Here is a 56,486-nt window from a genome sequence, read left to right on the forward strand (position 1 = left end):
TCTCCGGCGGCCCCGTCGGCTTCCAGATCGAGGGCGACCCGACCACCGGCTACGACCGGATGCGCGGCAAGGTCTACGAGGAGCTCAAGAAGAACTTCAAGCCGGAGTTCCTCAACCGCGTCGACGAGATCATCGTGTTCCCGCAGCTGAACAAGCAGGAGCTGCTGCAGATCGTTGATCTGTTCATCAAGCGCCTGTCGGACCGGCTGCTCGACCGCGACATGACGATCGAGCTCGAGCTGCCCGCCAAGGAGCGGCTGATCGAGGTCGGCTTCGACCCGACGCTCGGCGCGCGGCCGCTGCGCCGCGCGGTGCAGCACGAGATCGAGGACCGTCTGAGCGAGAAGATCCTCCATGGCGAGCTGAACGCGGGCGACCACGTGCACGTCGACTTCCAGAACGGCGAGTTCGTGTTCACCACGAGCGCCCGACAGGAGTCGGTCGGCGCGGGCGTGAACGCCGCCGCCGCGATCGGCACCGGCCCGGCCACGCCGGACCTGGCCGCGAACGACTGAGCTCAGCGGCCGCCGAGTACGCGCATAATCCGTTCAAAACCGCCGAGTACGCAGAGAATCTGCGTACTCGGCGGTTTCCTTTAGGGTTGGAGGGTGAGTGGCGAGGGCAGCGCGTATGTGGTTCGGAGGGCGCGTACGAGTGACGTTCCCGGCATCCAGAAGCTCGTGGAGCCGCTCGTGCAGCAGCGCATCCTGCTCGGCAAGGAGGCCGTGACGTTCTACGAGTCGGTGCAGGAGTTCCGCGTCGCCGAGACGGCGGAAGGGGAGCTGATCGGCTGCGGCGCCCTCCACGTGATGTGGAGCGACCTGGCCGAGGTGCGCACGCTCGCCGTCGCCGACCCGTGGCTCGGCCGAGGCGTCGGCCGCGCCCTCCTCGCCCGGCTGGAGGGGGATGCGCGCGAGCTCGGGCTGAGCCGGCTGTTCTGCCTCACGTTCGAGGTCGCCTTCTTCGAGCGCAACGGCTTCGAAGACATGGGCACAGAGACCGTCGACCCCGCTCTCTACGCCGAGCTGGTCCGCTCCACCGACGAAGGTGTCGCCGAGTTCCTCGATCTCGCGCGCGTGAAGCCCAACACCCTGGGAAACACGCGCATGTTGAAGCACCTCTGAGCGCGCCTGCGTCGGCGTGTCGCACCCTGGCGCTACTCTTCGGGCATGTCGACGTTCAAGCACCCTGTCGGCCCGCAGCCGAGCAGCGTCTATTGGCGCCGCAGGCTCATCGTCTTGCTCGGCCTCGTCGCCGTCGTCGTCGTGATCGTGCTCATCGTCGTGCGCCCGGGTTCGTCCAGCGGCGAGCCCGCGAAGTCCCCCGTCAGCACCTCCTCCTCCACTCCGAAACCGGCGGCGGCGACCAGCATCCCCACCACCAGCGCGACAGCGAGCGGGCAGGAGTGCAAGCCGGCCGACGTCAAGGTGGAGGCCGTCACCGACGCAGCGCAGTACGCGGCGGGCCAGCTTCCGCAGCTGTCGGTCGCCTTGACGAACACCGGCTCGTCCGCGTGCGTCATCGACGCGGGGACGTCGCAGCAGGTGTTCACGATCACCAGCGGCTCGGAGGTCTACTGGAAGTCGACGGACTGCCAGGCCTCCAAGGTCGACGCCCAGGTGCTGTTGCAGCCGGGCAAGACCATCTCGTCGCAGGCGCCGATCACGTGGGACCGCACCCGGTCGGACCCGGCCACCTGCCAGGCTCAGCGCGCGCAGGTGCCGGCGGGAGGCGCGTCGTACCACCTGCAGGTGTCGGTCGCCGGGATCACCTCGGCGACGACGAAGCAGTTCATCCTGCAGTGACGTCCATCGTGGTCGCCGGCTCCTCCACAGCTCGGCTTCGACGGGGTTGTGCACGAGTTCCGCGATCCTCCGGCGAGTGACGGTGGCCGCCCGTAGTGTGGGACGCACCAGCCCGTCCAACCGGCCGAGGCGGTGAACTCGACCGAGGAGGTGCCGTGGCGAAAGCCGCTGTGACGTACCGCTGCACGGAGTGCGGCTGGACGACGGTCAAGTGGGTCGGGCGCTGCGGCGAGTGCCAGGAGTGGGGCACGGTGGCGGAGGCCGCGGCACGCACGGGCGTGCTGCGCTCGCTGGCGCCGGTGACCGTCACGGCCGAACGGGCCGCGCGGTCGATCACCGAGATCGGTGTCGAGTCCACGCAACGGCGGCCGAGCGGCATCGGCGAGTTCGACCGGGTGCTCGGCGGCGGGATCGTGCCGGGCGCCGCCATCCTGCTGAGCGGCGAGCCGGGGGTGGGCAAGTCGACCCTGCTGCTGGAGGTCGCGTCCCGTGCCGCCCGCGAGGGCCGGCCGGTGCTCTACGTGAGCGCCGAGGAGTCGGTGAGCCAGGTGCGCATGCGGGCCGAGCGCACGGGCGCCCTGCACGATCAGCTCTTCCTCGCCTCCGAGACCGATCTGGCGACCATCGTCGGGCAGATCGATGCCGTGCGGCCGTCCCTGGTGATCGTCGACTCCGTGCAGACCGTGTCGAGCGGCTCGGCCGAGGGCATCGCGGGAGGCCCGAGCCAGGTGCGCGCGGTGGCGAGCACGCTCATCCGCGTGGCCAAGGAGCGCGACCTCCCGGTGCTGATCGTCGGGCACGTCACCAAAGACGGCTCGATCGCCGGTCCGCGGCTGCTCGAGCATCTGGTCGACGTCGTGTGCCAGTTCGAGGGCGACCGCCAGACGGCGCTGCGGTTCGTGCGGGCGCTGAAGAACCGGTTCGGCCCGACCGACGAGGTCGGCTGCTTCGAGATGGCCGGCGACGGCATCGCGGAGGTCCCGGACCCCAGCGGGCTCTTCCTCAGCCGCACCGCCACTCCCGTCTCCGGCACGTGCGTCACGGTGGCGATGGAGGGGCGCCGCCCGTTGCCCGTGGAGGTGCAGGCACTCGTCGTCGCGACCACGGCCCCCAACCCGCGCCGCGTGACCAACGGCGTCGACGCGTCGCGTGTGGCGATGCTGCTGGCCGTTCTCGAGCGCCGAGCCGGAATCCGGCTCGGCGACAAGGACGTGTACGTCTCGACCGTCGGCGGGGTACGCCTCGCCGAGCCGGGCGCCGACCTCGCCATCGCTCTCGCGGTCGCCTCCGCGGCGACCGACCGCGCCATCCCGCACACGCTCGCCGCCTTCGGCGAGATCAGCCTCGCCGGCGAGATCCGGCCGGTCACGAGCGGCAAGCAGCGCACCACCGAGGCGGCCCGGCTCGGGTTCGCCACCCGCATCGACGACCGCAGCGCCACCGTGCGCGAGGCGCTGCGCGTCGCGTTCACGTCGGCAGCGAGCGAGCGCGAGCGGGAGCTCGACGCGGCGTTCTGAGGCGGGGCGTCCGTTGTCGGTAACGGAGGAGATTCGGGGCGACGCGCCGCGCGTGGCCAGGTAACGGAGGATGCTGGCCGGGAACGACGGCGAATATCCTCCGGTGGCTGCCTGCCTGCCTGGCTGCCGGGCGGAGCGTCGGGTCGCGGCGCGCGGCGCCGGGAGCGGCCGTCGCTCAGGGAGGAGATCGGAGCGGCAACGCCGCGACGCCCCTCCGTTCGCTGCGGTGGAGCGGCGTGTCGGCGCGAAGGTCCTCCGTTGGCGGCGTGCGCGACACGGGGTTCTCCGTGTCGCAGGTGCGGAGCACAATGGCGGCATGGCCAACCTGACCTTCACTCTTCGTTCTGGCCGGCGTGTCGGCGTGACCACCCTGGGCGACGCGGCTGCGGAGCGCGTCGTCGTGTTCTGTCATCCGGCGCCCGGCTCCTCCGTGTTCGACCCCGACCCGGATGAGTCGGCCGACCGCGGCGTCCACATCGTCGCGCTCGACCGTCCGGGGTACGGCTCGAGCGACCCGTGGCCGTTCGGGACGTGGCCCAGCATCGCGCGGGCTGCGGACGACATCGCCGAGTACGTGCGCGACATGAAGCGTTTCGAGGCTCCGATCGGCGTCGTGCGGCCTCCCAAGATCGGTATCGCCGGCTGGTCCGCCGGCGGCCGGGTGGCGTTGGCCGTGGCGGCACGCCATCCCGACCTCGTCGATCGGGTCGCGGTGATCGCGACCCCGGCGCCCAACGAGCAGGTGCCGTGGATCCCGCCGGAGCTGCAGAAGCTCTCCGACGAGCTCGGCACGCAGCCGGCCGACGCCGCGCTGAGCCGGCTCTCCGGGATGCTGCAGGGCCAGGCGGATGCCGTCCTCGCCGCCGACGGGGAGGGCGCGGTGCCCCTCGACCTGCTGGGTGCGGGACCGGTGGACGAGGCGGCGCTCCGCCGTCGCGGCCTCCACGACCGCCTCGGCCGGATGCTGATCGACGCGTTCCGTCAGGGTCCTGTCGGTGTGGCGGGCGACATCCTGAGCTACACCGCTCGGCCCTGGGGCTTCGATCCGAAGGACGTCCAGGCGAAGACGCTCATCATCGCCGGCCAGGCCGATCCGATCGCCGGGCAGCCGCACGCGGCCTGGTATCAGAAGGCCATCCCCGACGCCCGGATGGAGACGGTGCCGGGCGCGGGGCACTTGGTGGTCGCCCAGACGTGGGGCACGGTGCTCGCGCATCTCGCTCCGGCCGAGAAATCCTGACGCCGAGGCGCGGTCACGCGTCGACGGGAGGCCGGCGCGGGAACTTGGCCGTCGCCTGCTCGAGCACCGCAGGAAGGAAGGCCGACGCCCAGACACGGTAGCCGTGGTCGTTGGGATGGAACCAGTCCTCGGCGAACTGCGTGATCGCCCCCCGGATCCCCTCCCGCCGCATGGCCTCGTGGAGCGCCACCACCGTCAGCCCGCGGGCGGCGGCCTCCTCGCGGAGGATCCTGTTCGCGACGGCGACCTTGCGCTCGTTGGCCGGGAAGTAGAAGTAGGGCAGGTCGGCGACGATGGCATCGGAGGGCAGGGCGTCGAGCACCCGCCGGATGCCCTCCCGGAACCGGCCTGCGTCGAAGTCGGCGATGTCGTTCGCCCCGATGGACACCGTGACCAGGTCGGGCTCGTACCCGGCGAACCGCGGAAGCTGGTCGGCGACCGCCAGCGCCACCGTGGCCCCCGACACCGACAGGTTGACGACCCGCACGCTTCGCCCGGTCGCGGACCGGATGTGGTCGGCGATGATGCCCACGTAACTGTTGCGCGGCACGGAGGCGCCGATGCCCTGCGCGGCGCTGTCGCCGATCGCGACGTAGAGGATCTCGCCCTCGGTTTGGGCATGCTCCCGCCACCACGCCGAATGGACGGGAAGCGTCTGATTGATGCGCTCGCGACCGGCTGCGAGCCGCGCCTGATGCTGGGCGAGCGCGGCACGCACCCCAGCCGTCGTCGCCACCGCCACGGCGAGCGCGCCGCCCACCCATACGGCCGGTTTCGGGATGCCCATCCCGGCAGCGTACCCCGCGGTCCGGGACCGGGCTGCGGATCACCCGCGAGCGCCACCCGCTCGATTGGCGACCGCGCCGACCTTCCAGTAAACTCGCCTGCGGTACCGTGTCCGAGCGGCCGAAGGTGCAACTCTCGAAAAGTTGTGTGGGTGAAAGCCCACCGTGGGTTCAAATCCCACCGGTACCGCCATCGCAAGGCCCCCGGATCCCACTTCTCGTAAGGGATCCGGGGGCTTTCGCGTTAAGGGGGCGCTTGTTACCCCCGGCCCTGCCGCATCCCATCCAGCCATGCCTGGTCAGCCGCGAGCTGCGCCTCGATCGTGCGGCGGATGGGCCCGTCGCACACGTGGAGGTGGCGGCCGATGACCTGGCCGATGCCGTGCCAGCGGGAGAGCTCGCCCTGGATGACGGATCCGTCGGAGAGGTCCGACGCCAGCCGCTCGCGCAGCAGAACGAGCGCGTCGGCGTACTCGTCGTAGCCGCGGAGGACGTCGGCCTCGATCACGGGGACGTCGGATCGGCCGATGAGTTCGAGGGCGATTGCCCCGAATCCGGCATCGAAATCGAGCGAGCGGGTCAGCCACGCCAGCTGGCGCATCTGCTCGTCGAACAGCTTCTCCGCGCGCCGGCGGCCGGCCTCCTGGGCGCGCCATTCGCGTCGGGCTCGGGCGCGATTGGCACGGACGGCGAACCAGCCCGGGGCGGTGAGCGGCTCCTGCCGGAGCGGGACCAGGCAGGCGTCCGAGCGCTCCACCCACGGGTCTTCGGGGCGGAACCCCGCGCGGTAGGCGTCGGCGGCGACACCCGCGTGGTGGACGCCCTTGGCGATCCAGGCGGCCACCTCGCGAGGGTCGGTGAAACCCGCATTCAGCCAAGACTGGGCGTACAGCCTTCGCAGCTCACCGTCGGTGTCTCCCTCCCGACCGGACGGCGCTCCCGACACCGGCGCGCTGATGACCTCCGCGATCACGTCGACCTGAGCCTGCTGCTCCAACTCGTCTCCCTCGCTCGCCCGCCAGGCGCTCGCCCGACGATCAAGACTTGCAAGCGGGGCGGCCTGTCGCCCGGGCCGAAAGTCCCGTGAGCGCTGGGCCACCGGGATGCCCACCCGTCGGCCGTCGCGGTTCAGTCGCCGATGAAGGAGCAGAGGAGGGACAGGAGCCGTTCCCGCTGCGGGCCGATCCAGAACAGGTGGGTCGGGGAATCGAGCTCCACGAGTCCGGCGTCGGGGATGACGCGGGCGAAATCCTCCGCGTGCGCGAACGACACCCCGCCGTCGTGCCGCGAGGCCGTGACCAGGGTGGGGCACGAAACGCGGGACATCGCGTCGAGCCTCATCCCGCCGTCGGCAGGACGGCCCTGGCGCAGGTCGTTGCTGAACCCGGAATCGGAGCGCATAGACCGGAACAGGGCACGAGCAGTGTCCCTGTCTGCCGGACTCATCGCCTCCCACCATTGGCCGGCCGGCAGGTTCGACAGCGGCGCCATCATCGCCCGCAGCCCCTCATCCGATCGCACCGCTCCACGGATCGCCCACCACACCAGGCCCTGAAGGAGTGGGGAGAACACCACGGGGCCCAGGACCGCCTCTGCCCGTCGGTCGGGGTACGGGAGCGTCGACGGAGCGCAGCTGTGCAGGACCAGCCGCCGCGTGATCGGCTGCTGAGCCGCGGCGATCTGCACTGCCTGAAGGCCCCCGAACGACACCCCGACCACGGCCGCGACGCTCGAGAGCCCCAGCCGCGCGCACACCTCGCCGACCAGCGGCGCGAACTCGGCGGCGCCGAGCCGGCCGACCCGGGTGCGGCCGTAGCCCGGGCGCGAGAACGAGAGCACCCCGTGCCCCAGCTCGGCGTACAGGCTCCAACCGCAATCCGTCTCCGCCCGGGAATGGCCGCCGGGGAAGAACAGCACAGGGGGCCGTTCCCCGGGCACCTGAAGGACCTCGACCACGCCGCCGGACGTCGCGACGAGCTGTGGCCGGACCATCGACCTAGTCCCGGACGGCGTCGACGACGATGTCCGCGACGTCCGGATCCCACGTGAGGGCCCGTTCCCACGGCAGGCCGACGGCATCGGCGAAGAAGATGCTGTGCACGTCGGGGAACACCGCGCGGTGCGGAGGATTCAGCACGGGCGGCTCCACCCCGGCGGCCGAAGCGCTCGTGCGGGCGACGAGCCCGTCGTGCGGCCACAACGTGTCCGGGGTGTCGTAGGACGCGAAGTAGTCGCCGGCGATGAGCGTGACGGGGATGTCGTCCAGCACGCCGGCCTGGGCGGCGTTCCAGCCCGTCGGGCCGGTGAGATAGGGCGCGCTGACCTGCTCGGCGGCGCCCTGCGAGTTCTCGTTCGCGAACCGCACGGATTCGGTCAGGATCCGCTCGGTGAAGGGGTCGCTGTGGGCGTCCTCCAGCGTGATGGAGCCCGCGAGGTGGTCGCCCAGAAGGGAGCCGGTCCAGGGCGTGCCGAGAGTGACCAGCCCGCGGATGGCGACCGGGGAGCCGTGCGTCCTGCTGTGGGCGATCGCGGCTCGTGAGAAGAGGCCGCCCATGGAGTGGCCGACGAGCACCGCCTCCGTCAGCTCGTACTCGGCCGCCAGATGGGCGAGGAAGGCGTGAAGGGACGCGCCGGCGTCTGCCAGAGTCCCGACGGCATTGATCGTCAGTTCTGCGGGCAGCTCGAACGGGACGTCGCCGAACCCCTCCCAGCCGGTGTCCTCGGTCACGCTTCCAGCGCCGACACGCGCGGGCGCGGTGAACGTCCGTGCTCCCGCCGCCAGGAGGCGCGAGCGGAGCGCCGTCATGGTGTTGCCCGCCGCGAGACCCTGCCGGGCCGCCCGCTCCGGCGTGGTGAACGGGGTGACTGCAGCGCCGCCGGAGACCAGGATGACATCCCTCATGCTCCGGAGCTTAGGGGATGAGACCCCCCATTACTTGCCGTCGGAGCCGCTCGCGGCGCACAGGGCGCGTGATTCCGGTCAAGCCAGAAGGGCGGCGTCCACGGTGTGCTCGTGGAGGGAGGAGGCGAGCATCTCCATCCCCGTTCCCGGGGTGAGGGGTGCGCGGTAGCGTCCGCCCTCGACGACCGCGGGGGCGACGAAGTGCTCGTGCAGGTGGGTCGTGTACTCGATCAGCCGGTCGTCCATGCTGCCCGAGACGGCGACGAAGTCGAACATCGAGAAGTGCTGCACGGCCTCGCACAGCCCGACGCCTCCCGCGTGTGGGCAGACGGGCACGCCGAACTTCGCCGCGAGCAGCAGGATGGCGACGTTCTCGTTCACGCCGGCGACGCGCGTGGAGTCGATCTGGACGACGGAGGCTGCCTCGGCCTGCAGCAGCTGCTTGAACAGCACGCGGCTCATGCCGTGCTCGCCGGTCGCGATGCGGATCGGGGCCGCAGCCCGCGCGATGGCCGCGTGCGCGAGCACGTCGTCCGGGCTGGTCGGCTCCTCGACCCACGCCAGGTCGAAGGGGGCGAGGGCCCGGATCCACTCGATCGCCTGGTCCCGGTCCCAGCGCTGGTTGGCGTCGATGGCGATGCGGATGTCCGGGCCGACGGTCTCGCGGGCGATCCCCAGGCGGCGGAGGTCGTCCTCCAGCCGGTCGCCCACCTTCAGCTTGATCTGGGTGAAGCCCTCGTCCACGGCCTCGCGGGCGAGGCGGCGCAGCTTGTCGTCCGAGTACCCCAGCCAGCCGGGCGTCGTGGTGTACCCGGGATAGCCGGCGGCCAGCAGCTCGGCCTCCCGCTGCGTGCGGCCCGGCTCGGCGGCGCGGAGGAGCTCCAGTGCCTCGTCGGGCGTGAGGGCGTCCGTGAGGTACCGGAAGTCGACGAGCGACACGAGCTCCTCGGGGCTCATGCGCGAGAGCAGCTGCCAGAGCGGGAGCCCGGCGCGCTTGGCCTTGAGGTCCCAGAACGCGTTCACGACGGCGCCGATGGCCATGTGCATGACGCCCTTCTCCGGGCCGAGCCAGCGGAGCTGCGAGTCGTGGACGAACTCGCGCCAGAAGCCGCCGAGGTCGTCGAGCACCGCCTCCACGTCGCGGCCGACCACTCGGTGCGCGACGGCGTCGATGGCGGCGACCTGGACGTCGTTCCCGCGCCCGATCGTGAAGACGAACGCGTGCCCTTCGAGGCCGTCTCCGGCATCCGTGGTGACCCGGAGGTAGGCCGCGGAGTAGTCGGGGTCGGGGTTCATGGCGTCGGAGCCGTCGAGCATCGCCGACGTCTCGAATCGCACGTCCAGGGTCTCGAAGCCGGTGACGATGCTCACTCCGTTGTCCTTCCGTCGGCTAACCAATATCCTATTGGATATAGCGCCATTTTGTGCAATACGAAAGCCCGGCGCCGCACGGGGAATCGGGCTGCGTAGCGGTCAGCCCGCCTGTTCGGCCTGCGCCAGGCTGGCCGAGATGCGCGCGTACGACTTGGTGATGTGGTCGAGCATGGCCTTCTCGGCGGTCGCCGGCTTGCCGCTGCGCAGGGCCTCCAGCACCGCCTCGTGCTCGCCGGAGGTCTCCTCCACCACGCCGTGCTGGAAGTAGATGCGGTACTGGTGCATGTGCGAGCGCAGGCGCCCGATCGCGTCCGCCAGCAGGGCGTTGCCCGAGTGCTCGGCGATCAGCCGGTGGAACTCGGCGTCCTGGTTGGCGAAGTCCTTGTAGTCCTTGAAGCGGTCGTCGCCGGTGTGCGCCGCCTGGCCGCTGCGGTGCATCGCCTCGACCAGCCCCTCCAGCTGCTTCAGCGCCTCGGCGTCGAGTTCGCCCGCGGCGTTGCGGGCGGCGTACGGCTCCAGCAGCCGCCGCATCTCGAAGAGCTGGCGGAGGCCGTCGCTGTCGAGCAGCGGAGCGGCGGTGTACCCCTTGAGCGCCTTCTTGACGACGAGCCCCTCCGACTCCAGGCGCGCGAGGGCCTCCCGCACCGGAGTGGGTGAGACGTTGAGCTGCCGCGCGATGCCGTCGATGCTCGCCCGGCTGCCCGGCTCGATCACCTGGTCCATCAGCAGGCCGAGCACCGCGTCGTACACGTCGTCGGCCAGCGCCCGGCGGGCCGGCAGGAAGTGTTCCCCCGATTGGATCGTCATGTGCACATCCTAGGTCTGCCGTAGCGGTTCCGAGAGGATAGAGGATGCAGGATCCTCACGCCAGCAGCCCCTCCGCCCGCAGCTCCTCCCAGACCGCCTCGGGCACCGGGGCGTCGGCCAGGGCGGCGTTGCGCTCGATCTGCTCCGGCGCGTCCGCACCGAGCACCACGGTGGACACGGCGGGGTGGCGGAGCGGGAACTGCACCGCGAGCTCCGGGACGGTCGTGCCGTGGCGCTCCGCGACGTCGGCGATCCGCTCGACGCGCGCGACCAGCTCCGCCGGCGCCGCGCTGTACTCGAACGTGGCCCCGGCGCGCGGCCGCTCCGTGGCGAGGATGCCGGAGGCGAAGACGGCGGCGACGGCGACCGAGACCCCGCGCTCCTGCGCCGCGGGGAGCAGCTCGAGCTCGGCGGACGGGTCGAGCAGCGTGTACCGGTTGGCGCACATCACGATGTCGAGGTCGGTCTCGCGGATGAAGCGGGTCAGCATCCCGGTCTGGTTCATGCCGGCGCCGTAGGAGCGGATGACGCCCTGCGAGCGCAGCTCCTCCAGGGCGGGGAACGCGCCCTCGAGCGCCTCCCGCTCGAACTCGTCGGGGTCGTGCACGAACAGCACGTCGATCCGGTCGACACGGATCCGCGCCAGGGAGTCCTCGACCGAGCGCAGCACGCCGTCGCGGGAGTAGTCCCTCCGTCGGCGGCGCGTGGCCGGCACGTCGAACAGGTTCGCGATGTCGGTCTCGCCGGGTCGGTACTCCGGGTTCGGCTCGATCACGCGGCCGACCTTCGTGGACAGCACGTACTCGTCGCGGGGCAGGTCGCGCAGGCCCGCGCCGAGCCGCTCCTCCGAGAGGCCGACACCGTAATGCGGGGCGGTGTCGAAGTACCGGATGCCCGCCTGCCACGCCGCCGGGACGATCCGCGGCCAGACGTCCTCCGGCCGTGCGGCGTAGAGGTTGCCGAGCGCGGCAGCGCCGTAGCCGATCGGTCCGACGGTGAGCCCGCCGCGTCCGAACGGCCGGGAGGTGCGCAGCATCAGGCCACTCGCAGAGCGTCGACGGCGTCCAGGTCCCACTCGATGCCGAGCCCGGGAGTCGAGGGCGCGAGCGCGCGCCCGTCGCGGATCGCCAGCTCCGAGCGCGTCACCGCGCGCAGCTGGGGGATGTGCTCCAGGTAGAGCGCGTTCGGAACCGCACAGCACAGCGACACGTGCAGCTCCATCAGGAAGTGCGGCGCGACCGCGACGTTGAAGGCCTCGGCGAGGTGCGCGACCTTCAGCCACGGGGTGATCCCGCCGACCCGGGCGACGTCCACCTGGACGATGGAGGCGGCGCCCGACTGCAGGTACTCGCGGAAGTGCCCGACGGAGTAGATCGACTCGCCGACCGCGACCGGCACGCTGGTGGACTCCGCGACCCGCCGATGGCCGGCGACGTCTTCGGCGGGGAGCGGCTCCTCGAACCAGAAGATGTCCAGCTTCTCGAACAGCGCGGCGCGGCGGATCGCCTCGGCGGCGGTCATGGACTGGTTGGCATCGACCATGATGTCCATCCTGTCGCCGACGGCCTCCCGCACGGCCAGCAGCCGGTCGTAGTCCTCGTGGGCGCGCGGCTTGCCGACCTTGATCTTCACGCCGCCGAGGCCCTTGGCCTGCGACTCGAGCGCCTGCGCGACGAGCTCATCCGTGCCGAAGTGCAGCCAGCCGCCCTCTGTGTCGTAGAGGGGGATGCTCGGCTGCGCGCCGCCGGCGACCGCCCAGAGCGGGAGTCCGGCGGCCTTGCACCGTGCGTCCCACACGGCCGTGTCGACCGCCGCGAGGGCGAGCGAGGTGATCAGCCCGACCGTCGTCGCCCGGGTGGACGAGAACAGGGCGCGCCAGACGTCCTCGGGACGGTTCGCATCCAGTCCGACGAGCACGTCGAGCAGCGTCTCGCGCAGCAGGCTCAGCACAGCGCCGCCACCGGTGCCGATCGTATAGCTGTAGCCGATGCCGTCGACGCCGCCCGCGGTCCGGATGCGGACGAAGATCGTCTCCTGCTTGAGGAACGACTGCACCGCATCCGTGCGGACGGTCTCCACCTCCAGGTCGCTGAGCCAGGCCTCCGCGCTGACGATCGTGCCGTCGACGGAGGTGCGGAAGACGGGAGGGGCGAGGGTCATGGTTCTTCCTTCTGGTGTCGGCACGGGTCAGCGTCCGCCGAAGCCGCCGAGGGCGACTCCCTTGATGAGCTGGCGCTGCAGCACGGCGACGATGATCAGCGACGGGACGATCGCGATGGTCGAGGCGGCCATCATCAGGCTCCACTGGGTGCCGTGCTCGCCGGTGAACATGGAGAGGCCGAGCGGCACGGTCGCCAGCTCCTGGCTGTTGATGATGATGAGCGGCCACAGGTAGGAGTTGTAGTAGCCGACGAACGAGAAGACGCCGAGCACCGAGATCGGGGCGGTGAGCTGCGGGAGCAGCACCGACCACAGCGTCCGGAAGCGGGAGGCTCCGTCGATGAGCGCGGCCTCCTCGAACTCGATCGGGATGGTGAGGAAGAACTGCCGCAGCAGGAACGTGCCGAACGCGGTGAAGGCGAACGGGATGATCAGCGCCGCGTAGGTGTCGACCAGACCGAGCTGGTTCATCATGATGAACAGCGGGACGACCAGCACCTCCTGCGGGAGCACCAGCGTCAGCACGTAGAGCAGGAACAGCCGGTCGCGGTACCTGAACCGCAGCCGCGAGAACGCATAGGCGGAGAGCACCGCCACGATCACCGACAGCAGCGCCCCGCAGATCGAGACGAAGAACCCGTTGAAGATGAAGCGGCCGAACGGCACCAGCGTCCAGGCGTCGACGAAGTTCGACCACTTCACCTCGGAGCCGATGAAGGACGGCTTCGGCGAGAACACCTCGGACTCGGGTTTGAGGGCCGAAAAGAACATCCAGATGAACGGGAAGGTGAACACGAGCGCCACCGCCGCCATGACCAGCGTGTTCAGCCAGGTCTTGGCGACGACCGCGCGCTGGGCGGGGCGCAGCCGGCGGCGGCCGCGGGTGAGCGTGTCACTTGTCATAGTTGACCCACCTCTTCTGGCCGGCGAACTGCAGCGCGGTGATGAGCATGACGACGATGAACAGCATCCACCCCAGCGCCGACGCGTAGCCGAGACGGTCGAAGACGAAGCCGTTGCGGTACAGGTACAGCACGAAGGTGTTCGTCGCCTCGCCAGGACCCCCCTGGGTCAGGATCTGCGGCTGCACGAAGACCTGGAAGGCGCCGATCATCGTCATCGTCATGGTGAAGAACAGCGAGGGGGAGATCATCGGCAGGATGATCGAACGCATCCGCTGCCAGGCGTTCGTGCCGTCCATCCGCGACGCCTCGAGGATCTCCTTGGGGATGCCGCCGAGGCCTGCCGAGAGCACGATCACGTTGTAGCCGAACGACTGCCACACCGACATCGCGATCACCGACGCCAGCGCGAACCGGGAGTCGGAGAGCCAGCTCGGGCCGTTGATGCCGATGCCGGCGAGAGCCGAGTTGACGAGTCCGTCGTCGCTCAGCAGCAGGCGCCAGACGAGGGCGTTCGCCACCATCGGCGTGATCGCCGGCAGGAAGAAGACGACCCGCCAGAAGCCCGCGAACTTGATCCGGGTGTTCAGCCAGAGCGAGACGGCCAGGGCGAGGACCAGGTTGAGCGCCGTGTAGACGAAGGCGAAGATCACCGTGTTGAGGAGCACGGTGTAGAAGGTGGGGTCGCTGAACAGCTTCTGGTAGTTGGCGAGGCCGAGGAAGGTGGGTGCGCCGAACAGCGGCCACTCGAACAGGCTGATGACCAGCGAGCCGATCAGCGGCACCACGATGAAGAAGACGAACCCGGCGAGACCGGGCCAGAGGTAGGCGAGGGCGGTCCAGCCGTCGCCGCGGCGCTTGCGGCCGCGACGCGGCGGGGTCGGGTGCGGCACGCCGAACGGGCGGGTCGCAGGCGCGGCGGGCGCCGCCGTCTCCTCCGAGACGACGGCGCCCGTGAACAGTGGGGAGGTCATGCCCTACCGCTCCACCGAGCTCTGGATCGTGCTCAGCACGTCCTTCGCGGTCTTGTCACCCCGGTATCCTTCGACGCCGTACTGGGTGAAGAGGGTCTCCACTTGGTTCCAGGTGGGGGTAGTGAGCTGCGCTGTGGCGTTCTTCAGCAGGGCCTGCACCGCTGCGTACGCCTCGGGGGACTTGCCCTCCGCCCAGGCCGACTGCGCGTCGGCCCGTGAGGGCACGATCCCGCGCTTCTCGGCCTGCGCCTTGAGGACGCTGGTGTCGGTCATGGCGACGATCGCCTTGAACGCGCCGTCCGGGTCCTTGCAGTTCTTCGCGATGCCGAAGCCGGAGCCGGCGGTCATGCCGTGCGCCTCGCCCGAGGTGCTCGGGACGATCGTGACGCCCATCTTGAATTTGGCCGCCTGGGCGAAGGTGCCGTACATCCACGGGCCCTCGATCAGCATGTCGACGGCGCCGCTGGTGAACGCCGACTGCGAAGCGTCGGAGCCGTCGGCCGCTTCCGGAGCCTTCGCGATGCCCTCCTTGCTCACCAGATCGAAGTACGACTGCACCTGGTCGACCAGCTTGGAGTTGGTCAGGTCGAGCTTCGAGCCCTTCACCGCCTCCGCGCCGTCGGCGATCGCCCAGGCGTTCGGGATGAAGAAGCCGGGAGAGATGGCGAGCGCCTTGTGGTCGCCGGTGGTCAGCTTCTTCGCGTCGGCGAGGAACTGCTCCCGGCTGTAGCTGGTGCTCGGCGCCTGAAGCCCCGCCTTCGCGAAGTTGTCCGCGTTGTAGTAGAGGACGATCGGCTCGGCGTCGTAGGGGATGGCCCGGATCGTGCCGTCGACCGTCATGCCCTTGAGCATCGAGGCGTCGAAGGCGGAGGTGTCGAGCTTGTACTTCTTGATCAGGTCGTCGAGCGGCATGAGCAGCCCGGACAGCTCCTGGGCCCGTGCGGCCTGCGTGGTCAGCAGGCACGGCGGGTTGGAGCCGCTGAGCCGGGTCTTGACCTTGGTCCAGTAGTCGTTGAAGCTCGGTCCCTCGATGGTGACGTCGAGGCTCGGATCGACCTTCTTGCCGAGGTCGATGAACGACTGCCACTGGTCGCGGTCGCTCTGACTGCTGACCCAGGTGTACATGCTGATCGGGCCGCCCTTGGCGTCGCCCCCGCTCCCGCCGGCACAACCGGCCAGGGCGGTGAGGGCTCCCGCGATCACGACGGCGGTTCCGATCCGGATCGCCCTGCTCTTGCTTCGTGCTGTCACGTGCTGTGCCTCCTCCATTGGATTCACGCTGTTCGGGTGATGCAGATCCTATAGGGTCTACGATATAGGCTCTGCGGTGAGCTTAGGGCGGAGAGTCCGCCGGGGTCAAGCGAAATCGATCGCGATCACGTCGATCGGCGCTCCGGACGGGCGTGGAGCCGGGATGCGCAGCTCGCCGAGCGGGTCGACGCCGGGCGCCGGCTGCTCGTGCACCTCCAGGTTCACCTCGTACGGCAGCTGGCCGCCGGTCGCCAGCAGCCGCACGCCGGACACCCGGCCGACCGGGATGCCGCGGACCACGACCTGCTCGATCGGGCGCGCGACCAGGTGCAGGTACAGCGTGCCCGGCCGGGCCGTCGACGGACCGTAGTAGTCGACGCCGACGGTGGGGGACACGCCGACGACACTCTCGGCGTGCACGTCCATCCACGCTCCGATCTCCCCCAGCGTGCGCACCTGCGACTCGTTCAGGCTGCCGTCGCCCTTCGGGCCGATGTTGAGCAGGAGGTTGCCGCCGCGGCTTGCGACCTCGATCAGCGTGGTGATGAGCGAGGTCGTGCTCTTGCTCTTCGTGTCGCCGGGCCGCCAGGCCCACATCTGGCCGATCGTCATGCAGAGCTCCCACGGCCCCTCGGGCGCGGTGACGGGGAAGCCCTGCTCCGGTGTCTTGTAGTCGCCCTGGCCAAGCAGGCGGTCGTTGATCACGACGTCGGGCTGGAGCGACTTGATCAGGCTCCGGAGGCCCGCGCTGTCCCACTCCTCCTCGGACCGCTCCCACTCACCGTCGAACCAGAGCAGGTCGATGGTGCCGTAGTCCGTCAGAAGCTCGGTGAGCTGGCCCCGCAGGTACTGCTGGTAGCGCTGCCACTGCTCCGGGGTCGGGCGGCGGTGCCGGTCGTCCGCCATTGGAGTCCCCGCATTCGCCGGGTCGCCGGCTGCCGGCCAGTGTTCCAGTGCGTACGGGCGGTCCTCCATCCGGAAGGCCGGGTAGTCGGGGTGGTTCCAGTCCGGGAGGCTGTAGTAGATGCCGACGCGGATGCCCTCCGCGCGGATCGCCTCGACGAACTCCCGCGTGATGTCGCGGCCGAAGGGCGAGTGCTCGATCCCGAAGTCGGAGTGCTCGGTGTGGAACATGGCGTAGCCGGCGTGGTGGCGGGCCGTGAAGACGACGTAGCGGGCGCCGGCGCGCTTGGCCAGGCGGGCTAGCGAGACGGCGTCCCACTCCACGGGGTCGAAAGTCGCTGCGGTCGACTGGTACTCCTCGACCGTGACGGTGTCCTCGACACCGTCGGAACCGGGGATGATGGAACGGCCCACCAGCGGCCAGGAGATCTCGATGCCCTGCTGGCTGGCGTGGTCCCAGTGCACGAACAGTCCGAAGCCGGCTCCGATGAACCACTCGCCGCCCGGCAGGCGGAAGTCGGTGGGTCGGACGAACGAGGCGGGTGGTGCGTCGAGCGTGGTGGTCACGAGGCTCTCCTTCGAGTCATTGAGCACGAATGCTATTGCCTATAGGATATGGACGCGGTCGGCATTCCACAATCGCGGCCGGCATCCATTCGACGACGAAGGAGACCCAGCGTGGCCATGTTCACAGACGACCCCGTCCGCCCGGCGAACTACCGCCGCTTCGAGCGTGAGGTGCCGGAATGGTTCACCGACGCCAAGCTGGGCATCTTCGTGCATTGGGGCCCGTACTCGGTCCCGGCGTGGGCCGAGCCGATCGGCGAGCTGGGCACGATCGACCCGAGGTACTGGTTCGCGCACAACCCCTACGCCGAGTGGTACTACAACACCATCCGCATCCCGGGCAGCCCGGCGGCCGAGCACCAGCGCGAGGTGTACGGGGGTGCGCCCTACGACGACTTCCTCGACCAGTGGGACCCGGCCGAGTTCGACCCCGACGCGTTCATGGCCCTGGTGAAGAGCACTGGCGCCCGCTACTTCGTGCCGACGACCAAGCACCATGACGGGGTTACCCTGTGGGATGCGCCCGGCACCGGCGGCCGCAACACGGTCGCCCGCGGGCCTCGCCGCGACCTGGTCGGCGACTTCGAGCGCGCGGCGCGAGCGGCGGGCATCCGCTTCGGCGTCTACTACTCGGGAGGCCTCGACTGGCACTTCGCCGACCTCGAGCCGATCACCGACAACGGGCAGGCATTCCGCCGGCCGGTCGATGCCGCCTACGCCGAGTACGCGTACGAGCACGTCTCCGACCTGATCGACCGGTACCGGCCCGACGTGCTGTGGGGCGACATCGAGTGGCCCGACGCGGGCAAGCCGAGCGGACCCTTCAGCATGGAGCGGCTGTTCGACAAGTTCTACGAGACCGTGCCGGACGGCGTCTCGAACGACCGCTGGGGCACGACGCACTGGGACTTCCGCACCAGCGAATACCAGAACGGCACGAACGTCGAGGGCAGCGGTGTCTGGGAGAACTGCCGCGGGATCGGCTACTCGTTCGGTCACAACATGCAGGAGGACGAGCGGCACCTGCTCAGCGGACCGGACGCGGTGGCGTCGTTCGTCGACATCGTCTCCCGCGGCGGCAACCTGCTGCTCAACGTCGGCCTGACCGCGGGCGGCACGGTGCCCGAGCTGCAGCGCAGGACGCTGGAACATTTGGCGGCCTGGAACGCGGTCAACGGGGACGCCGTGTTCGGCTCGCGCCCGCTCGACCCGTCGGTCGCCGCCGCCTCCGACGAGCCGTGGGTGCGCTGGACGCGGACCGGCGACGTGGCGAACGCCTTCGTCGACGCGGCGGGCGCGGTGCGTCTCGACGGCGTCTCCTCTGCCGTCGACGCCGGCACCGCGCGTCTCGCCGACGGCTCGGCGATCGCGGTCTCGCGTGACGGCGACTCGCTTTCGGTCGAGCTGCCGGAACCGTCCGTCGCCGGGCCGACGCTCCTCCGCTTCGACCTGGCCGGCGCATGACGGTCGACGCCCACCTGCACCTCTGGGACCTCGAGCACGGGACGTACTCGTGGCTGAGCGACGCCGTCGCGCCGATCAACCGCACGGTCACGTTCGATGAGGTCGAGCCGCAGCTGCGCGACGCCGGCGTGGACCGGGTGGTGCTCGTGCAGGCGGCGGGCACGCCGGAGGACTCCTGGGCGATGTTCGATGTCGCTGCGCGGCAGCCGATGGTCGCCGGGGTGGTGGCCTGGGTCGACCTCCGGGATCCGTCCGCGGTCGGCGACGCCCTCGACCGCTGGGCCGCCGCCGGGCCGCTGGTCGGCATCCGGCACCTCATCCACGATGAAGCGGACCCGGACTGGCTCGCCCAGCCGGCCGTCCGACGCTCGCTCGCGGTGCTCGCCTCCCGCGGCCTCGCCTACGACGTGATCGGGGTGCTGCCCCTGCACCTGGAGCACGCGGTCGCCGTCGCGGACGAGCTGCCCGGGCTGCGGCTCGTGGTGGACCACCTCGGAACACCGCCGGTCGGGGCGGAGCCGGGCCAGTGGGGGAGGCTCGTCGACGAGCTCGGGAGCCGGCCCAACGTCTTCGTGAAGCTATCGGGCCTCACCACGCTCGGGCCGTCCGGCCGGGCGACGGCAGTCGAGCTCCGGCCGTACGTCGACCGCGCGCTCGATGCATTCGGCCCGTCGAGGATGCTCTACGGCGGCGACTGGCCGGTCTCGACACTGGCGACCCCGTATGCGGAGACGTTCGCCGTCGCCCGCGAACTGATCGCGGCGCTGAGCCCCGCCGAGAGTCACGAGGTCCTCGCCGGCTCCGCCGTCCGCGCGTACCGCCTCCCCTGACCCGCACGATTCGCGCCGACGGTGCCGCGGGACGCGCAACCGACGATCGACCGGGCGCTCGCTCACCTTCGCGGACGCAGCGAGTACATCCCTCCGTCGACGGGCAGGATGACGCCGTTGCTCGACCCCGACGAGGGCGAGGCGAGGTAGGCGACGGCTTCGGCGACCTCGTGCGGCTGCACCAGGCGCCCGCTCGGCTGCCGGGCCTCCAGCGCGGCGCGCTCGGCCTCCGGGTCCGCCGCGGAGTCGAGCAGGCGCCCCACCCACGGGGTGTCGGCGGTGCCGGGCGCGACCGCGTTGACGCGGATGCCGAGCGGCAGGCAGTCGGCGGCGATCGCCAGAGTCATGGCCGAGATCGCGCCCTTCGAGGCGGAGTACAGCACCCGCTGGGGGAGCCCTGCCCAGGCGGCGATGGAACTCGTCAGCACGACGGCGGGCGACGGCGACTCGCGCAGGTGCGGCAGCGCGTGGCGGACGGTCCGGGCCGAGCCGATGACGTTCACGTTCAGCACGCGCATCCACTCGTCGTCGCTGTTCGCCTCGATGTCTCCCTGCGCGCCGATGCCCGCGTTCGCGATGACGACGTCCAATCGGCCGGCCTGTGCGACCACTTCGGCGATCGCGTCCCGCACACTGGCGTCGTCGCCGATGTCGCAGCGGATCCCGGTGTGCGGCGCGGCTACGGCGTCGGGCGCCAGGTCGAGCGCGAACACGCGGGCGCCCTGCGCGGCCAGCTCGTCGGCGATCGCTTTGCCGAGCCCGGACGCGCCGCCGGTCACGGCTGCGACCAGGCCATCGAAGTTCGACATCCTTGTCTCCTTGCGTTGTGTGTGATCCGGGGTCGGGTCAGAGGGCCGGGCGGACAGTGGAGCGCTGCGCCCCGAGCCCGTCGATCTCGACCTCGACGACATCTCCTGCCGTCAGGTAGGGGAAGCGGCCGGAAAGGCCGACGCCCTCCGGCGTCCCGGTGTTGATCAGGTCGCCGGGCTCGAGCACGGTGAACTGACTGAGCCGGTAGACGATCTCGGCGACGTCGAAGATGAGGTCGCCGGTGGAGGAGTCCTGCCGCGGCTCGCCGTTGACGCGCGAGCGGATGCCCAGCCCGGAGCCGTCGCCCACCTCGGTGGTCGGCAGCAGCCACGGCCCGAGCGGGTTGAACGTCTCGAAGCTCTTGCCTTTGCTCCACTGGCCGAGGGAGCGCTGGAGCTGGTACTCGCGCTCGGAGACGTCGTTGGCGACGGCGAATCCGGCGACGTGCTGCAGCGCCTGCTCCGGGGAGTCGAGGTAGCGCGCGCGGGTGCCGATCACGGCGGCGAGCTCCACCTCCCAGTCGGTCGTCGTCGACCCCGGCGGCAGCAGGATGTCGTCGAACGGCCCGACCACGGTGTTGGGGTGCTTGTAGAAGACGACGATGTCGGAGGGCGGCTCTGCGCCGGACTCGCGCGCGTGCGCCGCATAGTTCATCCCGATGCAGATGACCGCCTGCGGCCGGGCGATGGGGGCGCCGATGCGGAGGCCTGCGGTGTCGAGCTCGGGTAGCTCGCCGGCGGCGGCCGCTGCGGCGGCGCGGGCGAGGCCGTCGGAGGCGAGGAACGCGCCATCGATGTCCGCGGTCAGGGGTCGGAGGTCCCACGTCGTATCGCCGTCGCTGACAGCCGGGATCTCGCCTCCGGGCTCGCCGAGCCGCATGAATCGCATCGAGGGTCCTTTCGCTCGCATTCCGCGTTCGAGCCTATTACTATTTCCTATAGGAATTCAATCCACGACCAGCAAGGGAGCTGCCCGGATGCGCGTCGCGCTTCACTCGATTCTCCGCCAGGGCCACGAGGCGGCGTACGACGCGGCCCACGCCGCCATCCCCGCCGACCTGGTCGGCTCGTTCGAGCGCGTGGGCATCCAGGACTGGCAGATCTGGCGCAGCGGCCGCGACCTGTTCCACCTGGTCGAATGCGACGATTTCGCCGCCGCGATGCTGGCCCTCGACGACGACCCGGCCAACCGGCGCTGGCAGGAATCGATCAACCGGCACGTCGACCATTTCGTCACGACGGGCGAGGGCCCCGAGGGGATGGTGCTGCCGCTGGTCTGGACGCTGACCGCCCAGGGCGCCGGCGCCTAGCCGAGCCCGAGTTCGACGCCGAATCGCTCGCGCAGCACCGCCAGCGCGCCGCGCCGGTCGGCGGTCGCTCCGGCCTCGTGCCCGGCGCTCGGCCACTCCCGGAGTGTCACGGGGGCCGCGTAGGCGTCCGCGGCGGCGCGCGCCGTCTCGGGCGGGCAGATGTCGTCGGCCAGGCCGTCGCTGATCCAGCCGGGCGCCGTGGCGTGACGCGCGGAGGTGACGCCGTCCACGTACGCGAGGGTCCGTGCGACGGCGTCGGCACGCTCGGGATGCTCCTCCAGGTAGGTGCGGAGCTCCAGCCAGGGACCGTTCGTCGCGAGCCGCAGGCCGAGCGGCGCGGCGGTGAGGAACGGCGCCTGGGCCAGCACCGCGGCGAGACCGGGCTGCAGGGCGCCGACGCCCAGGGCGATGCCGCCGCCCTGGCTGTTGCCGATGGCGGCGATCCGGTCGCCGTCCACCTCGTCGAGCGAGCGGAGGGCGTCGACGGCGCGCGCCGCATCCGCGAAGACGCCGCGGTAATAGAAGAGGTACGGGTCCTCGATCCCGTCGAGGAGGTGCCCGGTGCTGCCGCCGCCCTGCGCGTGCGTGTTCATCACGAGCTGGGCGAAGCCGGCGACCGGCCAGGTGAGGTCGTCGATCGGGTCGAGCCGGCCGGCGCCGTAGCCGTTGAAGTGCACGACCGCGGGCAGCCGGCCCGGGCGGTGGCGGGGGAGCCGCAGCCAGCCGGTCACCCGGCGGCCGTCGGCCCCGGCGAACGAGACGTCGAACACGTCCACCGCCGTGAGCCCGGTATCCACCGGCTCCCGGCGGAGCGCGAGCGGGTGACGCTGGGCCACGTCGAGCGCCGACGCCCAGTACTCCTGGTAGTCGTGGGGTGTCGGCAGGGGTTCCGTGCCGAGCAGGGCGGTGGAGGAGGGGGAGCCGGACATGCGGCGGCCTTTCTGAGGGGGTGGGCCGGGATGCCTCCCGGCCCACCCGGTGGATCAGCGGACGGTGTAGCGCACGGCGTCGGCGCGCATCACGGCGCCCGACTCCTTCACCACCATGATGGTGTGCTTGCCGTTCCGGAGGTCGGAGACGCTGTACACCTTCTGCTGGGTGCGACGGGTGTCGCTGTGCGTGTCGACCTGCTTGACGAGCTTGCCGTCCACGTACACGTCGACGACGCCCTGGTCGGGCCCGGTCGGCGCGAGCCAGTCGACTCCCGTGCCCGTGAACGTGAACGACACGGAGGCTCCCGCCTGGGTCGTGGCGTGCACGTCGTCGAGGTGGTCGCCGCGGAAGCCGACGCTCAGCGTGCTCGCCCCGACCGGCAGCGTCTTCAGGTACGACGGCTGCAGGGTGACGGTGGAGCCGGACACGGTGTAGTCGGTGCCCTTCTTCAGCGTCGCGCCGTTCGCGGTGATGCCGGTGAACTCGTCCGGGTCGCGGAGCACCGAGAAGGTCGCCGGGGCCGGCGCCTTCGTGTCGAACGAGACGCTCGACGGGTCGATCAGGCTCGGCTGGATGACGTCGAGCCGGTCGAGGAGCATGAACTGGCCCGACTTCATCACCACGCGCAGCGTGTGCTGCTCGTCGGTGAGGCCGTTCGTCGTGAACACCGTCTGCTGCGCGGTGTGCGAGGCGGTCGGGATGTTGGCGCTGACCGTCTTCACGAACTGCCCGTCGATGTACACGTCCGCGTCGCCCTCAGAGGAGTCGAGCTCGGTCAGGTACGACACTCCCGTGCCGGTGAACGTGTACGAGAAAGAGTCGCCGGGGTGCTCGGCGTAGTGCACGTCGTCCTGGTAGTCGCCGAACCCGCGCCCGTTGCTGTAGCCCCACTGGCCGGAGTACGCGATGCCCGAATCGGTGTCGTTGACGCTCGTCGTACGGGTCGGACCGGTGGAGACCGGCGGCGCCGGCGTGCCGGTGTCGGTCACGTTCACGGTGAGCGGCTGGGCGGTCGAGGCGACCTCGGCACCGCCGTTGCGGGTCCAATCGCCGCCGTACACGACACCCTGGGCGTCGTCGTTCACGGTGACCGTCGCGCGCTTGTCCGGTGTGACCTTCAGCAACCGGACGCCGTGGATCGGCACGTCGGACGCGGTGAACGATCCGTCTGCGCGCCCCAGGTTCTTGCGGGCCCACAGGTCGCGGACGCTCGCCGAACCGGTCAGCCCGATGTCGGACCACTTCGCGGTGATGTCGGACTCGGCGCGGCCCAGGTTGAACAGGGCGACCGTGTAGCTGCCGTCCTTGTTGAGGGCGTACCAGACCTGCTGCTTCGCGGTGGAGGAGACCGGCCGTGCGGGCACGCCGGCCTGGTCGACCCCGACGACCTCGGGGTTGGTGAGGAGGTCGACGCCCAGCTTGTCGAGCTTGGTCAGGTCGTTGCCGGTGTACATCGGAGCGGCCGAGATCGCCCACAGCGTGGTGGCGGTGCGCCGCTCGTCGGGCGTGAGGCCGTCCATCCTGCCGTTTCCGACGTCGAGCGAGTCGAAGTCGTTCCAGCCGCCGGGGCCGGCGTAACGCCACCAGTCGGCCGCTCGCGGGAAGAGCCGGGCGATGTTGTCCCAGTCGGTGAGCGCCTCTCCGCTGCAGTAGCACTCGACGTCCCACTCCACGCGCCAGCCGTTGGCGTACTTCTTCCAGTAGTCGGCGTTGTTGATGTCGAGCGCCCACGAGAGCTCGAACCAGATCTTGTGCTTCTTCAGCGCCTGCGACCAGGCGGCCACGTCGGCCCGCGCATCCACCGAGCCGTCGCTGATGCCGGAGCCGGGGGTGACGCTGTCGAACTTGACGAAGTCGACGCCCCATGCGGCCAGCTGGTCGGCGATGGAGTCGATGTACTTCTGCGCGCAAGGGTTCGAGAAGTCGATCGCATAGCCGATCTTCCAGTAGTCGGCCTGCTGCAGCGGCTGCTTGACGATGTCGTGGGTGTTGCAGCCCGGCGCGTTCGCGATCGGGTAGCCCTTCTGGTACACCTCCGGGCCGATGCCGGGGATCAGGTACACGCCGAACTTCTGCTTGTTGGCGTGCACGTGGTCGATGACCTTCTTCAGCCCCTGCGGGTAGAGCGTGGTGCTCGGGGTCGGACGGCCGTTGGCGTCCACCCCGTCGCTCCAGCCGGCGTCGACGTTGATGCGGTCGTAGCCCGCCTTCTGCAGGGTCTTGTGCATGGCGTCGGACTGGGCGATGAGCTGGTCGGCGGTGATCCACTTCCCGTTGCCCGTGTAGACCTGCATGCTGTAGCTGCTCCAGCCCATGTACGGCTTGAGCGCCCAGGGGTCGGCGGTGGAGGCCGCCGGCGGGATGGGCGTCGGCACCGCGGCGGTCGCCGACTTCGGCGCGCTGGTCGGCTTCGTGCTCGGCTTCGCGCTCGGCGTCGTGGTCGGGGACGGCGTCGTGGTCGGTGCGGATGTCTCGGCCGGCGTCGCGGTCGGCGTCGGCGTTCCGGTCGGAGCGGCCGTCGGTGTCGGTGTCGCTGTCGGCTCTGGTGTCGGCGTGGCGCCGGCGGGGACGGCGGCGGCCGCCACGATCCCCAGCGCCGCGACCGTCACGACGAGCGCCCGGAGGCCCCGTCGTGTACGCGTCGTGCGGGTCATGTTCTTCCTCTCTGAAGAGCCCCGGCGCGTCGGTGCGCCTGGGGTGTTCGGTGCGGTGGGCCGTCTGTTGGGGGCGCCCCCGGCTGCGCCCGGCGGCTCTAGGCCAGCCGGACGAGGTCGAAGAGCATCGCCTGCTGCGGGTTGAGCGTGGGGAGGGGGACACCGGCGACCGCCAGCACCGAGCCCGGGAGGGTGACGCCCTCCGGTCCCAGAGCCGCCGTGATCCACGCCGGGTCGGCGGCCTGGTGCCTGCTCGCCTGCCCGAACTCGTCCCGGACGCGCACCGAGTAGCGGGCGTCGGGGTCGAGCCCGGGGAAGCGGACCCGGCCGGACTGTCCGGGCGCGGAGGTGACGAGCCTGGCCCAGGTGTAGACGGCGCGTGAGCCGTCCTGCGCCACGATCCCGGTCAACGCCGTCGCCTCGTCGGCCAGGTCGGCGTTGACGATCCGGCCCGAGTGGATGAGCCCGCGCAGCTCGCGGTAGACCCCGGCCCAGCGGGCGATCCGGTCGAGCTCGTCGTCGTCCGCCTCCTGCAGGTCCCACTCGATCCCCGCGTGCGCGGTGAGCGCGACGATCAGCCGGAACGACAGGTCGGTGCGACGGGAGGTGGTGTGCGAGCGCTCGGCGCCCAGGTGCGAGCCGATGAGCTCCGGCGGGAGGAGCATCCGGGTCCAGCGCTCGATCTGCAGCCGCTCGACCGGGTCGTTGCAGTCGGAGGCCCAGACCCGGTCGGTGCGCTCCAGGATGCCGAGGTCGACCCGGCCGCCGCCGCCGGAGCAGGTCTCGATCTCGAGATGCGGGTGGCGGGCGCGAAGCGTGTCGAGCATCCGGTAGAGGGCGAGCGTCTGCTCGTGCACGGCGGGCCGGTCGACGCCGACGTAGCCGCTGACCGCTTCGGAGAGGTCGCGGTTGTGGTCCCACTTGATGTAGTCGACCGAGTACTCGTCGACCACCGCGCTGATCTGCTCCAGGACGTGGGAGTAGGCGTCGGGACGTGTCAGGTCGAGGACGTACTGCGCCCGGGCGGTCGCGCCGAGCTCCTGCCGGGGGCCGAGCACCCAGTCGGGGTGCTCGCGGGCGAGGTCGGAGTCGAGGTTGACCATCTCGGGCTCGAACCAGATGCCGAACTGCATCCCGTGCGAGCGCACCAGGTCGACCAGGGGGCTCAGGCCGTCGGGCCACACCGTGCGGTCGACGAACCAGTCGCCGAGGCCGGCGTTGTCGCCGCGGCGGCCGTGGAACCAGCCGTCGTCGAGCACGACGCGCTCCACCCCGACCCGCGCCGCGCGGTCGACCAGGGCGGTCAGGCGCGGCAGGTCGTGGTCGAAGTAGACCGCCTCCCAGGAGTTGAGGGTGAGGGGCCGCGGCGACCGCGGGTGCGTCGGACGGGCCCGCAGCCGCCGGTGCAGCCGGTCGGCGAGCCCGTCGAGGCCGGAGTCCGACCAGACGAAGAGGGCGGTGGGCGCCACGTAGCGGTCCCCGTCGGCCAGGGCGATCTCGCCGGGTCGGAGCCCTTCGCCGGCCCCGAGCACGGCGGAGAACGCCCCGGCGCCCTCGGTGAGCCGCTCGACCACGTACTCGCCGTCGCCGCTCCAGGCCAGGTGCGTCGCCCACGCCTCGCCGCGGCCGAAGCCGAGATCCTCGGTGCCGGCGACGACGAGGAACGGGGCGTCGTGCCCCGGCTTGCCGCGGCGGGCGCGGCGCACGTGGCTGCCGTAGAACAGCCGGCCGCGCTGCGGCGCCCGCTCGCGGCACCACTTCCCGGTGAAGTCGAGGATGTCGACGGCCCGCTCCGGGACGGGCAGCATCACGCGCAGGGCGTCGAGGGTGTAGGGGATGGCGGCGCCGTCGCCGGCGAGGGACGCGTCGCGGACGAGGGTCGCATCCACCGAGAGCACGCCGAAACGGTCGAGGGCGATCGTCATCGTCGTGCGCAGCCCGGTGATCTCGTCGGCCAGGTCGATCTCGATCGCGCCGCCGTGCTGGCCGTCGGAGCGGTGACGGACGGCTTCGGTGCGCGGCCGGGGCGTGGTGGCCGTGCCTGCGGCGTGACCCTCCTGCGCCGGGGTCCCCGCCCAGCCCTCGAACTCGCTGGGCAGCAGGCTGAACGTGCGCGGGATGTCGGGGGAGTTGTTGAGCACCGCCGGGCCGCCGGTCTGCCGCAAAGCGTCGACTGCGGCATCATCGAGCGGTCCCGGATCCGCGCCCCAGTGCAGCACACGAGGCACGCGCCCAGCCGTGTCGAGGACGAGGGCGGTGCCTGCGGCGTGCAGGCTCAGAACGGCGCCATAGCCGTCGAGCATGAAGGACTCCTCGGAGATTTCCGTTTACTTGACAGTGTCAATTAACCATGCCTAGTGTTTCGAATGCAACCCCGAGAAGGAAGACCGATGACGATCTCCACCGACACACTCCAGCTCGCCTGGCGCGAGCCCGCAGGGCACTGGGAGGAAGCGATCCCGATCGGGGACGGCCTCCTCGGCGCCATGGTCCACGGGGGCGCCGAAGGCCGCTACCAGGTCAACGACGCGACCGTCTGGTCCGGCACCCCGCAGACCGCGGCGGAGGGACTGCGCAACGTCCTCGCCCAGGGCGCGGGACCGGAGCGCCTCCGCGAGGTGCGTTCGGCGCTCGCCGCGGGCGACCTCTCCCGCGCCGAGGAACTGCTCCTCACCTTCGAGGGCCGCTACAGCCAGGAGTTCCTCCCCTTCGTCGACCTCGCGGTCGAGCTCCCCGATGCGACGCCGGTCGAGGGAGAGCCCGCGCGGGTGCTGGATCTCGACCGGCACGTCGTGGAGGAGTCGTTGCAGGCCGGAGCGGCCCGCGTCGAGCGCATGTCCTGGGTCGACGGGCGCACGCTTCACATCTCGATCGACTCCACCGAGGCGCTGCCCGAGGTGCGCATCGCACTCGCTACGCCGCTCCGCGAACTGTCGCGCGCCGCGCGCGACGGCGTCGTGACACTCGACCTCGCCGTCCCGGTCGACGGGGCACCCCTGCACGAACAGTCCGTCGTCCCCCCGCTGCGCTACGCGGAGCAGGGCGACGGAGACTACGACGCCTTCGCCGCCGCGGCTCTCGCGGTGCGGAGTGACGGCACGACGGAGCCGGGGGACCACGGTCTCACGGTCCGTGGTGCCCGTCGGCTGTTGATCGCCCTCTCGTCGTCGACCCGCGCTGAGTCGTGGTGGGCCGGCGCGGACGACGAGTGGCGGACCGTCTCCCGTGAGACGATCCGGGACCGCGCCGTCACCCGAGCCCTCGGCGCCATCGCCGCGGGCGAGGGACGACGGGGAGGCGCGCTGCGTCTCCCGGCGGCGGCGCGGTTCGCGATCGGCGGCAGGCGCGAGGGGCGGTGGGATGTCGAGGCCGACATCCTGCGCGGTTCGGACGACGGGCTGCGCGCGACCATCGCGGCGGAGTACGGGCGCTACCTCCTCACGTCGTCCTCCCGCACGGGCGGCCCCGCGGCCAACCTGCAGGGCATCTGGAACGGCGAGCTGCGCCCCGCGTGGTCCTCGAACTACACGATCAACATCAACACCGAGATGAACTACTGGGCGGCGGGTCCCCTCGGCGTCATCGAGCACGCGGAACCGCTGATCTCGCTGGTCGAACGGATGGCGGCCACCGGTGGCGACGTCGCCAGAGAACTGTACGGCTGCCGCGGCTGGGTCGCGCACCACAACAGCGACCTGTGGGGCTGGAGCCTCCCGGTGGGCATGGGACACGGGGCGCCGAGCTGGGCGATCTGGATGATGGGCGGCGTCTGGCTCACCCACTCGCTCTGGGACCACTACGAGTTCGCGGCGGACGACGACCTGTTACGTGACCGGATCGGGCCGCTGCTGCGCGGCGCCGCCGAGTTCTGCCTCGACTGGCTCCAGATCGGCCCCGACGGCAGGGCCTTCCTCTCACCGTCGACCTCTCCGGAGAACTCCTACCGGGATGCGGACGGCGTGCCGCGCTCGCTCGGCCTCACGGCGACGATGGACCTCGAGCTGATCCGCTCGCTCTTCGCCCGAACCCTGCGCTCCATCGAGGTGCTGGGCGAACCCGACCCGCTGCTGGGCGAGCTGGAGGCGGCGCTCGCGACGATCCCCGAGCCGCCGGTCGGCGGCGACGGCCGCCTGCTCGAATGGTCGGAGGAGGTGCCGGAGCACGAGCCCGCCCACCGGCACCTGTCGCCGCTGGTCGGCCTCTACCCGCTCGACCTGATCACGCCGGACGGCACACCGGCGCTGGCCGAGGCCTCCCGGCGCTTCCTCGACGCGCGCGGGCCGGGCGCGATGGGATGGTCGTGGGCGTGGAAGATCTCCCTGCGTGCCCGCCTCGGCGATGGCGAGGCGGCCCATGAGCTGCTGCAGCAGGCGCTCGCGCCGTACGATGGCGACGCGCGCCGGCACGGCCCGGTCGACGGCTCGGAATGGGGTGGCCTGCTGCCCAACCTGTTCAGCACGCACCCGCCGTTCCAGATCGACGGAAACCTCGGCTTCCCCGCGGGGATCGCCGAACTGCTGCTGCAGAGCCACGGGGGAGTCGTCCACCTGCTGCCCGCGCTGCCCTCGGCCTGGCCTGAGGGACGGGTGACCGGGCTGGGCGTGCGCGGCGGGCTCTCCGTCGACCTGTTCTGGTCCGGCGGGAAGCTGAGGTCGGCCGCTCTCCGGAACCCGCACCCGGAGCCGCGCGACGTGCGGGTGCGGTACGGAGGCGCGGAAGTCGAGGTCCGCCTGCCCGCCGGAGGCGAACATGTCGTCGACGGGATCCTGCGAGAGGCGGTCGCCACTGCCTAAGGTTGAGGCATGGACGACGAGCTACGGCAGCGCATCGCGCTGCTCGCCTCGTCGTCGGAGGCGGCGAGCCGGGTCTTCACCACCATCCTGACCCGCAGCCCGATCAGCCGCATCGACGTCGCCAGGATGACCGGGTTGTCGCAGGCCGCGGTGACCAAGGCGGTGGCGCCGCTGGTGGCGGCCGGGCTCGTGGACGACTCGCTCGGCCTCGCGCCGACGGGACTGCCCGGCCGGCCGGCGAACCCGGTGACGATCGTTCCGGATGCCGTGGTCGCGCTCGGCGTCAAGGTGAACGTCGACGAGTTGGTCGGCGTCGCCACCGACCTGACGACGCGCATCCTCGCCGCAGACCGCGCGCCGCTCGCCTCGCACGACCCCGCTGCCGTGGTGGATGCGGTCGTCGCCCTCTGCGAGCGGCTGGAGGAATCGCTCGGCGGCCTCCGCTCGCGCGTCGCCCGCATCGGGGTCTCGGTCTCGGGCGACGTGGACATGACCGCCGGCGTGGTGCGCGACTCGGCCATCATGGGCTGGCGCGGTGTCGGCCTGGCCGCTGCGCTGCGCGAACGGCTGGAGGCGCACGTCGTCGTCGACAACGACGTGCGCGCGCTCATGATCGGTGAGCACTGGTTCGGCGTCGGCCTCGGCACCCGCTCCTTCTGCATCGTCACGATCGGGCGCGGCATCGGCAGCGGCCTGCACCTGAACGGCGAGGTCGTGGAGGGTGCCTACGGCGTCGCCGGCGAGATCGGCCACCTGCCGCTGGCGTCACCCGACCGCGTCTGCGCCTGCGGCCGCCGCGGCTGCGTCGAGGCCGTCGCAGCCACGAGCGCCATCGTCGCCGCCGCCTCGGCCGCGCACGGCCGGCCGCTGACGATCGAGGAGGTCGTCGAGCTGGCGCACTCCGGCGACGCGTCGGCCGTCGAGGCCTTCCGCGAGGCGGGCGCCGTCGTCGGCGCGGCCATCGCCAGCCTCGTCAACCTGGTCGGCCCGGAGCTCGTCATCATCGGCGGCGAGGGCGTCACCGAGTTCGGCCTGTACGAGGAGCGGCTGCGCGCCGTCTATTCCGAGCACGTCTTCGCGTCGGCCGACCGCTGCCGGATCGTCGTCCGTCCGCACACCTTCGAGGACTGGGCGCGCGGGGCGGCGGCCGTGGCCATCCGGTCGCTCGTGGTCCGACCTGCCGTCATTCCCCCATCGCTGGGGGGCTGACGGTGATCGCCTCGCGCAGGGCCGCGACGGCGGCCCCGCGGGCCCAGTCGGTGAACGTGTGCCGCTGCACCACCAGGCGGCAGTTGGCGGCGGCGCCGAAGGCGTGCGCCAGGAACTCCTCGCGGAACCGGCGCTCGTAGAGGTCGTAGTCCATGACGCCCTCGCCCGCGATCACCACGACCTCCGGGCCGAAGAGGTTCACGGTCGCTGCGACGGCCGCGCCGATGGCTGTGCCCGCGCGTTCGAAGGCGGCGACGGCGGCCGGGTCGCCCTCGTGCGCGAGCCGGATGACGCCCGCGAGGGTCAGCTCCGGGTCGCCGTGCTCGAGGCTCACCGCGTCGCGGATGGCGCGGGAGGACGCGACGGCCTCCACGCAGCCGCGGCGGCCGCAGACACACAGCGCGTCGGAGGACGCCAGCGGCAGGTGGCCGATCTCGCCCGCGACGCCGTGCGCGCCGACGACCACGTCGTCGTTGACGTAGATGCCGCAGCCGATGCCCGCGCCGATCGTGATGATCGCGAACGACTCCGCGTCCCTGCCCGCCCCGAACCACTGCTCCGACTTCGCCAGGGCACGCACGTCGTTCTCGACGGTGATCGGGAGGGGGAGCTCTGCTGCGAGCCGCTCGCCGAGCGGGAAATGGCTCCAGCCGAGCAGCGGGGAGTGCCGCACGAGCCCGGTGCTGCTGTCGATGTCGCCGGAGACCGAGACGCCGACTCCCGCGATGCCGGCCGCGTCGTCGCCGAGCTGTGCGATCAGGGATCGCACGGACGTCACGATCGCGTCGACCGTGCTCTCCGGGTCGTGGCTCTTCAGCCGCCGCCGGGTCGAGCCGAGGACCTCGTTGCCCAGGCTGACGGTGACGGCGAAGATCTCGTCCTCGTTGACCTTGACCCCGATCGCGATCATCGAGCGGGGGACGACGCTCAGCGGACGGACGGGACGCCCGGGGAAGGAGTGCTCCGCGTGCTCGCCCACCGTGACGAAGCCGCCCTCGATCAGCGGGTTGACCGTCTTGGTGACCTTGGCCTGCGATAGTCCGGTGAGACGGCCGATGTCGAGCCGGCTGACCGGCCCGTGGGTGATGATCCGCGTAAAGATCTCCGCCGATCGGGGCGTGCCGAGCTCCGGTCTCCGCCGGGTGCCGACGTCGTCGAGTGGCATATCGAGAGAGTAGCTCATGCCGCCGCTTTCTTTCTGTCGTGTTCGAATGTGCGACGGCCCCCAACGGCGCGAATCGCGTTCGGTCGCCGTTCTGGGTCGAGCGATGACCTTCTGTCAGGATAGATTATTGACAACGTGAAGGAAATGGGTTTTGCTGTAACCAGTCCAGGCGGACCAACGCCCGCCCGGCTCGATTCGTTCAGGAGTCTTCGATGACGAAGCTGCAACACCGTGGGCACACGGGGGTGCGCGGATGACCAGCGCCCCGCCCGTGACCACAACGACCACCCCTCCCGCCGCGCGGACCACCCCACCGCCGGTGCGCCGCATCCCGACCCGCCGCAAGACCCTCGGCCAGCGCTGGCGGATCGCGTTGCGGCGGCACTGGCAGCTCTACCTGCTGACGGTCCTGCCGCTGGCATACTTCGCGATCTTCAAGTACGTGCCGATCTCCAACGCGATCATCGCGTTCAAGGACTACAGCCCGGTGCTCGGCGTATGGGGCAGCCCGTGGAACGGGTTCGCGAACTTCCAGGCGATGCTGCAGAACCCCCAGTTCCCGACCCTGGTCGCCAACACCCTGATCCTCTCCGGATACGCGGTACTGGCGAGCTTCCCCATCCCGATCATCCTGGCGCTCGCGCTCAACGAGGTGCGCCACCGCTGGTTCCAGAAGACCGTGCAGATGGTCACGTACGCCCCGTACTTCATCTCCACGGTGGTCGTCGTGTCGATGCTGATCCTGATCATGGCGCCCCGGCTCGGGATCGTCAGCCAGGTCTTCGGGTTCTTCGGCGTCCAGTCCCCCGACCTCCTCGGCAACCCCGACTACTTCCGCAACATCTACGTCTGGTCGGACGTCTGGCAGACCGCCGGCTACTCCGCCGTCATCTACATGGCGGCGCTCTCCGGCATCGACCCCTCGCTGTACGAGGCGGCCCGCGTGGACGGCGCCTCGCGGCTCCGCAAGATCTGGCACGTCGACATCCCCGGCATCATGCCGACGGCGATGATCGTGCTCATCCTGAGCGTCGGCAACATCATGGCGATCGGGTTCGAGAAGGTGTTCCTGCTGCAGAACCCGCTGAATCTCGGGCAGTCCGAGATCATCGCGACCTACGTCTACAAGCTGGGCATCCTCAACGCCGACTTCGGGACGGCGACCGCCGTCGGCCTGTTCAATTCCGTCGTCAACCTCGTGCTGCTCCTCATCGTCAACTGGGTGGCACGCCGACTGAGTGGGAGCGGACTGTGGTGACCATCGATCGTCCGGCGGAGAAGATGCGGGTTCGGCCCGCGACGCGCAGCAGGAACATCATGAAGCCGCGGAGGATCCGGGAGTCGCCCGGCGACCGCGCCCTCCTGGTCGTCATCTACCTCGGGCTCACGCTCGCTGTGCTCGTCGTGCTCCTGCCGCTGTTGTACATCGTGGCCAGCTCGTTCTCGTCGCCTCACGCGGTGACAGCCGGGCAGGTGTTCCTCTGGCCCGTCGACTTCACGCTCAAGGGCTATCAGACGGTCCTCGCCGACCCGCAGGTGCTCCTCGGCTACGCGAACTCGCTGTTCTACATGATCGCCGGGACGCTGATCAGCACGACCCTGACGGTGTGCCTGGCCTGGCCGCTCTCGCGCCGCACCTTCATGGGCCGGAACGTGATCATGTCGCTGCTGCTGTTCACCATGCTGTTCAGCGGCGGTCTCATCCCGACCTACATGGTCGTGCAGAACCTCGGCCTCCTCGACACCCGCTGGGCGCTCCTGCTTCCGCAGGCCGTCGCGGTGTGGCAGGTCATCATCGCCCGCACGTTCTTCCGCTCGGCGATCCCGGAGGAGCTCGTCGAGGCGGCGTCGCTGGACGGCGCGAGCGACTGGCGGTTCCTCTGGACCGTCGTGCTCCCGCTCTCCAAGCCCCTGATCGCGGTCATCGCGCTCATGTACGCGATCGGCCAGTGGAACGGGTACTTCGACGCCCTCCTCTACCTGAAGAGCTCCGACCTGTTCCCGCTCCAGCTGGTGCTGCGCAACATCCTCGTCCTCAACTCCACCAACGGCGGGGTGAACGACCTGGCGGCCCAGGCGCAGAACCAGGAGCTGGTCAACGTGCTCAAGTACGCGCTCATCGTCATCACCAGCGTCCCCGTGCTGATCATCTACCCGTTCGTCGCGCGCTACTTCAACAAGGGCGTGCTGATCGGGTCGGTCAAGGGCTGAGCCCGGAACACCCCACAAGCCACCACAACGCACCATCCGTATCCCGAAACACATCCTGGTTCCAAAGGAGGAACACACCATGTTCTCGAAGACCGATCGGCGACCCCGCAGAGGGCGGACGCGCGCATTCGTCGCCGCCGTCGGCGGCACCGCCGCACTGATGGCCCTCTCCGGCTGCACCCCTGCCGCCTCCAGCGCCGACGACAAGATCGGCGGCACCGCCCACCTGAGCGTGTTCGCACAGCAGGGGACCGGTCAGGACCTGGCCACCAACGCCTTCACCAAAGAGGTGGAGAAGAAGTTCAACATCGCGTTCAACTGGCAGACCACCACGCAGGACTCCTCGGTGGCGCCCGAGAAGCGCCAGATCCTGATGGCGAGCGGCGACTACCCCGACGCCTTCCTGCTGATCCCGTGGGTGGACCAGTTCAACCAGGTGGATGTCGAGAAGCTCGCCAAGCAGGGCATCGCCCTCCCGCTGAACGACCTCATCAAGCAGTACGCGCCCGACATCCAGAAGGTGCTGGACACCAACGCCGACTACAAGGCGATGGTCACCTCGCCCGACGGCAAGATCTACGGCCTCCCGCAGCTGGCCGAGACCCTGCACATCCAGTACCCGTCGAAGCTCTGGATCAACACCGACTGGCTGAAGAAGCTGAACCTGCAGATGCCGAAGACCACCGCCGACATGACGAAGGTGCTCGAGGCGTTCAAGAACGACGACCCGAACGGCAACGGCCAGAAGGACGAGATCCCGCTCAGCGGCGACTCGCACGACACGCTCATCCCGTTCTTCATGAACGCGTTCATCTACGACCCGCAGAACCCCGACAAGGGCATCCAGTCGACGACGGTGCTCAACAAGGGCAAGGTCGACATCCAGGCGAACAAGGACGGCTGGCGCGAGGGCCTGAAGTACATCAAGTCGCTGTGGGACGCCGGCCTGATCGACAAGGGCGCCTTCACCCAGAACCCTGCGGCGCTCGCCCAGGAGGGGAACAACGCGGGACCGGTGCTGCTCGGCAGCGCGAGCGCCCTGCATCCGTACATTTTCGTCAGCCCCGGCGCGAAGGACGGCCGTGACAAGCAGTACGACGCCGTGCCGCCGCTGACCGGCCCGGACGGCGCCGACTACGCCACGTACGCCTTCGGCAGCACGCCGGGCGCCACCTTCCTGCTCACCAACAAGGCGTCGAAGAACGACCAGGTCGCCGCGATCAAGATGGTGAACTACCTGTTCACGGAGAAGGGCCAGCTCGACGGCAACTTCGGCCCGGAGGGCAAGGGCTGGGCGAAGGCCGGCGCCGGCGACAAGGCGCTCGACCCGAACGAGAAGGCGGCGTTCGTCAACCTGCAGCTGGACCAGGATGCGGCCAACGCCGTGCAGTGGGGCGCGCTGTCGACCTACAACCAGAACGCGGCGTTCCGCGGTTCGCAGGCCGTTCCGACGGACATCTACGACACCTCCGGCTACGAGCGCCGGCTCTTCGAGGCCACCCAGCTGTACAAGGGCCACGAGGACAAGAGCCAGATCTACCCGACCTGGAAGGTCTGGCCCGACCCCGCCAAGGCGACCCAGGTGGCGACGGAGCAGACGAACATCGACAACTACGTCACGCAGAACGCGCTCGCCTTCATCACCGGCTCGAAGAACATCGACACCGACTGGGACTCCTACGTGAAGGGCTTCGACGGCCTCGGGCTCAAGGACTACCTGAGCACCCTGCAGACCGCGTACGACAAGTCCAAGAACTAACGGACGCGAGTGGACGGCCGGCCCCCGGAGACTCCGGGGGCCGGCCGTTCGTGTCGTGCGTCGCGCACGCAGGCCTGGCGGGCTCGCCGTCGCCGCGCGCGGTGCTGGTCTCGTCGATGGCCGCCCTGATGCCGACGGACGCCGAGCTGATCGGCCTGCTCGCGACAAGTGGCTCCGTCGGCAGGCCGCCACCGAGCAATGGGCCGGCGCCGGCATCCCGCTGAACGCCGTCGCGCCCGGCGTCATCGCGACGCCCATGACGGCGGACCTGATCGGAACGCCGGAGGCGCGCCACGCGCTGCTCGGGCTCGTCCCCATGCCGCTCAACGGGATCGCCGAGCCGATCGTCGTCGCGCGCCTGCTGGCATGGCTCGCGAGCGAGGAGAACACGCACCTCTGCGGGCAGATCGTCTACGTCGACGGCGGCAGCGACGTCGTCCTCCGCGGCGACAGCGTGTGGTGAGCACGTGCCCGGAGGATGCGGAGAAGGTGCCCGCCGGGCGGGCCTTCAGTCGTGGCGCCGGCCGGTCCACAGGAGGTAGCCGATGAGCGATCCGATGGTGCTCAGACCTGCGGTCATCAGCAGGGTCACCCAGGATCGTCCCTTGCGCTCGCCGGCGACGAGCTCGCCGATTCCGTTGATGAGTGCTGCTGCGACCATTCCGGCGACCAGTCGGTTGCCGATCCGCTCCGCCCGGCCGACGAGGGGCTCCAGCTCGGCGGCGCGAACATGGATCTGGATCCCGGACGTGTCCAGAGTCTCGACGATTCGACGCAGTCGTCGGGGCAGCTCGATGAAGAGTTCGGCCGCGTCGCCGGACGCGCGCAGAAGTCGCTGAGCGGTCGCTGTCACGGAGACCCTGTCCTCCACGACACGGCGGGCATACGGGGTGAGCACTTCACCCAGCGCGAAATCATGATCCAGTCGGACGCCCAGGCCCTCGACCATGATCAGCACCTTGAACAGCAGCGCCATGTGTCGTGGCAGTTGGAGGTGGTGCTCGCGGAGCAGGGCGAGCAGCTGGCCGATGAGGTGGGTGAAGTCGACCTCGCTCAGCGGCCGGCCGGCGTACTGCGACACCCAGCCGGCCAGGGATCGTTCGAGCCGTGGCCGGTCCTCCACGTCCTTGGTGACGGAGAGCGCGTAGAGCGCGGAGGCGAGCAGCGAAGGGCTCTGCTGGGTGAACCCGATCAGGAAGTCGGCCAGTTCCTCCTGCAGCTCCTCGTTCAGCTCGCCCACCATGCCGAAGTCGATCAGCGCGATTCTGCCGTCGGGTGTGACGAACAGGTTTCCCGGGTGCGGGTCCGCATGGAAGAAGCCATCGTGGAAGATCATCGTGAGCACCATGTCGGCGCCGCGGCGCGCGACGGCCGCGCGGTCGACGCCGGCTGCGTCGAGGTGCTCCAGGTCGTCGACCTTGATGCCCGTCATGCGTTCGAGCGTCAGCACGCGGGAGGTCGTCCTCTCCCAGAAGACGCGAGGGATCAGCACATCGGGGTCGGCGCTGAAGTTCGCAGCGAACCTCTCCGCATTCTGCCCTTCCTGCAGGTAGTCCATTTCCGCCCGGAGACTGATGGCGAAATCCTGCGCGATCCCCTCCAAGTCGTAGCCGCGAGCGAGCTCCCACCGCCGGCTCGCCTGCCGTGCGAGCCTCTGCACGATCGCCAGATCCTCCTCGACCTGGGCGACGACGCCCGGCCGACGCACCTTGACCACCAACGGCGTTCCGTCGTGCAGGTGCGCAGCGTGGGCCTGCCCGATCGACGCGGACGCGAGGGGGTGGACGTCGAAGTCCGCGAACAGCTCCTGCACGTCGGCGCCGAGTTCTGCTCGGATCGTGTCGAGGATATCCGTGGGTGGCACGGCGGGTGCTGCGTCCTGCAGCTTCGAGAGCTCGGTGAGGTAGGGCGGTGGCAGCAGGTCGGAGCGGGTCGAGAGGAGCTGGCCCAGCTTGATGAAGGTGGGCCCGAGGTCTTCCAGCGCCAGGCGCAGGCGTACCGGTGTCGTCGTCCGGTCACGGGTGTTCGTGCCGGGCGCGCGCAGGTTGCCGAACCAGCGGCCGACGCCCATGACGTCGGTGAGAACGCCGAGTCCGTGTCGGGCGAGAATTTCGCCGACCTGCTCGTATCGGCCCAAATGACTGCTCATCCGCTCATTCTCGGCGTGATCCCGAACTGCGGGAAGCCCGGCCGGTCCCGGCCCGCTCTATCGCTCGCTGCGGACCTGTCGGGGTGGAGTCTCACCACGGCACCGTCCCGTTGCGATCGCTGAGGGTGCCGGTGGGCGCATCCGGCCCCAGCAGGGCGAGACGCACGATCCGGTCGGTTCCCTCCTGCACGGTCTGAGGTCCACGGTGGCCGTTGAAGTCGGTGCCGGTGTAGCCGGGGTCGACGGCGTTGAAGCGGATTCCGGGGATCGCCCGGGCGTACTGCACCGTGAGCATCGTCAGTGCCGCTTTCGACGAGCTGTAGGAGAGCGTCCCGAAGCGGCCCCACTCCGTTTCGGTGATCAGCGTGAAGGAGCCCAGACCGCTCGTCACGTTGATCACCTGGGGTGTGTCGGATGTCTGCAGCAACGGGAGGAAAGCGTGCGTGACACGCACCACTCCGAACACGTTGGTCTCGAAGGCTTCTCGCACGTCGTCTGCTGAAGTCTCTGCGGCCGGCTTGCGGGTACCGAGGATGCCGGCGTTGTTGACGAGCACGTCGACCCGACCCGCTTCGGCGTGCACCGTCTCGACCGCGGCCGCGACGGACCGGTCGTCGGTGACATCGAGCTGGACGAAGTGCGCGCCGAGCTCCTCGGCCGCGGTGTGGCCGCGCCGGACATCGCGGGCGCCGATCCAGACGTCGTGGCCCGCGCTGATCAGGCGGCGTGCGGTTTCGTAGCCGAGGCCCTTGTTGGCGCCGGTGATGAGAGTAATGGTCATGGACTCAGCGTGCGGGCCGTGCGACGGATGTCTCAGGCCCCCGCGCTCCCAGGGAATGCCGGTACCACCCGACGGCCGGTACCCGGGTGCAGACTTGAGTGATGGCATCCGGCTCTGAACTCGGCAGCGCGTTGCGTGCGTGGCGTCGGCGGGTCACCCCCGTCGAGATCGGTCTGCCGGCCGGCGGCGACCGGCGCACGCCGGGTCTGCGCCGCGAAGAGCTGGCTCTGCTCGCTGGTGTCTCGGTCGATTACCTGGTCCGGCTCGAGCAGGGACGCGCGCGGAACCCGTCGGCACAGGTGCTCGCCGCCTTCGCCCGCGCCCTTCGGCTTCCTCCCGGTGAACGGGAGCTGCTCTACCGACTCGCGGGCTCCGTCCCCCCACCGTCCGGCGAGGTACCGCGGGCCGTCCCGCGCGGCGTCCAGCTCATGCTCGACCGGATGAGCGACAGCCCGCTCGCCGTCTTCACGGCTGCGTGGGACACCGTGCAATGGAACCGTCTCTGGGCGGAGCTCCTCGGCGACCCTGCCGCTTTGGACGCCCGCGCCCGCAACCTGATCTGGCGGCATTTCGCTTCGGGGCCGGGCAGTTCGCGAGTCGAGCGTGACGCTGCACGCACCGACAGCTTCGAGCGGGAGATGGTCGCCGACCTGCGACGTGCCGCCGAACGCTATCCGGACGATCTGGCCGTGCGCGAGCTCATCGGGGCGCTACGAGCGGAGTACCCGCGCTTCGAACAGCTGTGGAGTGGATACGAGGCCGCCCCCGCCTCCGCCTCGCGGAAGACGATCGTCCACCCGACGCTCGGGCCGATCACCCTCGACTGCGACGTCCTCACCCTCGACGGCAGCGATCTCCGTATCGTCCTCTATTCTGCCGAGCCCGGCAGTGCGGACGCGCGGCTCCTCGATCAGCTGAACGTGCCGACGGCGACGTTCCGGTAGCCGATGAAGGCGTCCCGGCTCACCTTCACCGAGTCGAGTTCGGGGCCGGGCGCGTAGTCCTGTTCGAGGAGGACGTACCGGAAGTTCGGGAGTGGGTCGACGGCGTCGATGATGTCCTGGATCGGCAGGATGCCGGTGCCGACCTCGGCGAACGCGTCGGGTGTGACGACCTCCTGGAAGAGCTCCATCGTGATGGTGGCGTCGGGGGCGACGATGCCGTCGTAGAGGTTCAGAGGCTGTGTCGCGTCCTTCGGGTAGTCCTTCTGGTGGATGAGGATGAAGCGGTCCGGATACGCCCGGAACAGCTCGATCGGGTCGGCGCCGCCGCGGTACGCCCAGTAGGTGTCCAGTTCGAAGTGGACGAGCTCGGGGTCGGTGTGGTCCATCAGCAGCTGGTAGACGGTGGCGTCGCCGAACCGCTGGAACTCCTGGAAATGGTTGTGGTAGTAGAACTCCATGCCCCGATCGGCGGCGAGGCGGCCCACCGAGTTGAAGAATTCGGCGCGGCGCTTGACGTAGTCGACGTCGCCGTACGGGTAGAACTCGATGTCACAGCCGATGCGGGGGTTGCCGATCTGCTGGTGGAAGTCGAGCACGCGGGGGAGGCGGTCGAGGTCGAGCGGGTTGATGTGGCAGCCGACGATGGACACGCCGCGCTCCTGCATGAGGTCGCGCAGGAATCCCGGCGCGATGCCGAAGCCGATCCCGTCGTCGGTCAGGGCCTGATGGTTCGCCCCTTCGAACCGGGTGAAGCCGAGGTCGGCGAGCGCGTTGAGCGTGCCGCCGGGGTCGGTCCGCAGAGCGTTGCGGACCGAGTAGAGCTGGATGCCGATTTCTACTGCCATGTCATCTTTCCTTGCCTGTTTCGTCGTGTCGTCCCGGGGCTGGGGAGGCCGGCGCCTGCCATCGCGCGATGGCGGCGTCGAGGAACCGGTCGAACGCGGCGACCATGTCGAACCGGCGGTTCATCAGCCACTGCAGTTGGAGCCCGTCCATCATGGCGCTCAGGGCCCTGGCCTCCTCGCGGTAGAGCGGGTCGGCGAGCGGCGCGATCTCGCCGGTCTCGGCGGCCAGGCGGAGGTGCTGCTCCAGCGCGTCGGCGACTCGCTCGTAACGGTCGATGAAGTACTGGTGCGCGGGATGCGAGAGCGCCGTCGCTTCGGCGCACAGGGTCGCGAAGAACTCCACGTACTCGGGATGCTCCCGGCTGTAGCGCATCCGCGCGCGGAGCGCCTCGATGTGCGCGATCCCGGTGAAACGGCCGTCGTCGACCTGCCGGGCGTCCCACTCGTTCAGCACCGCGGTGAGCAGGCCGTCTTTGCTGCCGAAGAGGGCGATGATCTGCGAGGCCGACGCGCCGACCCGTTCGGCGACCATGCGCAGCGAGCCGCCGCCGTAGCCGTGCTCGCCGAAGACGGCGATCGCCTTCTCGACGATACGCCTGCGCTTCTCGATCCCCGCACGGTACGGGCCCCTGGCAACTGTCGTCACTCGCATCCCTCCCGTGAAATAAGAACGAATGTTCATAATCTAACAGACCAGGGAGCACGAGCGGATCGGGGACTGACGGGGCCGTCTCCGTGTCACCGCGCGCCGCAACTCCCCGTCACGTCATCGCCCGGCCGGGCACCCAGCACGGCCGCCCCGGTATATGGCCCGACGGGGCCCTCCGCGAACCGGATCACGTCCCGGCCGCCGCGGGAGACCAGATCGTAGCGGCCCGCGGAGAAGGCGTCGTAGCCGTCCACGGGCAGCGGGTCGCCGCAGAGCGCGACCGGTTCGTACAGCGCGCCATCCTGCTCGAGGAGGTCGAAGCTGCGATGGTGCCAGGTGAAGGTCCGGAGCACGACGTGGTGCCCACGGACGGCGAGCGGCTCGTAGGTGTTCACCGCGCTGAACGCGGCTACGACGATGAGCAGGTGCCCGAACGGCACGGCGACCGCGATCAGCAGCCCGGCGACCAGCCGGATGAGCAAGCACCACGCCGGTCGTTTCAGCGCGCCCGCCAGGACGGCCGCCTGGATCAGCGCGACAACGGCGGTCCCGGTGGCGAGCACGATGAGCAGCATCCCGAGCTGATAGCCGTCGAGCGTGCCCACCAGCAGGACGCCGGGGCCGCTCGACTCGGCGGCGCAGAGCAGCACTCCGGTCGTCGCGAGCAGGACGAACAGCGCGAGAGGCAGCCACCTCAGTGCAATTCGCCGGCGCATCCTCCCACCCTGGCTTCGGGGCGAGGCGTGCACATCGGCCGAGCGGTGGAGGCGGCTCCGTCGTCAGGTGCAGGCGTGGGTCGAGCGCTCGCTTCTGCGCAGCGCTACTTCGTGTCGGCCCCTGACCCCGAGTCGGCGCTGCCCTCGGCTCTACCCGCCGCCTTGAGGTCGGCCGCCGCGGCATCGTCGACGGCCTTCTCGACGATGTGGTCGGCCTTCTCGAGCGCCTTGCGGATCTTCACCTCGCCCGGATTGGAGACCAGGGCGATGATGCCGGAGTGGCCCGGCTCGATCGCGTCCTCCAACTCCTTCGCCAGCTCCTTCTTGTGGTGCCGCTCTCGAAGCTTGCCGATGATCCCGCCGCCGGCGCCGACCACGAGGGCGCTGCCGATGATCGAGGGCGGGAAGAGGACGCCCAGTACGGCCCCGCCGACGGCGCCCCAGGTCAGGCCTTCGCGGGTGCTGTGGTCGGTGGCCTTCTGCACTTCGAGCTTGCCGTCGGTGTCGCGTCTGACGACGACGACTCCGTCGATCCTGACCGTCGCGCCGTCCTCGACGTCCTTGAGCGCCTCGTAGGCCGTCAAGGCGGTGTCGGTGTCGGCGAAATCGGCGGCGAGGAGTGTGTAGGCGCCGTCGCTGATGCCCGCCGCCGTCACATCGACGGGCTCGTCGTCGGCCGCGGCTCCCTCGGCGGGAGCGGATGTCGCATCGGTCATTTCCTGTCTCCTTCGAACGCTGTGGCTGCCATTCGGGCGAAAGTCTAGGAGCGGGGTCGGCCAGCGGCTATAGCGGGATCCGCGGAGTGGACGCGGCTCGGAATAGGGCATGGGCGCGTGCTGTTGGGCGGGAGGGCGCACCGCGCCCGCAATCGAAAGGCATGCCTCCATGGATCTGTTCTCTCCCGTCTCGCTCGGCGACCTCCGCCTTCCCAACCGCGTCGTGATGGCGCCGCTCACCCGTACCCGTTCGGGTGAGGCCGGTGTTCCGGGGCCCCTGGTGGCGGAGCACTATGCGCAGCGGGCGAGCGTGGGCCTGATCATCTCCGAGGGCACGTACCCGAGCCACGAGTCGCGTGCGTACCCCGGCCAGCCCGGCATCGTCACCGACGAGCAGATCGCCGGCTGGCGCGGCGTCGCCGACGCCGTGCACGCCGCGGGCGGCCGCATCGTCATGCAGCTTATGCACGGCGGCCGGGTGTCGCACCCGCTCATCAACCGGAGCGACCGCGTCGTCGCGCCGAGCGCCGTCGCGATCGACGGCGAGGCGCGTACGCCTGCCGGAAAGGTCGCCTTCCCGGTGCCGCACGCGCTCACCGCGGACGAGCTCGCGACCGTGCGCGACGAGTTCGTCGCTGCGGCGAAGAACGCCGTCGCCGCCGGCTTCGACGGCGTGGAGGTGCACGGCGCCAACGGCTACCTGCTGCACCAGTTCCTCTCGCCGGTGTCGAACGTCCGCGACGACCGGTACGGCGGCAGCCCGAGCGCGCGCGCCCGCTTCGTCATCGAGGTGACGACGGCGATCGCCGAGGCCGTGGGCGCCGGGCGGGTGGGTATCCGCCTCTCGCCGATGCACAACATCCAGGACGTCTTCGAGACCGACCTCGCGGACGCCACCGCCACCTACGAAGCCGTGGTGGACGGGTTGGCGCCGCTGGGGCTCGCCTACCTCAGTGTGCTGCACAGCGAGCCGGCGGGCGTGCTCGTGCAAGACCTGCGCGAGCGCTTCGGAGGCCCGTTCATCGTGAACAGCGGTTTCGGATCCGTCACGACGCGCGACGAGGCGATCGCGCTTGTCGAGGGGGCGCACGCCGATGCGGTCGCCGTCGGCCGTCTCGCCATCGCGAACCCCGACCTGGTCGAGCGCTGGAAGGGCGAGCACCCCGAGAACGAGCCGAACGCGGCCACGTTCTACGGGACGGGCGCCGAGGGCTACACGGACTATCCGCGCCTCAGCGCGTAGCGCGAGCGCCCGGGGCCGCGGACCCTTCCGCGACACGCGCCGCAGTGTTACCGTTCCTTTAGTCAGCAAGCTGATTACTTGCCGGGGAAGGTGAAGGCGTGAACGGAACCGTGAAGCAGGACCGCAGACGGTGGATCGGCCTGGTGTTCATCAGCATCGCAGTCGCGGTGATCATCGTCGACTCCACGATCGTCAATGTGGCGATCCCGTCGATCGTGAAGGAACTGGGCGTCGACTCGACGGGAGTCCAGTGGATCCAGGAGTCGTACACCCTGGTGTTCGCCTCCCTGCTGCTGGTGTTCGGCACGCTCGCCGACCGGTTCGGGAGGCGCCGGATCCTGATCATCGGTGTCGTCATCTTCACGCTGTCGTCGATCGCCGCCGCGCTGGCGCCCACCGGCGCCTTCCTGATCGGCGCGCGGCTGGTCCAGGGCGTGGGCGGCGCGATGATCCTGCCCACGACGCTGTCGCTGATCAACGCCACGTTCCGTGGGAGGGAGCGAGCGATCGCGTTCGCCGTCTGGGGGTCCACGATCGGCGGGATGACCGCGCTCGGCCCCCTGCTCGGCGGGTGGCTCACCACCGCCTTCTCGTGGCGGTGGGCGTTCGGGATCAACGTGCCGCTGGGCGTGCTGATCGTGGTCGGGGTCCTGGCCACGGTCTCCGAGTCGCGGGACACCGCGCACGCGGGCCGGATCCACGGGGTCGGCGCGCTGCTCTCCGTCGTGACGAGCGCGAGCCTGGTCTTCGGACTGATCGAGGGCCGGACCTACGGCTGGTGGACGGTCGACAAGCGGCCGCAGGTGGGCGATTGGACGTGGCCGTTCGCGCTCTCGCCCGTGCCGATCGCCTTCGCCCTGGCGATCGTCGCGGGTGTCGCATTCGTCGCGCGGGGTCGAACGCGGATGAAAGCCGGCAAGAGCACCATGCTCGCGTTCGACCTGTTCCGCATCCCGTCGTTCCGCAACGGCAACATCGCGGCCATGATCGTCTCGCTCGGAGAGTTCGGGCTCATCCTCGCCCTCCCGATCTGGTTGCAGAACGTCCTCGGCTACAGTGCACTGGACACCGGTCTCATCCTCCTGGCGCTCGCGATCGGGTCCTTCGTGGCGAGCGGGTTCGCCGGGGCGTTCGGCAATCGCATCGCCCCGGTGAGAATCGTGAGGATCGGCCTCGCCGCCGAGATCGTCGGTGTCGCCGGCTTGGGGCTGGTGATCTCGCCGACCACCGTGTGGGGTGCGCTGCTCCCGTTCCTGTTCGTCTACGGCTTCGGGGTCGGGCTGGCCACCGCTCAGCTCACGGGTGTCGTCCTGGCCGATGTCCCGGTGTCGCAGAGCGGTCAAGGCTCGGGCACCCAGAGCACGGCACGCCAGATCGGTTCGGCACTGGGCGTCGCGATCCTGGGGACGGTGCTGTTCGGGAGTGCGAGCGCCATCCTGACCGACTCGCTCGACTCGCGCGGGATACCCGCGGCGCAGGCGACACCGATCGTGTCCGCTGTCGTCGACAGCTCGGGGGCGGCCATCGCCGGGCTCGAGGGGAACCCGCGGACCGCCGCCATCGCCGGCGACGCCAAGCAGGCGTTCAGCGACGGGACCCGCTACGCCGCGTTCTCCGCCGCCGGCTTCCTGGTCGTCGGCCTCCTCGCGACGCTCTCGCTCGGCGGACCCGCACGTCCGGCCGCGCCGGCTTCGTCCGAACCGGCTCCGCTGCAGAACACATCGAGGAGAGAGGGAGACGGCGGATGAGTGCAGCAGAGACAGACCCCGTCGCGTCGCCCGGCGCGCCACCCGCTGCGGTGCCGCGTCAACGGCGCACGGCCGACGACATCGCGTTCGGAGTCGCCGACCTGGCCGAGGAGATGCAGCGGCTGCCGACGCTCGAAGAAGTGCGGCGGTTCACGGCGGCCGCCAGCAGGCGGGACGTCGCGGTCCTCATCCGGTTCTTCGACGGGCTGACCGCAGGCCTGCAGCAGTGAGGGCCGGCGCACGGGCGCAACAGGCTCGTTCCGCGTAGCCGTTCCCTCAGGCGGGCACGCTGCCGGCGCTGCAGTAGGAGCCGGGGCTGTGCACCAGATGCGCGATCCGCAACTCAGTCTCGTCGTCGCCCGTGAGGCGGGGGCGCAGCGATTCGGAGACGCCCCACTCGAACCCGGCGGCGCCCGGGTCGGCGTTCGCATATGCGTTGAGGGCGACGGGGATGAGCCGCAGCCGCTTGTCGATCCAGGCGGCATCCCAGGGGCCTTCGGCGAGGATCTGCTCCGCCGCCCGGAACTCGTAGTAGATGGTCCGGCGGAGGCGGTTGCCGACCACCGCTTCGGAGCCGTGCACGACCATCACGTCGTGGACGAGCACGTCTCCCGGATCCAGCTCGACCTGGACGACTCCGGGCGCATCCCAGCCGTACTCCTCCTCGAGCCGGCACACGTCGACGGGCTGCTTGTGCGAGCCGGGCGCGACGCGGAGCGCGCCTTCTCCCCGTCGGGACGGGTCGAGGTAGACGTCGATGTTGAAGATCCTCCGCGTGCGCGGGTGGACGGCGTCCTGGTGCCAGTTGATGGGGGCGCCGTCGCCGGCCTTCTTGAACACCAGGGACTCGTAGGTGGGCACGAAATCCCGACCGGCGAGGCTCTCGGCGATGCCGAGCACGGCAGGGGAGCCCAGCAGCTCGAGGGAGGCGGGCTGGTTCTTGTTGTGGAGGTAGTCGACGCGGAACATCACGCGGCCGCTCGGCCTGTTCGCGTACTGGTAGTCGGCTGCCCGTTCGTCGTCTTCGGCGAGGGCGGCGCCGTCCTCGATCCACTGGTCGGCAGCGCGCTGGAGGCGCGCCAGCAGATCGGCGGGGATGCGGTTCTTCAGGATGAGGTAGCCCTGCTCGTCGAAGCGGGCGACCTCCTCGTCGGTCAGGTGATAGGAGCGGGTGGCGCTCGTCGTCGATGTCGTCATGGTCCTATAGTTCCGCCGCGTCGCCGGCACCTCTCCCGCGCTCTATCGCCGCCGGCGGGTGGAGAGGTCGTGAGCCGATCCGCCGCCGACCTGCAAGGCGGTCAGGCGGACATCCTCCAGACGATGGAGGTGTCGAGGATCGTGCCCCCGGTCTCGATCTCGGCGCGTGCGATCTGGTCGAGCACGAGTCGCGCGGCCGCCTCGCCGAGCCCGGCGGCTGGCTGGTGAACCGTCGACAGCGCCGGCTGGCAGCGGAGCGCCCACGCGCTGTCGTCGAAGCCGACCACCCCGACATCGGCGGGAACCGCGCGGCCGGCGTCGCGCAGGACGTCGAGCGCCCCCGCGGCGATCGCATCGGAGGCGGCGAAGACTCCCTCGATGTCGGGGGCGCGCTCGAGCAGCTGCCGCATGCCCTCGATCCCGGCGCTGTGGCTGTAGAGCGGGAACTCGACGACGAGCTCGGGATCGAAGAGGTCGCCCGTCGCCTCGCGGAATCCGGCGAGGCGGTCGCGCCCGGAGTCGCGGTCGAGCGCGCTGGCGATCATCCCGACTCTGCGTCGCCCGGTCGCGAGCAGCCGCTCGGTGATGGCCCGAGCGGCCGCGACGTTATCGATCCCCACGTAGGCGATGCCCTCGATGCCCGGTGGGTGGCCGACGAAGGCCGCCGGGATCCCGATGGCGGCCACGGCCCGGCCGATGGGGTCCTGGACGCGCGCGGAGATGATGATGACTCCGTCGACGAAGCCGCCCTTGAGGTACTCCGCCACCCGGTCGCTGTCCCGGGGCGAGTCGATGATGAGCGTCACGAGCTGGTAGTCGGCCTGCGAGAGGACGGAATTGGTGCCGAGGAGGATGGCGCCGATGTTGGGATCTTCGAGGAACAGCGAGTGCGGTTCGTGCACCACGAGGGCGATGGCCCCTGACCGCTTGGTCTTGAGGTTGCGGGCAGCCGTGTTCGGCACGTAGCCGACCTGGACGATGGCCGATTCGACGGCGGCCCGCGCCTCGGGCGAGACGTACGGCTCGCCGTTGATCACGCGCGAGACGGTGCCGCGGGACAGCCCGGCGGCGGCGGCGACATCGTGGATCGTCGCTGCGCGCGGCCGGGCTGTCTCTGAACTCATACGCACACCTTAGCTTGACAGCGGATTCATGCGGGGCTTAGTCTGTGCACGTTCCCAGATCGTCTCGATTCGTTCAGTTGCGGAGGGTCTGGGAACGTTCACAGAAGTATGACGAGGAGGTCAGCGTGTCGTCCATCAGCACGGTCGAGTCCGCCCTGGCGGCGCTGACGACGGCGCCCGAGGCGGGAGCGCGGCTCGCGTTCGGCTGCGACTACAACCCGGAGCAGTGGGACGCCGCGGTCTGGGCGGAGGACATCCGTCTGATGCGCGAAGCCGGCGTGACCCTGGTGGCGATCAACGTCTTCGGGTGGGCCCGGATCCAGCCCGGCCCCGACACCTTCGACTTCTCCGATCTCGACACGATCATCGCGATGCTCCACGCCGCAGGCATCGGCGTGAACCTGGGAACGGGCACGGCCTCCCCGCCGCCTTGGCTGAGCACCCTCCACCCCGAGATCCTTCCCGTCGACGCCGACGGTGTGCGCGCGTGGCCCGGAGGCCGCCAGGCGTACTGCCCGAGCTCACCTGTCTTCCGCGCGGCGGCGGAGCGGCTCGCAACTGAGGTCGCGACGCGGTACGGGTCGCACCCTGCCGTGCGGCTCTGGCACGTCTCGAACGAACTGGGCTGCCACAACGCGCACTGCTACTGCGACGTCTCGGCCGCCGCCTTCCGGGACTGGCTGCGGGCCAAGTACGAAACGGTCGACGCGGTCAACCGGGCGTGGGGGACCGCCTTCTGGAGTCAGCGCTACGGCGCGTGGGAGGAGATCCTGCCTCCGCGCCGTACCCTCTCTGCGGGCAACCCGGCGCAGGCGCTCGACTTCGCCCGGTTCAGCTCGGACGAAGTGCTGGAGTGCTACCGCGTCGAGGAGCGCGTGCTGCGCCGCCTGAGCGACGTGCCGGTGACGACCAACTTCATGGTCACGGCCCACATCCGCACGCAGGACTACTGGACGTGGGCGCCGCACATGGACCTGATCGCCAACGACCACTACCTCGATCACCGCCTGCCCGACCCGCACCAGGAGCTGTCGTTCGCGGCCGACGCGACGCGCGGACTCGCGGACGGGGCTCCCTGGCTGCTGATGGAACAGGCCACAGGGGCAGTCAACTGGCAGCCGCGCAATATCGCCAAGGTGCCGGGGGAGCTGCTGCGCAACAGCCTCGCCCACGTGGCGCGGGGCGCCGACGGGATCTGCTTCTTCCAGTGGCGCGCTTCCGCGCAGGGCACGGAGAAGTTCCATTCCGCCCTCCTCCCGCACGCCGGCACCGACAGCACCACCTGGCGCGAGGTCCTCGATCTCAGCCGCACTCTCGGATCGCTGCGCGAACTGGTCGGGAGCCGCGTGATCGCCGAGGTCGCACTGGTCTTCAGCTGGGAGGCGTGGTGGGCCACCGACCTCGACTCGCATCCGTCGCAGGAGGTGCGCTACCTCGAGCAGGTCCACGCGATCTACCGCGCGCTGTGGGAGGCGGGCATCACGGTCGACGTCGTCCGTCCCGGCGCCGACCTGTCGGGTTACCGAGTGGCGGTCGTGCCCTCGCTCTACCTGGTCAGGGACGCGGAGGCGCAGGTCATCACCGACTTCGTCGCGGCAGGCGGAACCGCTGTCGTCACCTACTTCTCCGGGATCGTCGACGAGGACGACCGCGTCCGGCTCGGCGGGTACCCGGGAGCGTTCACCGACCTCCTGGGACTGCGGATCGACGAGTTCCTCCCGCTGGCGACCGATGCCGCGGTCGTCCTCGACGACGGCGCGACGGCCTCGGTGTGGAGCGAGCGGATCCAGCCCCGCGGCGCCGAGGTGATCGCCTCCTTCCGGAACGGTCCGCTGCCCGGTTCTCCCGCGATCACCCGGAACGCCTTCGGCAGCGGCGTCGCCTGGTACGTCGGGACCACCCTCGAGAAGCCGAAGCTGAGCGCGTTGCTCCGCAGGGCGGCGGCGGAGGCCGGTGTCGAACCCCCGACCGGGCACGCGCCGGGGATCGAGACGGTGCTCCGTCGGGGCGCCGACGCCGACTACCGCTTCTTCATCAACCACACCGACGATCCGCAGTTCGTCGCGGCCGCCGGGCTCGAGCTGGTGACCGGTGTCGCTGTGGACGGTATGGAACTGCCTGCGGGCGCGGTCCGCGTCCTGAAGACAGCGCTGGGAGAGTGAGGAAAGACCGATGACGACGACGTCTCCACGCGCGACACGCACCACGCGCGCCGCGGGTCCCGCGAACGGCCGCACGGGCCGGCGCCGGCTGAGCCTCTGGCGGGCGGTGCTGATCTTCGTCGCACCGTTCGGGGTGCTCTACGCCCTGTTCTACGCGGTGCCGATCGGCTATGCGATCTACCAGTCGCTGCTGACGGTGCAACGGCAGGGAACCTTCGGGCCGGCCACGCAGGTCTTCGGCGGCCTCACCCAGTACGTCCAGGTCTTCCAGGACACCGCCTTCTGGACCTCGGTCGGCAGGGTGCTCGTGTTCGGTGTCGTGCAGGTACCGGTCATGCTGCTGCTCGCTCTGGTCTTCGCGCTCCTGCTGGACTCCCCGCTGTTGCGCGGCAAGAAGTTCTTCCGGCTCGCGTTCTTCGCGCCCTACGCCGTTCCGGGCGTCATCGCCGCGATCATGTGGGGGTTCCTGTACTCGCCCTCGCTCTCCCCGTTCACCGCACTGACCCAGAACGTGAACTTCCTGGGCGCCGACCTGGTGCTCTGGTCGATCGCGAACATCGTGACGTGGGTCTACGTCGGCTACAACATGCTCATCATCTACTCATCGCTCCTGGCCATTCCGCAGGAGATCTACGAGGCGGCGAAGCTCGACGGCGCGAACAACTGGCAGGTCGCCATCCGGATCAAGATCCCCCTGGTCATGCCGGCGATCATCCTCACCGCGGTGTTCTCGATCATCGGCACCCTCCAGCTCCTCGCCGAGCCGCAGACGCTGCGCAGCTTCTCCACCGCGATCAACAGCACCTACACACCGAACCTCGCGGTCTACACGACGGCGTCGATCCCGAACTACAGCCTGGCAGCAGCCATGTCGGTCGTCCTGGCCCTGTTCACGTTCGTGCTCTCGTTCGTGTTCCTCAAGCTCACCCAACGGAGGGCGTTCGCATGACCACCATCACCGCCGCGACCCGGCGCATCAAGCGCGGCGACGCCGCTCCGCGCGGAGCCGGCCGCGAGAGCATCGTCTCGCGCACAGGCGCCATGCTGGTCATGGCCGTCTTCACCTTCTACTTCCTGATCCCGGTGTGGTGGCTCCTGGTGTCCTCCACCAAGACCCGCGCCGAATTCACCACCACCGCCGCGCTGTGGTTCACGCCGAACGGCTTCTCCACTTTTGTGGCCAACCTCGGCACCCTGTTCACGTACGACTCCGGCGTCTACGTGCACTGGCTGATCAACAGCGTCCTCTACGCGGGCGTCGGCGCCTTCCTGGGCACGCTGATCGCGGGCATGTGCGGCTACGCGCTGGCCAAGTACCGGTTCCGCGGCCGGGAGGTGCTGTTCAACACCGTCCTCGCCGGGGTGCTCGTCCCGGCGACAGCCCTCGCGCTCCCGCTGTTCCTGATCTTCTCCCAGGTGCAGCTCACGAACACCTACTGGTCGGTGTTCCTGCCCAGCATCGTCAGCCCCTTCGGCGTCTACCTGGCGCGGATCTTCGCGGCTTCGAGCGTTCCCGACGAACTGCTCGAAGCGGCCCGCCTCGACGGCTCCGGCGAGGTGCGCACCTTCTTCACCGTGTCCGTGCGGCTGATGTCGCCCGCGCTGGTGACCATGTTCCTGTTCCAGTTCGTCGCGATCTGGAACAACTTCTTCCTGCCGCTGATCATGCTGCGGGATCAGGCCCTGTTCCCGGTGACCCTCGGTCTCTACGCCTGGAACAGTGCGATCGGCCAGGCACCCGAACTGCGATCACTGGTGATCGTCGGTGCCTTCGTCTCGATCGTCCCCCTCGTCATCGCCTTCCTGAGCCTCCAGCGGTTCTGGTCCGGCGGCCTGGCGGCGGGCAGCGTCAAGTAACCCCACACATTCCCCTCCAACGAAGGACACAAGAATGAAGCAACGATCCAGGATCGTCGTGGCTGCCGTCGTCGCAGCCGCCGCGCTCGCCCTGACCGCCTGCAGCGGCCAGTCTTCGAGCAGCAGCACGAGCGCTGCCTCCGCCGGCTGCAAGCCGTCCTCCGGCAAGGTCGACCTGACCTTCACCACCTGGGTTCCCGGCATGGACAAGGTCGTCGACCTGTGGAACAGCAGGAACCCGGACATCCAGGTCAAGTTCCAGACCGGCCCCTCGGGAAACAGCGGCACGTATCAGAACTTCTTCAACCAGATCAAGGCGGGCAATGCGCCCGACCTCGGCCAGGTCGAGTACGACGCGCTCCCGAACTTCCGCGTTCAGGACGGCCTCGTCAACATCGCCGACTGCAAGCCGGTGGCCGACGCCAAGAACGACTTCGTCGACTGGACCTGGAACCAGGTCACCTTCGGCGAGAAGAACGCGGTCTACGCGATCCCGCAGGACACCGGCCCGATCGCCCTGTTCTACCGCAAGGACCTGTTCCAGGCGGCGGGCATCCCAGTGCCGACGACCTGGGACGAGTACGCCAAGGACGCGGCGCTGATCAAGGCGAAGGGCGCCTACATCACCAACTTCCCGAAGACCGACGTCAACTGGTTCGCGGGCATGGTGTGGCAGGCCGGCGGCCAGTGGTTCAAGAACGACGGCAACCAGTGGACGGTGAACCTCACCGACGACAAGTCCACGCAGGTCGCCGACTACTGGCAGAAGCTGATCGACGCCGGCGAGGTGTCGAAGCTCGCGTCGTTCTCGGACGACTGGAACAAGTCGTTCGACGACGGCCAGCAGTGGACCTGGGTCTCCGCGGTCTGGGGCGCCTCCACGCTCGAGACTGGCGCGCCGAACACGGCGGGCAAGTGGGCGGTCGCGCCGATGCCGCAGTGGTCGGCCGGCGACACCAAGGCCGGCGACTGGGGCGGTTCGTCCACGGCTGTGCTCAAGGGCTCGAAGCACCCCTACGAAGCGGCCAAGTTCGCGATGTGGCTGAACACGGATCCCGAGGCTCTCGCACTGGAGAACAAGCTCGGCGGCCTCTACCCGGCGGCGAAAGCCGGCGCCGACCTCCCCGCCTTCTCCTCCGGCCAGGCCTTCTACGGCGGACAGAAGATCTACGACGTGTTCAAGCAGGCGTCCGGCCAGGTCGACCCCAACTTCACCTGGGGCCCGACCATGACCCAGACCTACACGGACGTGTCCGACGGTTTCGGTGCAGCGCTGAGCGGCAGCGGCACGCTGCTCGATGCTCTGAAGACCGGGCAGCAGAAGACGATCGACGCGCTCAAGGCGCAGTCGATCCCCGTGAAGGGATAACCGCTATCAGCCGCGTGTTCCGGCTGCGCGCCGCGGGCGTCGAGGTCCTCCTCGACGCCCGCGGTTCCGCTCTGCCGCGCATCCTGCACTGGGGGGCCGACCTCGGCGCTGTCGCCGATGTCGAAGCGCTCGCCGACACCCTCGTCCCGGCCGTGCCGCCGAGCTCCATCGACCTCCCGTTGCAGCCGACGCTCGTGCCGGTGCGCGCGGACGGCTGGACCGGCCGCCCCGGCGTCGCGGGGTCGGACAGCCACGGGACCGCCACGCCCGCCTTCCGACACAGTGCGGTCGAGGAGCTCGACGATGCGGCGCTCACGGTGCATGCCGTGGACGACCGGCTCGGCTTGCGGATCGCGGTCGACCTCCGCGTCGATCCCGCGGGCGTGGTGCAGGCGGCGATGACCCTCCGCAACGAAGGCGACTCGGTCTGGGAGCTCGGGGCCCTCGCGGTCAGCCTCCCTGTGCCGGCGCACGCGACCGAGGTGCTGGACACCGGAGGTCGCTGGGCGGGGGAGCGGCAGCCGCAGCGGCGAGCTCTCGACCAGGGCGCGTGGGTGCGGCAGGGGCGCCATGGTCGCACCGGACACGACGCTCCGATCGTGCTGGCAGCAGGGACCCCGGGGTTCGGGTTCCGGGACGGCGACGTCTGGGCCGTCCACCTCGGGTTCAGCGGCGACTCGGACGTCTCCGCCGAAGCGACCTCCACCGGGCATCGGATGCTCCAGGCCGGCGAGCTGCTGCAGCCGGGCGAGGTGCGTCTGGGCCCGGGCGAGTCGTACACGACGCCGACGGTGTTCGCCGCCCACTCCGCTCACGGACTGGACGGAGTATCGGAGCGCTTCCACGCGGTGGCGCGCGGCTTCGGCCGGAGCGACCGGGAGCCCTTGGTCGTCCTCAACACGTGGGAGGCCGTCTACTTCGACCACGACCTGGACACCCTGACGCGGCTGGCCGAGCGCGCCGCGAGCGTCGGCGTCGAGCGGTTCGTGCTCGACGACGGCTGGATGGAGGGGCGGGTCGACGACAAGCGCGCCCTCGGCGACTGGACCGTCGACGGCGAGCGCTGGCCGCGCGGCCTGGGCCCGATGGCCGAAGCCGTGACCGGGTTGGGAATGGAGTTCGGGCTGTGGATCGAGCCGGAGATGGTGAGCCTCGACTCGCAGCTCGCGCGCCGCCATCCCGAGTGGCTGCTCACCGACCGGAACGGCGACCTGCCCATCGCGTGGCGGCACCAGCATGTCCTCGACCTCGACCACCCCGAGGCCCACGCAGAGGTGCTCGCGCAGCTCGACGAACTGCTGCGGGAGTATCCCATCCGTTTCGTGAAGTGGGATCAGAACCGCGACCAGCTCGCCGGATCGCCGCATCGTCAGGTGCTGGCGACCTATCGCCTGATGGCGGAGCTGCGTCAGCGCCACCCGGACGTCGTCATCGAGTCCTGCTCCTCCGGCGGCGGTCGCGTCGACTTCGGTGTGCTGCGGTACGCGGGCCGGGTGTGGGCGAGCGACACCAACGACCCCGTCGACCGCCATCGCATCCAGCGCTGGACGTCCGTCCTCGTGCCGCCCGAGTTGATCGGCTCGCATGTGGGCGCACCGGTCGCGCACATCACGCGCCGCCAGACCGCGCTGGAGTCGCGGCTGGCCACGGCCGCTCTCGCCTCCGCCGGGATCGAATGGGATCTCGGCGCTGCTTCGGAGGACGACCTCGCCACGATCGCCGAATGGATCCGCTGGTACAAGAATGTGCGCGGTGTCATCGCGACAGGCACAACGGTTCGGGTCGACTCCGTCGACGGCAACGTCGAGACGATCGGGATCGTCGACACGGGCCGCCGGCGGGCCGTGTTCCAGGCGTTCTGCGTCGACACCGTACGGACCGCACTGCCGGCCCCGTTCCGGATGGACGGCCTGGATGACGACGCCGGCTACCGGGTCACGGTGCTGCGGTTCGCGACGACCAGGCGCTTCGTCACCGACGTCCTCCCGCCCTGGCTGAGCGTCCCGCCGACGGTCGGCGGCTCCGTGTTGCGGACAATCGGACTGCCGCTGCCGCCGATGAACATCGGCGACGTGGTCACCGTCGAACTCGAGGCGATCGCGCCCTAGGCCGGATGCCACCCGCTCGCGGGATCGCGTCCGGCAGCGGTACCCCGACGCGCTGTGGGTGGTCGGGCCTCACCGGCGCCGCGGTTTGCGCGGCGCACGGTCGTCGCGGCGCGGGCGCGCGCCGCGGTCGGGCCGGAGCTCGATCAGCTTGCCGCTGATCCGCGTGCCCGAGAGCCGGGCGAACGTCTCGGCGGGGAGGTCGGCGGGCAGCTCCACGATCGAGAACTCCGGCATGATGCGGATGTGCCCGAAGTCGTCGCGACTCAGGCCTCCCTCGTTGGCCAGGGCTCCGACGATCTGGCGCGGCTCCACCTTGTGCCGCTTGCCCACCTCGATGCGGTATGGCGCCATCGGCTTGTCGGTGCGCTCGCGGCGCGGCGACCGCTCGTCTCGCCGGTCGGAGCGACCGGGACGGTCGTCGGTGCGGGAGTCGCGGTCGACACGGCGCGCGAGGGCATCGTCTTCGCTGAGGAGCAGAGGCTCGTCACCCTGCGCCACGACGGCGAGGGCCGCTGCCACGTCGGCTTCTGGCACGTCGTGGTGCTCCACGTAGT

49 protein-coding genes, 1 tRNA gene and 1 pseudogene (1 of these 51 running past the window's edge) are annotated in these 56,486 nt (G+C 70.1%); 24 read left to right on the forward strand and 27 right to left on the reverse strand.

Annotated features, from left to right (window positions below):
• From Q0Q23_RS11175 to Q0Q23_RS11195, 5 genes and pseudogenes are all read left to right on the forward strand, one after another.
• A pseudogene (locus Q0Q23_RS11175) lies at window positions 1–515 on the forward strand (NDP-hexose 4-ketoreductase); the annotation flags it as partial.
• Between the two features lie 93 nt (window positions 516–608).
• On the forward strand, window positions 609–1,124 hold the full coding sequence (locus Q0Q23_RS11180; protein ID WP_295123338.1) for an amino-acid N-acetyltransferase: 516 nt from the start codon (window positions 609–611) through the stop codon (window positions 1,122–1,124).
• A 45-nt stretch (window positions 1,125–1,169) separates the two neighbouring features.
• Window positions 1,170–1,805 (forward strand): hypothetical protein, encoded by a 636-nt coding sequence (locus Q0Q23_RS11185; RefSeq protein WP_295123341.1) that lies wholly within the window; start codon window positions 1,170–1,172, stop codon window positions 1,803–1,805.
• A 155-nt stretch (window positions 1,806–1,960) separates the two neighbouring features.
• Window positions 1,961–3,322, forward strand: a complete 1,362-nt coding sequence (radA, locus tag Q0Q23_RS11190; RefSeq protein WP_295123344.1) for a DNA repair protein RadA — start codon at window positions 1,961–1,963, stop codon at window positions 3,320–3,322.
• A gap of 316 nt (window positions 3,323–3,638) precedes the next feature.
• A complete protein-coding gene (locus Q0Q23_RS11195) occupies window positions 3,639–4,562 on the forward strand; it encodes an alpha/beta fold hydrolase (RefSeq protein ID WP_295123347.1) in 924 nt (307 codons plus the stop codon).
• Between the two features lie 13 nt (window positions 4,563–4,575).
• Here the strand turns inward: Q0Q23_RS11195 and Q0Q23_RS11200 are convergent, their stop codons facing one another.
• Window positions 4,576–5,349 carry an SGNH/GDSL hydrolase family protein gene (locus Q0Q23_RS11200; RefSeq protein ID WP_295123350.1) on the reverse strand — a complete coding sequence of 258 codons (774 nt, stop codon included), beginning with the start codon at window positions 5,347–5,349 and terminating at the stop codon, window positions 4,576–4,578.
• Between the two features lie 101 nt (window positions 5,350–5,450).
• Between Q0Q23_RS11200 and Q0Q23_RS11205 the strand changes: the two genes are divergently transcribed.
• Window positions 5,451–5,540, forward strand: a tRNA-Ser gene (locus Q0Q23_RS11205).
• 66 nt (window positions 5,541–5,606) lie between these two features.
• Here Q0Q23_RS11205 and Q0Q23_RS11210 read toward each other — a convergent pair.
• From Q0Q23_RS11210 to Q0Q23_RS11260, 11 genes are all read right to left on the reverse strand, one after another.
• Complete coding sequence (locus tag Q0Q23_RS11210) at window positions 5,607–6,344, reverse strand: hypothetical protein (RefSeq protein WP_295123353.1); 738 nt, start codon at window positions 6,342–6,344, stop codon at window positions 5,607–5,609.
• 131 nt (window positions 6,345–6,475) lie between these two features.
• Entirely contained in the window at window positions 6,476–7,339 is an 864-nt protein-coding gene (locus tag Q0Q23_RS11215; RefSeq protein ID WP_295123356.1) for an alpha/beta fold hydrolase, read from the reverse strand.
• A gap of 4 nt (window positions 7,340–7,343) precedes the next feature.
• Window positions 7,344–8,249 carry an alpha/beta hydrolase gene (locus Q0Q23_RS11220; RefSeq protein WP_295123359.1) on the reverse strand — a complete coding sequence of 302 codons (906 nt, stop codon included), beginning with the start codon at window positions 8,247–8,249 and terminating at the stop codon, window positions 7,344–7,346.
• A 78-nt stretch (window positions 8,250–8,327) separates the two neighbouring features.
• On the reverse strand, window positions 8,328–9,620 hold the full coding sequence (locus Q0Q23_RS11225; protein WP_295123362.1) for an enolase C-terminal domain-like protein: 1,293 nt from the start codon (window positions 9,618–9,620) through the stop codon (window positions 8,328–8,330).
• A 102-nt stretch (window positions 9,621–9,722) separates the two neighbouring features.
• On the reverse strand, window positions 9,723–10,430 hold the full coding sequence (locus tag Q0Q23_RS11230; protein WP_295123365.1) for a GntR family transcriptional regulator: 708 nt from the start codon (window positions 10,428–10,430) through the stop codon (window positions 9,723–9,725).
• 55 nt (window positions 10,431–10,485) lie between these two features.
• Window positions 10,486–11,466: an aldo/keto reductase gene (locus tag Q0Q23_RS11235; protein ID WP_295123368.1), complete on the reverse strand. Its 981-nt coding sequence runs from the start codon at window positions 11,464–11,466 to the stop codon at window positions 10,486–10,488.
• A complete protein-coding gene (locus Q0Q23_RS11240) occupies window positions 11,466–12,590 on the reverse strand; it encodes a mandelate racemase/muconate lactonizing enzyme family protein (protein ID WP_295123371.1) in 1,125 nt (374 codons plus the stop codon). Before Q0Q23_RS11240 ends, Q0Q23_RS11235 begins: the two co-directional genes overlap by 1 nt.
• Before the next feature lie 27 nt (window positions 12,591–12,617).
• On the reverse strand, window positions 12,618–13,493 hold the full coding sequence (locus tag Q0Q23_RS11245; protein ID WP_295123374.1) for a carbohydrate ABC transporter permease: 876 nt from the start codon (window positions 13,491–13,493) through the stop codon (window positions 12,618–12,620).
• Entirely contained in the window at window positions 13,483–14,466 is a 984-nt protein-coding gene (locus Q0Q23_RS11250; protein WP_295123377.1) for a carbohydrate ABC transporter permease, read from the reverse strand. The genes Q0Q23_RS11245 and Q0Q23_RS11250 overlap by 11 nt, the downstream gene beginning before the upstream one ends.
• A 3-nt stretch (window positions 14,467–14,469) precedes the next feature.
• A complete protein-coding gene (locus Q0Q23_RS11255) occupies window positions 14,470–15,717 on the reverse strand; it encodes an ABC transporter substrate-binding protein (RefSeq protein WP_295123380.1) in 1,248 nt (415 codons plus the stop codon).
• A gap of 105 nt (window positions 15,718–15,822) precedes the next feature.
• A complete protein-coding gene (locus Q0Q23_RS11260) occupies window positions 15,823–17,187 on the reverse strand; it encodes an alpha-L-fucosidase (RefSeq protein ID WP_295123383.1) in 1,365 nt (454 codons plus the stop codon).
• Between the two features lie 117 nt (window positions 17,188–17,304).
• Here Q0Q23_RS11260 and Q0Q23_RS11265 point away from each other — a divergent pair, with 117 nt between their 5' ends.
• Window positions 17,305–18,651, forward strand: coding sequence for an alpha-L-fucosidase (locus tag Q0Q23_RS11265; protein WP_295123505.1), 1,347 nt, complete (start codon window positions 17,305–17,307; stop codon window positions 18,649–18,651).
• Entirely contained in the window at window positions 18,648–19,481 is an 834-nt protein-coding gene (locus Q0Q23_RS11270; RefSeq protein ID WP_295123386.1) for an amidohydrolase, read from the forward strand. The genes Q0Q23_RS11265 and Q0Q23_RS11270 overlap by 4 nt, the downstream gene beginning before the upstream one ends.
• Before the next feature lie 62 nt (window positions 19,482–19,543).
• On the opposite strand, the gene Q0Q23_RS11275 is transcribed toward Q0Q23_RS11270, so the two are convergent.
• Window positions 19,544–20,290, reverse strand: coding sequence for an SDR family NAD(P)-dependent oxidoreductase (locus tag Q0Q23_RS11275; RefSeq protein WP_295123389.1), 747 nt, complete (start codon window positions 20,288–20,290; stop codon window positions 19,544–19,546).
• Between the two features lie 37 nt (window positions 20,291–20,327).
• The gene (locus tag Q0Q23_RS11280) at window positions 20,328–21,179 is read right to left on the reverse strand and encodes a fumarylacetoacetate hydrolase family protein (protein ID WP_295123392.1); all 852 of its coding nucleotides are present in this window, start codon (window positions 21,177–21,179) and stop codon (window positions 20,328–20,330) included.
• A gap of 88 nt (window positions 21,180–21,267) precedes the next feature.
• Between Q0Q23_RS11280 and Q0Q23_RS11285 the strand changes: the two genes are divergently transcribed.
• Entirely contained in the window at window positions 21,268–21,600 is a 333-nt protein-coding gene (locus tag Q0Q23_RS11285; protein ID WP_295123395.1) for an L-rhamnose mutarotase, read from the forward strand.
• Here the strand turns inward: Q0Q23_RS11285 and Q0Q23_RS11290 are convergent.
• From Q0Q23_RS11290 to Q0Q23_RS11300, 3 genes are all read right to left on the reverse strand, one after another.
• Window positions 21,597–22,529: an acetylxylan esterase gene (locus tag Q0Q23_RS11290; RefSeq protein WP_295123398.1), complete on the reverse strand. Its 933-nt coding sequence runs from the start codon at window positions 22,527–22,529 to the stop codon at window positions 21,597–21,599. The genes Q0Q23_RS11285 and Q0Q23_RS11290 overlap by 4 nt on opposite strands.
• A gap of 54 nt (window positions 22,530–22,583) precedes the next feature.
• Complete coding sequence (locus tag Q0Q23_RS11295) at window positions 22,584–25,187, reverse strand: X2-like carbohydrate binding domain-containing protein (protein ID WP_295123401.1); 2,604 nt, start codon at window positions 25,185–25,187, stop codon at window positions 22,584–22,586.
• 98 nt (window positions 25,188–25,285) lie between these two features.
• A complete protein-coding gene (locus tag Q0Q23_RS11300) occupies window positions 25,286–27,490 on the reverse strand; it encodes an alpha-galactosidase (RefSeq protein WP_295123404.1) in 2,205 nt (734 codons plus the stop codon).
• An 87-nt stretch (window positions 27,491–27,577) separates the two neighbouring features.
• On the opposite strand from Q0Q23_RS11300, the gene Q0Q23_RS11305 reads away from it, so the two are divergent.
• Both Q0Q23_RS11305 and Q0Q23_RS11310 read left to right on the forward strand, forming a co-directional pair.
• Complete coding sequence (locus Q0Q23_RS11305; protein ID WP_295123407.1) at window positions 27,578–29,980, forward strand: glycosyl hydrolase family 95 catalytic domain-containing protein; 2,403 nt, start codon at window positions 27,578–27,580, stop codon at window positions 29,978–29,980.
• 9 nt (window positions 29,981–29,989) lie between these two features.
• Window positions 29,990–31,189 carry an ROK family protein gene (locus Q0Q23_RS11310; protein WP_295123410.1) on the forward strand — a complete coding sequence of 400 codons (1,200 nt, stop codon included), beginning with the start codon at window positions 29,990–29,992 and terminating at the stop codon, window positions 31,187–31,189.
• On the opposite strand, the gene Q0Q23_RS11315 is transcribed toward Q0Q23_RS11310, so the two are convergent.
• Window positions 31,164–32,354, reverse strand: a complete 1,191-nt coding sequence (locus Q0Q23_RS11315) for an ROK family protein (RefSeq protein ID WP_295123414.1) — start codon at window positions 32,352–32,354, stop codon at window positions 31,164–31,166. The genes Q0Q23_RS11310 and Q0Q23_RS11315 overlap by 26 nt on opposite strands.
• Window positions 32,355–32,607: 253 nt before the next feature.
• On the opposite strand from Q0Q23_RS11315, the gene Q0Q23_RS11320 reads away from it, so the two are divergent.
• From Q0Q23_RS11320 to Q0Q23_RS11335, 4 genes are all read left to right on the forward strand, one after another.
• A complete protein-coding gene (locus Q0Q23_RS11320; protein ID WP_295123417.1) occupies window positions 32,608–33,612 on the forward strand; it encodes a sugar ABC transporter permease in 1,005 nt (334 codons plus the stop codon).
• Complete coding sequence (locus Q0Q23_RS11325; protein WP_295123420.1) at window positions 33,609–34,565, forward strand: carbohydrate ABC transporter permease; 957 nt, start codon at window positions 33,609–33,611, stop codon at window positions 34,563–34,565. Before Q0Q23_RS11320 ends, Q0Q23_RS11325 begins: the two co-directional genes overlap by 4 nt.
• A 79-nt stretch (window positions 34,566–34,644) precedes the next feature.
• Complete coding sequence (locus tag Q0Q23_RS11330; RefSeq protein WP_295123423.1) at window positions 34,645–36,324, forward strand: ABC transporter substrate-binding protein; 1,680 nt, start codon at window positions 34,645–34,647, stop codon at window positions 36,322–36,324.
• 55 nt (window positions 36,325–36,379) lie between these two features.
• The gene (locus Q0Q23_RS11335; protein ID WP_295123426.1) at window positions 36,380–36,787 is read left to right on the forward strand and encodes an SDR family oxidoreductase; all 408 of its coding nucleotides are present in this window, start codon (window positions 36,380–36,382) and stop codon (window positions 36,785–36,787) included.
• Window positions 36,788–36,832: 45 nt separating this feature from the next.
• On the opposite strand, the gene Q0Q23_RS11340 is transcribed toward Q0Q23_RS11335, so the two are convergent.
• A complete protein-coding gene (locus Q0Q23_RS11340; RefSeq protein WP_295123430.1) occupies window positions 36,833–38,473 on the reverse strand; it encodes an AarF/ABC1/UbiB kinase family protein in 1,641 nt (546 codons plus the stop codon).
• Window positions 38,474–38,564: 91 nt separating this feature from the next.
• Window positions 38,565–39,254 (reverse strand): SDR family oxidoreductase, encoded by a 690-nt coding sequence (locus Q0Q23_RS11345; protein ID WP_295123433.1) that lies wholly within the window; start codon window positions 39,252–39,254, stop codon window positions 38,565–38,567.
• Window positions 39,255–39,355: 101 nt separating this feature from the next.
• Here Q0Q23_RS11345 and Q0Q23_RS11350 point away from each other — a divergent pair, with 101 nt between their 5' ends.
• On the forward strand, window positions 39,356–40,198 hold the full coding sequence (locus Q0Q23_RS11350) for a helix-turn-helix domain-containing protein (RefSeq protein ID WP_295123435.1): 843 nt from the start codon (window positions 39,356–39,358) through the stop codon (window positions 40,196–40,198).
• Here Q0Q23_RS11350 and Q0Q23_RS11355 read toward each other — a convergent pair.
• The 4 genes from Q0Q23_RS11355 to Q0Q23_RS11370 all read right to left on the reverse strand — a co-directional run bounded on the left by Q0Q23_RS11355 (window position 40,165) and on the right by Q0Q23_RS11370 (window position 43,124).
• Window positions 40,165–41,043, reverse strand: a complete 879-nt coding sequence (locus Q0Q23_RS11355; protein ID WP_295123438.1) for a sugar phosphate isomerase/epimerase — start codon at window positions 41,041–41,043, stop codon at window positions 40,165–40,167. The genes Q0Q23_RS11350 and Q0Q23_RS11355 overlap by 34 nt on opposite strands.
• A gap of 1 nt (window position 41,044) precedes the next feature.
• Complete coding sequence (locus Q0Q23_RS11360; RefSeq protein ID WP_295123441.1) at window positions 41,045–41,689, reverse strand: TetR/AcrR family transcriptional regulator; 645 nt, start codon at window positions 41,687–41,689, stop codon at window positions 41,045–41,047.
• A gap of 92 nt (window positions 41,690–41,781) precedes the next feature.
• Complete coding sequence (locus Q0Q23_RS11365; protein WP_295123444.1) at window positions 41,782–42,408, reverse strand: hypothetical protein; 627 nt, start codon at window positions 42,406–42,408, stop codon at window positions 41,782–41,784.
• Window positions 42,409–42,512: 104 nt separating this feature from the next.
• Window positions 42,513–43,124, reverse strand: a complete 612-nt coding sequence (locus Q0Q23_RS11370) for a DUF1269 domain-containing protein (RefSeq protein ID WP_295123447.1) — start codon at window positions 43,122–43,124, stop codon at window positions 42,513–42,515.
• A 169-nt stretch (window positions 43,125–43,293) separates the two neighbouring features.
• Here Q0Q23_RS11370 and Q0Q23_RS11375 point away from each other — a divergent pair, with 169 nt between their 5' ends.
• The 3 genes from Q0Q23_RS11375 (at window position 43,294) to Q0Q23_RS11385 (ending at window position 46,345) form a co-directional block, all read left to right on the forward strand.
• Complete coding sequence (locus Q0Q23_RS11375) at window positions 43,294–44,367, forward strand: alkene reductase (protein ID WP_295123449.1); 1,074 nt, start codon at window positions 43,294–43,296, stop codon at window positions 44,365–44,367.
• Window positions 44,368–44,465: 98 nt separating this feature from the next.
• The gene (locus tag Q0Q23_RS11380) at window positions 44,466–46,115 is read left to right on the forward strand and encodes an MFS transporter (protein WP_295123452.1); all 1,650 of its coding nucleotides are present in this window, start codon (window positions 44,466–44,468) and stop codon (window positions 46,113–46,115) included.
• Complete coding sequence (locus Q0Q23_RS11385; protein ID WP_295123454.1) at window positions 46,112–46,345, forward strand: hypothetical protein; 234 nt, start codon at window positions 46,112–46,114, stop codon at window positions 46,343–46,345. The genes Q0Q23_RS11380 and Q0Q23_RS11385 overlap by 4 nt, the downstream gene beginning before the upstream one ends.
• Before the next feature lie 46 nt (window positions 46,346–46,391).
• Here the strand turns inward: Q0Q23_RS11385 and Q0Q23_RS11390 are convergent, their stop codons facing one another.
• A complete protein-coding gene (locus tag Q0Q23_RS11390; protein ID WP_295123457.1) occupies window positions 46,392–47,312 on the reverse strand; it encodes a phytanoyl-CoA dioxygenase family protein in 921 nt (306 codons plus the stop codon).
• A 101-nt stretch (window positions 47,313–47,413) separates the two neighbouring features.
• Window positions 47,414–48,436 carry a LacI family DNA-binding transcriptional regulator gene (locus tag Q0Q23_RS11395; RefSeq protein ID WP_295123460.1) on the reverse strand — a complete coding sequence of 341 codons (1,023 nt, stop codon included), beginning with the start codon at window positions 48,434–48,436 and terminating at the stop codon, window positions 47,414–47,416.
• A 134-nt stretch (window positions 48,437–48,570) separates the two neighbouring features.
• On the opposite strand from Q0Q23_RS11395, the gene Q0Q23_RS11400 reads away from it, so the two are divergent.
• From Q0Q23_RS11400 to Q0Q23_RS11420, 5 genes are read left to right on the forward strand one after another with little or no spacing between them, the layout of a single operon-like run.
• Window positions 48,571–50,598, forward strand: coding sequence for a beta-galactosidase (locus tag Q0Q23_RS11400; protein ID WP_295123508.1), 2,028 nt, complete (start codon window positions 48,571–48,573; stop codon window positions 50,596–50,598).
• Between the two features lie 10 nt (window positions 50,599–50,608).
• The gene (locus Q0Q23_RS11405) at window positions 50,609–51,547 is read left to right on the forward strand and encodes a carbohydrate ABC transporter permease (RefSeq protein WP_295123463.1); all 939 of its coding nucleotides are present in this window, start codon (window positions 50,609–50,611) and stop codon (window positions 51,545–51,547) included.
• Complete coding sequence (locus Q0Q23_RS11410) at window positions 51,544–52,455, forward strand: carbohydrate ABC transporter permease (protein ID WP_295123467.1); 912 nt, start codon at window positions 51,544–51,546, stop codon at window positions 52,453–52,455. The genes Q0Q23_RS11405 and Q0Q23_RS11410 overlap by 4 nt, the downstream gene beginning before the upstream one ends.
• 34 nt (window positions 52,456–52,489) lie before the next feature.
• Window positions 52,490–53,824, forward strand: a complete 1,335-nt coding sequence (locus Q0Q23_RS11415) for an ABC transporter substrate-binding protein (RefSeq protein WP_295123470.1) — start codon at window positions 52,490–52,492, stop codon at window positions 53,822–53,824.
• A 14-nt stretch (window positions 53,825–53,838) separates the two neighbouring features.
• Entirely contained in the window at window positions 53,839–55,932 is a 2,094-nt protein-coding gene (locus Q0Q23_RS11420; protein ID WP_295123475.1) for an alpha-galactosidase, read from the forward strand.
• Between the two features lie 69 nt (window positions 55,933–56,001).
• Here Q0Q23_RS11420 and Q0Q23_RS11425 read toward each other — a convergent pair whose 3' ends face one another.
• On the reverse strand, window positions 56,002–56,486 hold the end of the coding sequence (locus Q0Q23_RS11425) for a DEAD/DEAH box helicase (RefSeq protein ID WP_295123478.1). The gene runs 1,261 nt beyond the window's last position; the window shows 485 of its 1,746 coding nt (coding positions 1,262–1,746); its start codon lies beyond the right edge, outside the window — the gene reads right to left on this strand; the stop codon is at window positions 56,002–56,004.

Source organism: uncultured Leifsonia sp. (assembly GCF_945957465.1).
GTDB lineage: Bacteria > Actinomycetota > Actinomycetes > Actinomycetales > Microbacteriaceae > Leifsonia.

What these genes read in the sequence shown, in the direction of transcription:
- Q0Q23_RS11290 (WP_295123398.1), bottom strand. Translation starts at nt 22,529, where the DNA reads ATGTCCGGCTCCCCCTCCTCCACCGCCCTGCTCGGCACGGAACCCCTG.
- Q0Q23_RS11345 (WP_295123433.1), bottom strand. Translation starts at nt 39,254, where the DNA reads ATGACCATTACTCTCATCACCGGCGCCAACAAGGGCCTCGGCTACGAA.
- Q0Q23_RS11245 (WP_295123374.1), bottom strand. Translation starts at nt 13,493, where the DNA reads ATGACAAGTGACACGCTCACCCGCGGCCGCCGCCGGCTGCGCCCCGCC.
- Q0Q23_RS11385 (WP_295123454.1), top strand. Translation starts at nt 46,112, where the DNA reads ATGAGTGCAGCAGAGACAGACCCCGTCGCGTCGCCCGGCGCGCCACCC.
- Q0Q23_RS11235 (WP_295123368.1), bottom strand. Translation starts at nt 11,466, where the DNA reads ATGCTGCGCACCTCCCGGCCGTTCGGACGCGGCGGGCTCACCGTCGGA.
- Q0Q23_RS11320 (WP_295123417.1), top strand. Translation starts at nt 32,608, where the DNA reads ATGACCAGCGCCCCGCCCGTGACCACAACGACCACCCCTCCCGCCGCG.
- Q0Q23_RS11395 (WP_295123460.1), bottom strand. Translation starts at nt 48,436, where the DNA reads ATGAGTTCAGAGACAGCCCGGCCGCGCGCAGCGACGATCCACGATGTC.
- Q0Q23_RS11240 (WP_295123371.1), bottom strand. Translation starts at nt 12,590, where the DNA reads ATGACCCTCGCCCCTCCCGTCTTCCGCACCTCCGTCGACGGCACGATC.
- Q0Q23_RS11285 (WP_295123395.1), top strand. Translation starts at nt 21,268, where the DNA reads ATGCGCGTCGCGCTTCACTCGATTCTCCGCCAGGGCCACGAGGCGGCG.
- Q0Q23_RS11365 (WP_295123444.1), bottom strand. Translation starts at nt 42,408, where the DNA reads ATGCGCCGGCGAATTGCACTGAGGTGGCTGCCTCTCGCGCTGTTCGTC.
- Q0Q23_RS11340 (WP_295123430.1), bottom strand. Translation starts at nt 38,473, where the DNA reads ATGAGCAGTCATTTGGGCCGATACGAGCAGGTCGGCGAAATTCTCGCC.
- Q0Q23_RS11350 (WP_295123435.1), top strand. Translation starts at nt 39,356, where the DNA reads ATGGCATCCGGCTCTGAACTCGGCAGCGCGTTGCGTGCGTGGCGTCGG.
- Q0Q23_RS11195 (WP_295123347.1), top strand. Translation starts at nt 3,639, where the DNA reads ATGGCCAACCTGACCTTCACTCTTCGTTCTGGCCGGCGTGTCGGCGTG.
- Q0Q23_RS11355 (WP_295123438.1), bottom strand. Translation starts at nt 41,043, where the DNA reads ATGGCAGTAGAAATCGGCATCCAGCTCTACTCGGTCCGCAACGCTCTG.
- Q0Q23_RS11215 (WP_295123356.1), bottom strand. Translation starts at nt 7,339, where the DNA reads ATGGTCCGGCCACAGCTCGTCGCGACGTCCGGCGGCGTGGTCGAGGTC.
- Q0Q23_RS11265 (WP_295123505.1), top strand. Translation starts at nt 17,305, where the DNA reads ATGTTCACAGACGACCCCGTCCGCCCGGCGAACTACCGCCGCTTCGAG.
- Q0Q23_RS11280 (WP_295123392.1), bottom strand. Translation starts at nt 21,179, where the DNA reads ATGCGATTCATGCGGCTCGGCGAGCCCGGAGGCGAGATCCCGGCTGTC.
- Q0Q23_RS11375 (WP_295123449.1), top strand. Translation starts at nt 43,294, where the DNA reads ATGGATCTGTTCTCTCCCGTCTCGCTCGGCGACCTCCGCCTTCCCAAC.
- Q0Q23_RS11390 (WP_295123457.1), bottom strand. Translation starts at nt 47,312, where the DNA reads ATGACGACATCGACGACGAGCGCCACCCGCTCCTATCACCTGACCGAC.
- Q0Q23_RS11370 (WP_295123447.1), bottom strand. Translation starts at nt 43,124, where the DNA reads ATGACCGATGCGACATCCGCTCCCGCCGAGGGAGCCGCGGCCGACGAC.
- Q0Q23_RS11270 (WP_295123386.1), top strand. Translation starts at nt 18,648, where the DNA reads ATGACGGTCGACGCCCACCTGCACCTCTGGGACCTCGAGCACGGGACG.
- Q0Q23_RS11300 (WP_295123404.1), bottom strand. Translation starts at nt 27,490, where the DNA reads ATGCTCGACGGCTATGGCGCCGTTCTGAGCCTGCACGCCGCAGGCACC.
- Q0Q23_RS11200 (WP_295123350.1), bottom strand. Translation starts at nt 5,349, where the DNA reads ATGGGCATCCCGAAACCGGCCGTATGGGTGGGCGGCGCGCTCGCCGTG.
- Q0Q23_RS11295 (WP_295123401.1), bottom strand. Translation starts at nt 25,187, where the DNA reads ATGACCCGCACGACGCGTACACGACGGGGCCTCCGGGCGCTCGTCGTG.
- Q0Q23_RS11410 (WP_295123467.1), top strand. Translation starts at nt 51,544, where the DNA reads ATGACCACCATCACCGCCGCGACCCGGCGCATCAAGCGCGGCGACGCC.
- Q0Q23_RS11330 (WP_295123423.1), top strand. Translation starts at nt 34,645, where the DNA reads ATGTTCTCGAAGACCGATCGGCGACCCCGCAGAGGGCGGACGCGCGCA.
- Q0Q23_RS11405 (WP_295123463.1), top strand. Translation starts at nt 50,609, where the DNA reads ATGACGACGACGTCTCCACGCGCGACACGCACCACGCGCGCCGCGGGT.
- Q0Q23_RS11230 (WP_295123365.1), bottom strand. Translation starts at nt 10,430, where the DNA reads ATGACGATCCAATCGGGGGAACACTTCCTGCCGGCCCGCCGGGCGCTG.
- Q0Q23_RS11250 (WP_295123377.1), bottom strand. Translation starts at nt 14,466, where the DNA reads ATGACCTCCCCACTGTTCACGGGCGCCGTCGTCTCGGAGGAGACGGCG.
- Q0Q23_RS11315 (WP_295123414.1), bottom strand. Translation starts at nt 32,354, where the DNA reads ATGCCACTCGACGACGTCGGCACCCGGCGGAGACCGGAGCTCGGCACG.
- Q0Q23_RS11220 (WP_295123359.1), bottom strand. Translation starts at nt 8,249, where the DNA reads ATGAGGGATGTCATCCTGGTCTCCGGCGGCGCTGCAGTCACCCCGTTC.
- Q0Q23_RS11415 (WP_295123470.1), top strand. Translation starts at nt 52,490, where the DNA reads ATGAAGCAACGATCCAGGATCGTCGTGGCTGCCGTCGTCGCAGCCGCC.
- Q0Q23_RS11310 (WP_295123410.1), top strand. Translation starts at nt 29,990, where the DNA reads ATGGACGACGAGCTACGGCAGCGCATCGCGCTGCTCGCCTCGTCGTCG.
- Q0Q23_RS11185 (WP_295123341.1), top strand. Translation starts at nt 1,170, where the DNA reads ATGTCGACGTTCAAGCACCCTGTCGGCCCGCAGCCGAGCAGCGTCTAT.
- Q0Q23_RS11305 (WP_295123407.1), top strand. Translation starts at nt 27,578, where the DNA reads ATGACGATCTCCACCGACACACTCCAGCTCGCCTGGCGCGAGCCCGCA.
- Q0Q23_RS11275 (WP_295123389.1), bottom strand. Translation starts at nt 20,290, where the DNA reads ATGTCGAACTTCGATGGCCTGGTCGCAGCCGTGACCGGCGGCGCGTCC.